This window comes from Janthinobacterium sp. BJB446 (assembly GCF_002735655.1).
Classification (GTDB): domain Bacteria; phylum Pseudomonadota; class Gammaproteobacteria; order Burkholderiales; family Burkholderiaceae_D; genus Janthinobacterium; species Janthinobacterium lividum.
In genome coordinates this window covers 1,370,930-1,428,600 of sequence record NZ_PDZK01000001.1, presented here as the reverse complement: position 1 = coordinate 1,428,600, position 57,671 = coordinate 1,370,930, and the positions used below count along the sequence as shown (strand labels likewise).

General features: G+C 60.6%; 42 protein-coding genes, 3 tRNA genes and 1 pseudogene (2 of these 46 running past the window's edge). 21 read left to right on the top strand and 25 right to left on the bottom strand.

Annotation, left to right across the window (positions count from 1 at the left end):
* Both nadB and CSQ92_RS06265 read left to right on the top strand, forming a co-directional pair.
* Positions 1-336 carry the final stretch of an L-aspartate oxidase gene (nadB, locus tag CSQ92_RS06270; protein ID WP_034787348.1) on the top strand. Its footprint begins 1,278 nt before the window's first position, so the window shows 336 of its 1,614 coding nt (coding positions 1,279-1,614); its start codon lies off the left edge, out of view; the stop codon is at positions 334-336.
* 213 nt (positions 337-549) lie between these two features.
* Positions 550-1,728 (top strand): DUF7832 domain-containing protein, encoded by a 1,179-nt coding sequence (locus CSQ92_RS06265; protein ID WP_099393552.1) that lies wholly within the window; start codon positions 550-552, stop codon positions 1,726-1,728.
* Positions 1,729-1,897: 169 nt separating this feature from the next.
* Here the strand turns inward: CSQ92_RS06265 and CSQ92_RS06260 are convergent, their stop codons facing one another.
* Genes CSQ92_RS06260 through CSQ92_RS06240 form a run of 5 tightly spaced genes read right to left on the bottom strand, consistent with a single transcriptional unit; the run spans position 1,898 to position 8,428 of the window.
* Entirely contained in the window at positions 1,898-3,271 is a 1,374-nt protein-coding gene (locus CSQ92_RS06260; RefSeq protein WP_099393551.1) for a toxin-antitoxin system YwqK family antitoxin, read from the bottom strand.
* Complete coding sequence (locus tag CSQ92_RS06255) at positions 3,256-4,602, bottom strand: toxin-antitoxin system YwqK family antitoxin (protein WP_099393550.1); 1,347 nt, start codon at positions 4,600-4,602, stop codon at positions 3,256-3,258. Before CSQ92_RS06255 ends, CSQ92_RS06260 begins: the two co-directional genes overlap by 16 nt.
* Before the next feature lie 9 nt (positions 4,603-4,611).
* Positions 4,612-6,966 carry a hypothetical protein gene (locus tag CSQ92_RS06250; protein WP_099393549.1) on the bottom strand — a complete coding sequence of 785 codons (2,355 nt, stop codon included), beginning with the start codon at positions 6,964-6,966 and terminating at the stop codon, positions 4,612-4,614.
* Positions 6,963-7,715, bottom strand: coding sequence for a PP2C family serine/threonine-protein phosphatase (locus tag CSQ92_RS06245; RefSeq protein ID WP_180276951.1), 753 nt, complete (start codon positions 7,713-7,715; stop codon positions 6,963-6,965). The genes CSQ92_RS06250 and CSQ92_RS06245 overlap by 4 nt, the downstream gene beginning before the upstream one ends.
* Positions 7,716-7,744: 29 nt before the next feature.
* Positions 7,745-8,428, bottom strand: a complete 684-nt coding sequence (locus CSQ92_RS06240) for a vWA domain-containing protein (RefSeq protein ID WP_099393547.1) — start codon at positions 8,426-8,428, stop codon at positions 7,745-7,747.
* A gap of 279 nt (positions 8,429-8,707) precedes the next feature.
* On the opposite strand from CSQ92_RS06240, the gene CSQ92_RS06235 reads away from it, so the two are divergent.
* The 5 genes from CSQ92_RS06235 to CSQ92_RS06215 all read left to right on the top strand — a co-directional run bounded on the left by CSQ92_RS06235 (position 8,708) and on the right by CSQ92_RS06215 (position 11,947).
* Positions 8,708-9,253 (top strand): NMCC_0638 family (lipo)protein, encoded by a 546-nt coding sequence (locus CSQ92_RS06235; protein ID WP_099393546.1) that lies wholly within the window; start codon positions 8,708-8,710, stop codon positions 9,251-9,253.
* Between the two features lie 315 nt (positions 9,254-9,568).
* Positions 9,569-10,294: a helix-turn-helix transcriptional regulator gene (locus CSQ92_RS06230; RefSeq protein WP_143450294.1), complete on the top strand. Its 726-nt coding sequence runs from the start codon at positions 9,569-9,571 to the stop codon at positions 10,292-10,294.
* Between the two features lie 186 nt (positions 10,295-10,480).
* A complete protein-coding gene (locus CSQ92_RS06225) occupies positions 10,481-10,930 on the top strand; it encodes a hypothetical protein (protein WP_143450293.1) in 450 nt (149 codons plus the stop codon).
* Positions 10,931-10,963: 33 nt separating this feature from the next.
* Positions 10,964-11,356 carry a hypothetical protein gene (locus CSQ92_RS06220; RefSeq protein WP_034787338.1) on the top strand — a complete coding sequence of 131 codons (393 nt, stop codon included), beginning with the start codon at positions 10,964-10,966 and terminating at the stop codon, positions 11,354-11,356.
* A gap of 63 nt (positions 11,357-11,419) precedes the next feature.
* Positions 11,420-11,947 carry a hypothetical protein gene (locus CSQ92_RS06215; RefSeq protein WP_099393543.1) on the top strand — a complete coding sequence of 176 codons (528 nt, stop codon included), beginning with the start codon at positions 11,420-11,422 and terminating at the stop codon, positions 11,945-11,947.
* Positions 11,948-11,982: 35 nt separating this feature from the next.
* Here the strand turns inward: CSQ92_RS06215 and CSQ92_RS06210 are convergent, their stop codons facing one another.
* Positions 11,983-12,438 (bottom strand): tellurite resistance TerB family protein, encoded by a 456-nt coding sequence (locus tag CSQ92_RS06210; protein ID WP_099393542.1) that lies wholly within the window; start codon positions 12,436-12,438, stop codon positions 11,983-11,985.
* Between the two features lie 363 nt (positions 12,439-12,801).
* Between CSQ92_RS06210 and CSQ92_RS06205 the strand changes: the two genes are divergently transcribed.
* Positions 12,802-13,608, top strand: a complete 807-nt coding sequence (locus tag CSQ92_RS06205) for a lipid II flippase Amj family protein (RefSeq protein ID WP_099393541.1) — start codon at positions 12,802-12,804, stop codon at positions 13,606-13,608.
* Between the two features lie 67 nt (positions 13,609-13,675).
* Positions 13,676-16,762 (top strand): TrlF family AAA-like ATPase, encoded by a 3,087-nt coding sequence (locus CSQ92_RS06200; RefSeq protein ID WP_099393540.1) that lies wholly within the window; start codon positions 13,676-13,678, stop codon positions 16,760-16,762.
* Between the two features lie 103 nt (positions 16,763-16,865).
* Here CSQ92_RS06200 and purL read toward each other — a convergent pair whose 3' ends face one another.
* Positions 16,866-20,903 carry a phosphoribosylformylglycinamidine synthase gene (purL, locus tag CSQ92_RS06195; protein WP_099393539.1) on the bottom strand — a complete coding sequence of 1,346 codons (4,038 nt, stop codon included), beginning with the start codon at positions 20,901-20,903 and terminating at the stop codon, positions 16,866-16,868.
* Positions 20,904-21,096: 193 nt separating this feature from the next.
* A complete protein-coding gene (locus tag CSQ92_RS06190; protein WP_180276950.1) occupies positions 21,097-22,161 on the bottom strand; it encodes a GGDEF domain-containing protein in 1,065 nt (354 codons plus the stop codon).
* A gap of 348 nt (positions 22,162-22,509) precedes the next feature.
* Here CSQ92_RS06190 and CSQ92_RS06185 point away from each other — a divergent pair, with 348 nt between their 5' ends.
* Together CSQ92_RS06185 and CSQ92_RS06180 are read left to right on the top strand one after the other, a co-directional pair.
* On the top strand, positions 22,510-24,135 hold the full coding sequence (locus CSQ92_RS06185; RefSeq protein ID WP_070259783.1) for a tetratricopeptide repeat-containing response regulator: 1,626 nt from the start codon (positions 22,510-22,512) through the stop codon (positions 24,133-24,135).
* Positions 24,136-24,273: 138 nt separating this feature from the next.
* A complete protein-coding gene (locus tag CSQ92_RS06180) occupies positions 24,274-24,723 on the top strand; it encodes a VOC family protein (protein ID WP_099393537.1) in 450 nt (149 codons plus the stop codon).
* A 46-nt stretch (positions 24,724-24,769) separates the two neighbouring features.
* Here the strand turns inward: CSQ92_RS06180 and CSQ92_RS06175 are convergent, their stop codons facing one another.
* Entirely contained in the window at positions 24,770-25,015 is a 246-nt protein-coding gene (locus CSQ92_RS06175; RefSeq protein ID WP_034787325.1) for a hypothetical protein, read from the bottom strand.
* A 181-nt stretch (positions 25,016-25,196) separates the two neighbouring features.
* On the opposite strand from CSQ92_RS06175, the pseudogene CSQ92_RS29605 reads away from it, so the two are divergent.
* Positions 25,197-25,350, top strand: a pseudogene (locus tag CSQ92_RS29605) (PLP-dependent aminotransferase family protein); the annotation flags it as partial.
* A gap of 35 nt (positions 25,351-25,385) precedes the next feature.
* On the opposite strand, the gene CSQ92_RS06165 reads toward CSQ92_RS29605, so the two are convergent.
* The 3 genes from CSQ92_RS06165 to CSQ92_RS06155 all read right to left on the bottom strand — a co-directional run bounded on the left by CSQ92_RS06165 (position 25,386) and on the right by CSQ92_RS06155 (position 29,793).
* Complete coding sequence (locus tag CSQ92_RS06165; RefSeq protein WP_099393536.1) at positions 25,386-26,027, bottom strand: TetR/AcrR family transcriptional regulator; 642 nt, start codon at positions 26,025-26,027, stop codon at positions 25,386-25,388.
* An 11-nt stretch (positions 26,028-26,038) separates the two neighbouring features.
* Positions 26,039-28,465: a membrane-bound PQQ-dependent dehydrogenase, glucose/quinate/shikimate family gene (locus tag CSQ92_RS06160; RefSeq protein WP_099393535.1), complete on the bottom strand. Its 2,427-nt coding sequence runs from the start codon at positions 28,463-28,465 to the stop codon at positions 26,039-26,041.
* Between the two features lie 281 nt (positions 28,466-28,746).
* Positions 28,747-29,793 carry an NAD(P)-dependent alcohol dehydrogenase gene (locus CSQ92_RS06155; RefSeq protein WP_034787320.1) on the bottom strand — a complete coding sequence of 349 codons (1,047 nt, stop codon included), beginning with the start codon at positions 29,791-29,793 and terminating at the stop codon, positions 28,747-28,749.
* A gap of 180 nt (positions 29,794-29,973) precedes the next feature.
* Between CSQ92_RS06155 and CSQ92_RS06150 the strand changes: the two genes are divergently transcribed.
* Positions 29,974-30,936: an AraC family transcriptional regulator gene (locus CSQ92_RS06150; RefSeq protein WP_143450292.1), complete on the top strand. Its 963-nt coding sequence runs from the start codon at positions 29,974-29,976 to the stop codon at positions 30,934-30,936.
* Here CSQ92_RS06150 and CSQ92_RS06145 read toward each other — a convergent pair.
* Positions 30,918-34,490, bottom strand: coding sequence for a hydantoinase B/oxoprolinase family protein (locus tag CSQ92_RS06145; RefSeq protein ID WP_099393534.1), 3,573 nt, complete (start codon positions 34,488-34,490; stop codon positions 30,918-30,920). The genes CSQ92_RS06150 and CSQ92_RS06145 overlap by 19 nt on opposite strands.
* A 132-nt stretch (positions 34,491-34,622) precedes the next feature.
* On the opposite strand from CSQ92_RS06145, the gene CSQ92_RS06140 reads away from it, so the two are divergent.
* Complete coding sequence (locus CSQ92_RS06140) at positions 34,623-36,167, top strand: NAD(P)H-hydrate dehydratase (protein WP_099393533.1); 1,545 nt, start codon at positions 34,623-34,625, stop codon at positions 36,165-36,167.
* 118 nt (positions 36,168-36,285) lie between these two features.
* Here the strand turns inward: CSQ92_RS06140 and CSQ92_RS06135 are convergent, their stop codons facing one another.
* Positions 36,286-37,038, bottom strand: coding sequence for an ABC transporter ATP-binding protein (locus CSQ92_RS06135; RefSeq protein ID WP_052140565.1), 753 nt, complete (start codon positions 37,036-37,038; stop codon positions 36,286-36,288).
* Between CSQ92_RS06135 and CSQ92_RS06130 the strand changes: the two genes are divergently transcribed.
* Positions 37,037-37,726 carry an arylesterase gene (locus CSQ92_RS06130; protein ID WP_099393532.1) on the top strand — a complete coding sequence of 230 codons (690 nt, stop codon included), beginning with the start codon at positions 37,037-37,039 and terminating at the stop codon, positions 37,724-37,726. The genes CSQ92_RS06135 and CSQ92_RS06130 overlap by 2 nt on opposite strands.
* A gap of 167 nt (positions 37,727-37,893) precedes the next feature.
* On the opposite strand, the gene CSQ92_RS06125 is transcribed toward CSQ92_RS06130, so the two are convergent.
* From CSQ92_RS06125 to CSQ92_RS06075, 11 genes are all read right to left on the bottom strand, one after another.
* Positions 37,894-39,819 (bottom strand): SurA N-terminal domain-containing protein, encoded by a 1,926-nt coding sequence (locus CSQ92_RS06125; protein ID WP_170846246.1) that lies wholly within the window; start codon positions 39,817-39,819, stop codon positions 37,894-37,896.
* A gap of 412 nt (positions 39,820-40,231) precedes the next feature.
* A tRNA-Asp gene (locus tag CSQ92_RS06120) sits at positions 40,232-40,308 on the bottom strand.
* A 17-nt stretch (positions 40,309-40,325) separates the two neighbouring features.
* Positions 40,326-40,402: transfer RNA gene (locus CSQ92_RS06115), tRNA-Asp, on the bottom strand.
* Between the two features lie 125 nt (positions 40,403-40,527).
* On the bottom strand, positions 40,528-40,800 hold the full coding sequence (locus tag CSQ92_RS06110) for an HU family DNA-binding protein (RefSeq protein WP_010398442.1): 273 nt from the start codon (positions 40,798-40,800) through the stop codon (positions 40,528-40,530).
* A 204-nt stretch (positions 40,801-41,004) separates the two neighbouring features.
* On the bottom strand, positions 41,005-43,416 hold the full coding sequence (gene lon, locus CSQ92_RS06105) for an endopeptidase La (protein WP_034787304.1): 2,412 nt from the start codon (positions 43,414-43,416) through the stop codon (positions 41,005-41,007).
* A 276-nt stretch (positions 43,417-43,692) separates the two neighbouring features.
* Complete coding sequence (clpX, locus tag CSQ92_RS06100) at positions 43,693-44,961, bottom strand: ATP-dependent Clp protease ATP-binding subunit ClpX (protein WP_034787303.1); 1,269 nt, start codon at positions 44,959-44,961, stop codon at positions 43,693-43,695.
* A gap of 200 nt (positions 44,962-45,161) precedes the next feature.
* Positions 45,162-45,779: an ATP-dependent Clp endopeptidase proteolytic subunit ClpP gene (gene clpP / locus CSQ92_RS06095; protein WP_369811567.1), complete on the bottom strand. Its 618-nt coding sequence runs from the start codon at positions 45,777-45,779 to the stop codon at positions 45,162-45,164.
* Between the two features lie 221 nt (positions 45,780-46,000).
* A complete protein-coding gene (gene tig / locus CSQ92_RS06090) occupies positions 46,001-47,341 on the bottom strand; it encodes a trigger factor (RefSeq protein ID WP_070256539.1) in 1,341 nt (446 codons plus the stop codon).
* 717 nt (positions 47,342-48,058) lie between these two features.
* Positions 48,059-48,141: transfer RNA gene (locus tag CSQ92_RS06085), tRNA-Leu, on the bottom strand.
* Between the two features lie 174 nt (positions 48,142-48,315).
* Positions 48,316-51,414, bottom strand: coding sequence for an efflux RND transporter permease subunit (locus tag CSQ92_RS06080; protein WP_099393531.1), 3,099 nt, complete (start codon positions 51,412-51,414; stop codon positions 48,316-48,318).
* Entirely contained in the window at positions 51,411-52,574 is a 1,164-nt protein-coding gene (locus tag CSQ92_RS06075; protein WP_099393530.1) for an efflux RND transporter periplasmic adaptor subunit, read from the bottom strand. Before CSQ92_RS06075 ends, CSQ92_RS06080 begins: the two co-directional genes overlap by 4 nt.
* 288 nt (positions 52,575-52,862) lie before the next feature.
* Between CSQ92_RS06075 and hpnC the strand changes: the two genes are divergently transcribed.
* From hpnC to CSQ92_RS06050, 6 genes are all read left to right on the top strand, one after another.
* Positions 52,863-53,744: a squalene synthase HpnC gene (gene hpnC / locus CSQ92_RS06070; RefSeq protein WP_099394599.1), complete on the top strand. Its 882-nt coding sequence runs from the start codon at positions 52,863-52,865 to the stop codon at positions 53,742-53,744.
* A 46-nt stretch (positions 53,745-53,790) separates the two neighbouring features.
* A complete protein-coding gene (gene hpnD / locus CSQ92_RS06065; protein WP_058050483.1) occupies positions 53,791-54,624 on the top strand; it encodes a presqualene diphosphate synthase HpnD in 834 nt (277 codons plus the stop codon).
* Entirely contained in the window at positions 54,617-55,996 is a 1,380-nt protein-coding gene (gene hpnE / locus CSQ92_RS06060; RefSeq protein WP_099393529.1) for a hydroxysqualene dehydroxylase HpnE, read from the top strand. Before hpnD ends, hpnE begins: the two co-directional genes overlap by 8 nt.
* A 130-nt stretch (positions 55,997-56,126) precedes the next feature.
* Positions 56,127-56,282, top strand: a complete 156-nt coding sequence (locus tag CSQ92_RS29005; RefSeq protein WP_161789615.1) for a hypothetical protein — start codon at positions 56,127-56,129, stop codon at positions 56,280-56,282.
* 19 nt (positions 56,283-56,301) lie between these two features.
* Positions 56,302-57,099 carry a DUF1700 domain-containing protein gene (locus CSQ92_RS06055; RefSeq protein WP_231958248.1) on the top strand — a complete coding sequence of 266 codons (798 nt, stop codon included), beginning with the start codon at positions 56,302-56,304 and terminating at the stop codon, positions 57,097-57,099.
* A 10-nt stretch (positions 57,100-57,109) separates the two neighbouring features.
* Positions 57,110-57,671: the 5' portion of a head GIN domain-containing protein gene (locus CSQ92_RS06050; protein WP_034787287.1), read on the top strand. Its footprint extends 245 nt past the window's final position; only the first 562 of its 807 coding nucleotides appear in the window; it begins with the start codon at positions 57,110-57,112; its stop codon lies off the right edge, out of view.

The window sequence follows — 57,671 nt, the reverse complement described above, 5'->3', positions numbered from 1 at the left end:
CGGGTCACGGATGCGGATGAGGAAGTGGTGATTTCCCACAACTGGGACGAGCTGCGCCGCTTCATGTGGAATTACGTGGGCATCGTACGCACGACCAAACGCCTGGAACGGGCCCAGCACCGCATCGCGCTCTTGAAGGAAGAGATCGACGAGTACTACCGCAACTTCCGCATCACGCACGATTTACTGGAACTGCGCAACCTCGTCGACGTGGCCTCGATGATCGTCAACAGCGCCCTGTCCCGCCGCGAAAGCCGCGGCTTGCACTTCAGCCGCGATTATCCGGAAACCTTGCCGAAGGCGATAGCCAGCGTGCTGACGCCGCCGCACCGGTAGTCCCTCCTAACTCTGAAAGCAGGCACATCGTGGGATGAGTCATTGCGGTGTTCCGCCATCGGCCAACAGCGGCCTGAGAAAAGCAAAGATCATTCGTATGCTCTGAGGAAAATAACTGTCGTCCACTGCCCGGATCAGGGCGTGACAGACAGGCTGGCAATTGCGCCAGCACAACTCAGGGCTGCCATCTTGATATTTTTATAGGTTTGCACAATGGCGTATGACAGGATTGATTGGCATTCTGGCGGAAAATATCCCGATGACTTGCCAGAAGAAAATGGCGGTATCCATATCGGCATGTTCCTGGCCTGGTTGCTTAACGAGGGCATGGCGAGCGATTTTCACCGCACAGACTCCCCCGACGAGCTAAGGCGTTTGGCAAGTCGGGAAATGACCGGACTTCAATTTCTGATCGAGGCTTGCGATGGCAAGCTATGGGAAGACGATCTCAACGATCAGGGCAATGCTTTCACCGTTGACTATTACGATAAAAAGTCGCCATTCGCCCAACAGCATGGCAGCTTCTTGCAAGACTATTGTGACGTATTCAACCGTCACGCCGCCGCGCATGGCTTTGAGTATGCCAGCGTCTATCACGTCCAGGATACCTGGGAGAAATTCGATCAACTGAAACCCATGCTCGACCAGCGCTACAGTCAATGGCAAGCGTGGTCGGCCGATCCCGCCAACCGTCAGCGCGATCCAAAAGCCCAGTTTCTTCATGCTTGCCAGGAAGTCGGGAATTTTCTCGCGCCGCATGGGTTTAAACCCAACAAGGCAGGAACCGTCTGGAAGAAGATGGCTGCCGACAAGGACACCGTTTTCGAGGTATCGTTCGAGTCCAAACGCTATAATTCCCGCAGCGATGTTCGCATGAAGGTCGACCTCTCCATCGCCAGCAAAGCTCTTAAGAAGTGGCTTGCGCAGAGGGGAACCGGCGCAGCTTGCGATGGTTACGTTCTACTCGGCGGCTTACTTCGGCCCGAAAAAAATGCCAGCGCCATTATCTGGCAGGTGGCGGATTTGACGGCGCGTTCCTCGATTGAGGAAATGTGCCAGTTGCTGACCGAACGCGCCCTGCCGCTTTTCTCTTTGTTCGCCGATCATCCGCGGGCGCTTGAACATCTTGCGTCGCATGGGGGCGGCTTTCCCGCCATTTGCGATCCAACGTCTGCCCCTCTGGCATTCTTGTTGTGCTTCGGGACGCAAGAACAGGCGCAGCGTTTTTTCACTGGCTACGTTGCTTCCAGACCATCCCCGTGGCGCCGTAATATCATTGAGACCTACACCAAGCTTCAAGCAGGTGAGGTTTGGGAATCATCCGCCTATTTGCACGAAAAGGACATCAAGCTGGCGTTTCAAAGCGGCCTGACCTTGCCGCAAAAATCCTGACCATCCGAGCGGACTCGCGCCAAGCCGGATTTGCTCGACAATTCCAGTCGGATCCGGGGCAACCTGGCGGTCGAAATCGGGCGCCATCCAGCGTCATCTCCAGTACCTGTATATGCCCCGCAAAAAGCTGGCAACACATCGCTGATCGAACGGCAACGACTTCCCCCGATCACAGTTTCGGCATCTCAAACTCGATCCCATCCTCCGTGTACGACATCTTGGCGGACGCCCCCGTACACTCCCCCTGCGGCTCGTCCGCCACATAGCGGCACTCGCTTTCCACACTGCCATCTTCACGCCAGTGCCGCGTCCAGCCCTGGCGTTCGCCATCCACGTACTCGATCAGTTGCCTCGGCTTGCCATTCGCATACCAGGAACGCAGCGCGCCCTCCTCGCGGCCGCCCGCGTTCCACAGCTTGTGCACGATCAATACGCCCGTCCGGCTGAAACGCTGTGTGCTGCGCAAGACAAAGTGGCCGCTGTGCGTGCGCTTGATGGCGACTTTACCGTCCGGATAGTATTCGACGCTCTCGCCGACTGGCTTGCCGTCAAGGTAGTTGGCGGTGCGCTGCACCTTGCCATCCGGGAAATAGCGGGTGCTGGGCCCCGTCATGATGCCGTTATCATGCTGGCTGCGGCTTTCCACGGCGCCATCCGGATAGAACAGCAGCAGCTCGCCATCCGTCCGGCCCTTGACCTGGGTCGTGCGCGTGCGCAGCTTGCCGTCCTTGTCGAACGTTTCCACCACACCATCGGCGCGGGCGCCGTTGCGGTAGGTGCGCGACTCGAGGAGCTTGCCATTCTGGTGATAAGCCTGTTCCTCACCCTCCTGCACGCCATTGCGCCAGGTAGTCCGCATGGACAGCTGACCGTCCGGATAATAGCGGACCTGCACGCCCTCCTGCACGCCGCGCCCATCCTGCTCCACCTGCATTTCCAGCTGGCCATGCGGGTAATACATGCTGTAGTTGCCCACCAGCTTGCCACGCAGATAATCGGGATCGTTGACCTGGCCAATCAGCCGCTTCGGCTCGCCTTCGCGCACATGATAGATCGCGACTTGCCAGGTGCCCGGTGTCTTGCCGGGTGGCAGCGGCAGGACCAGCGCATAGCGCGCCTCTTCCATCACTTCGCCGCGCGACAGGTTGTGGTTCAGGTAGAGCCGCGCCTTGCCGTCGGCACAGTGCGCATCGCAGCCGCGCAGCATATGGATGAGGGGAATGGCCTCGGCCTCGGCCTTGGCCCCAGTCCGGCCGGGCGCCGGGCAGGCGCGCAGGCGCACGAGCAAGGGGTTCTTGTCGCGTATCATGTTGGCCAGCTCGGCCTTCATGACGCCATACTGCTCCTCGTTCAGTCCGACTGACACCGCATCCATGCGCAGCTGCCGTCCGCCGCAGCCCGTGTCCTCGTCCACGGTCAGGATATCGCCGCCGCCAGGCGCGGCCGTGATCTCCGTGATCACTTGCCGCTGCACGATCTCGGCATGGGCCAGCGCCGGCAACAGCAGCATGGCGCCAAACAGATGTTTCACAGTGCGCGCCATGCCTGCTCCTTGCGCTGCAATTCCGGCGCTGGTGGCGCCTCACCACATGCGCCCTGGGCCTTGCCGGCCACATACCGGCATTCGCTCTTCAGGCTGCCATCCTCGTGCCAGCTGCGGCTCCAACCGTCGCGACGGTCGTTCACGTACTCGATGGCTTGCTCGGGCTTGCCGTTCTCGTACCACGAGCGCGACGTGCCTTGCTCGCGCAACTTCGCATCCCAACGTCTTTCCAGTACCAGCACGCCTTGAGGGCTGTAGCGCTGGATGCTGAGCAATCCACCGTCATCACCATACTGCTGGCGGGTTTGCACCTTGCCATCCGGATAAAACTCCAGCGCTTCCCCAACCGGTAGATCGTTGCGCTGCGTCATGCTGCTGTGTATGCTGCCATCGGGATAGTAATCCGTGGTGCTGCCATTGAACTTGCCCCTGCTCACTTGCGTGCGGTTCGACACCTTTCCATCCGGGAAATACGCGATCAATTCGCCTTCCATGCGTCCATCGCGCAGCACATAACTGGTGCTCAGCTTGCCATTTTCGTCAAACGTCTGCACGGGGCCGTCAACGCGCTTGCCCTCGCGGTACACGCTGGCCTCGCGCAGCTGGCCCGTGGCGTGATATTGCTGGTGCGTGCCTTCCGGCAAGCCATGCCGCCAGCTGCCACGCGATTCCAGGTTGCCATCCGCACGATACAGGCTGGTAACGCCATCCTGCCGGCCCTGCCCATCCTGCGCCACCTGTTTCTCGATCTTGCCGTCGGGGTAATACGCGACATAGCCGTCCACCAGCTCGCCCTGCGCATAGTCGGCGCGGTTGACCTGGCCCGACAGGCGCAGCTTGTGTCCCGCCACGCTATAAATCTCCACCTTCCACGTGCCCGGCAGTTTGCCTTTCGGCAAGGGCAACAGCAGCACGTTGGGTGCGTTTTCCTGCTCGATGGGGTAGAAACGTTCGTGCAGGTACAGCCGCGCCCGGCCATCGGCGCAGGCGGCTGGCGTGCAGGCGGCGATCTGGCGCACGATGGGCACGCTCGCATCCTCCGGGCATTTTTTCAGGGTGACGAGCATGGGCGTCCTGGCGCGCATGCGTTCAGCAAGCTGGACTTTCAGCGCTTCGTACGGCGCCTCGTCCAGGTTCACCGAGCGGGCATCCATGCGTATCTGCTTGCCGCCGCAGGCCGTCGTGCCGGCAATCGTGAACACATCGCCGCCTTCGCTGTCCTGCTCGGCGGCGATGGCTGTCAGCACCAGGCGCTGCACGATTTCCGCCTGCGACAGCGCGGGCCACAGCAAGGAGGCGCCAAGCAGCGCGCAGAGGGTCTTGATTTTCATACGATTCCTTTAATCTTCCGGCGAGACACGCGGCTCGGCCGGCACAAAGCTGACCCGGCCATTGCGGTAGCGCACCAGCACCTCCGCCTTGGCATCCCGCAACTGGCCATGCTTGACGGCCGGCAAATAGGTCCAGCGCTTCACGCTGTCCTGCATGACCTTGTTCAACTGGGGTTCCATCGGCATTTCCGCCACCGCATGCGTCAGGGTGCCGTCGGCGGCAATCGACAGGGTCAAGCGGTTTTCGCCCGTCGCATTCTGCTTGTCGAGCACGCCGTAATCAACCGTCGTCATCGTCTCGCGCAGCACGCCCGCAGGCTGGTCCGGCAAGGGCGGCAAGGCCTTGAGTTTTGCCGCCAGCAGCGCGCCATCGGCCAGCGCCTTGTCCCAGCGCTTCTCGTAGGAACCCGCCTGGACCATGCGCAGCACCTTGGCGGCCCGCTCCATGCGTTTTGCCGTGGCGGCGACGCCATTGTCGGCCAGTTCACCCGGTTCCGTCGGCATGGCGTTTTCCACCGCATAGCGGTAGGCCGTCAACTGCGCCAGCGCCACCAGGTTGACGGCATCCTGTTCGTCGCCGCCGCGCATCAGGGCCGTGGCCGCGATGCCCAGCCAGGCCACGCCATCGGTGGGGCGTGCCCACACAGCTTGCTCGAAATACTGGCGCGCCGCCTGCGGTTCGTTCAGGCTCAGGTGCATGCGGCCCATGGCCGCCGCCGCCAGGTGGTCGCGCGGGTCGGCTTGCAACTGGTCAAGATAGGTCTTCGCCAATTCGGGAGCATAGAAGGGCATCGCACCCAGGCCTTCCATCAAGGTGGTACGCAGGCGCGCGCGCACCTTGTCTCCCTCGTAGCGCGACGACTTGTCCTCGCCGGCCCGGTACAGCAGCTGCAAGCCGCGCGTGACGGCGTCATCGTCGCCCTTGGTCATCGCTTGCGACAGGCTGTACACGGCCTTGCGCGCGTCGGACTGCTGGAAACCGGCCGCCCTGCGCTGGCGCCAGCCAAATACTTCCAGGCCAGCCGCCTGGTCGGCTTGCGCCTGCAAACTGGCCTTGTCCTTCACTTCATCCGACGACGAGGTCCAGGCCGTAAAGCCGATGAGGAACAGCACGATCAGCAACACCACCACGGCCCAGCCCTTGCCGGAAATGCCGACCGCATTGGCCTGCCCACCGCCCGCAGGCAACAGCACAGGCGTCTGCCCCGGCGCCGTATGGTGCGCGCCGCGTGCGCTGCGCTGCTGCGGCAACGATTGCTGTTGCCGCTGCATCTGCTGCGCCTGCACGGATGCCTGCGCGGCCGCGCCGATGACCTTGTCGCGCGCGCAAGCCGCGCAACCCTGGCCCGTAAAATGCTGGTGTTCGGGATTCGCGGTACACACAACGAGCTTGCCGCCGCTGCGCTGCGCATAGCCGCGCAGCAATTGCGCCCAGTCGGCCGCCGAAGGCCGCTGCGGCTTCGGTGAAGGCGAAAAGGCGCGGTCGAACATGGCCCGCAGCTCGGGCGGCATCAGCGCATGGCCGCTGGTGGCGTTGGGCGCCAGCTGCTTGTGGCGTTTTATTCCATACGCATAGCAGCCGTCGCGGATGCGCCCGGGAATATCGGTCGCCACTTGCGCATTGCCGGGCCGCCCGCTGTATGGGTGAATGCCAAAGTTGAGCAATTGAAAGATGACGACGGCCAGCGCAAAACGGTCTTGCGTCATTTCCGTGCCCGCAGGCATACCCTTGCGCTGGAATTCGGGCGCCAGGTAGTCGGCCGTGAATTGCTCGGCAGGAAACCGCTCGGCATGGCCCTGGATGCTGAAACCGTCGCAATCGAGCATGGCGATGTACAGCGAATCGCGGTAAAAGCGCAGATTCACGGGTTTCAGATCGACCACGTAATGCTGCTGCTGGTGCAGCGCATCGATGACGGCGGCCAGGTTGGCGGCCAGGGTCAGCTTGGGACCGAGTCCCGTGGGCAGGCCGGCCGCGCGCGCCTGGCGCTCCTGCATGATCTGTTCCAGCTCGGCCGTCTGCGCCATGTCCAGCAAAGGCATGACGAAGCCGGCAAAACCGCCCTGGCCGTCGAACACGGCCGCTTGCGGCCAGGCGATCTGCACGTAGCGCTTGCCGTTTTCCAATTGATCGGGAAGCTCGGGCGACAGTTCCAGCATCGCTTCAAGCTTGCGCCGGTTGGCGGCCCGGTCCAGGTGCGGGTGGTACAGCTTGGCGACCTGCGCAGGCGCGCCGGGCAGCAGATACACGCTGCCTGCGCCGCCGCTCTTGATGAGCTTTCCCAGGACCAGGCTGCGGACTTTATCCAGCCAAATTTTTCCACCCGGACTCAGGCCCGGTGTCACACCCTGCTTCCGGCTCATGCGCGCAAAGCCAGCAGCAGGGTCTTGTCGTCGCCCGTGATCTGGTGCGTGCGCGGGTCGGCCAGGGTGGAGGCCAGCGCCGTATTGCCCAGCTCCACGCTGTCGACCGTGCACAGATAACCTTGCACGGCATCCATGAACGGCGCATACAGGGCCGCATTGTTCTTGCTCATGGCAAAGGGCATGCAGCCATCGGACATCAGCACCACGCCGCGCACGGACCGGGGAATCGGCAGCAGGCGCAGCTGTTCGCGCCAGCGCTCGCCGCTGATGAAATATGTTTCGTTGGCGTATTCGCCGTTGGCGGGCAGCGAGATCAGTTCGCCGCCATCAAGCAGTTGCGCCACGCCCAGGCCATCGCCCAGGTGGAAGAAGAAGCCGGTATCTTGCCCCATGACCACACCGACGACAGTGGAGGCGTAGTCATCCAGGGTGGCGTTGGCGGCGCGGGCGATGTCGTCCAGCGCGGCGCGGATCTGCGCCAGGATGCCGGCCAGCGCGCCGTCATGTAAGTCCTGCACGGTGGCGCCCTGCTCCAGTCTACCGGCCAGCGCCTGCACGGTGTGCGTGGCAACAAACTGCGCGCCCTGCTCGCTGAGCCTGGCAGAACCGGCGCCATCGCAGACGATGGCGACCAGAACGTCGTTCACGACGGCGTGCGCGTGCGCGTCCTGGCAAGGAATATCCTTATCCAGGTGCGCCTTGCCCGTGACGGAGGCGCCGAACACGCGCCACTGCTTGCTATGCATGTTTCCTATCGCCATGGATCAGCGGGCTTTCACGTATTCACGACGGACCAGCCGTCCGTCGAGGCCAGTTGCGCCTGCGCACCGGGACGCGATTGCGACACCACCTGCATGCTGGCGCTCAGCCACAGGAACAGTTCGCGGAACTGCAAGCCTTTCAACTGCTTCACGCCCCGTTCGCCACGGCTGGAAAACTGCCCCAGGGAATCGATATTCGCGTTGTCGCCCACGGCGATGGGGAAGATCGCCACTTTATTGGCCTGCTCGGCCGCGCGCGCCTGTTCGGCGCCATGCTGCCAGCGGTCTGTCGGCTCGCCGTCGGACATCAAGAACAGCCACGGCCGCGTGTACGCCACGCCCGCCTGGCGGAAACGCTGCTTTTCCTGCTCGATCTCGGCCAGGGCCAGCTCGACGGCCGCGCCGGTCGGCGTGGTGCCGTTCGCTTCCAGCCGTGGCGCCGTGAAATCCATGGCATCGCACCAGTTGCTGGCCACCACGGCTTCATCGTGGGCGCCATATTGAATCACCAGGATGCGCACGCGCTTGGCGGCGATCACATCGGACTTGAGTTCCTGTTCCAGCAAGGCCAGGCCTTCGTTGAGCAGCGAGACGGGCTCGCCATCCATGCTGCCGGAGCAGTCCAGCACGAGCACCAGCGGCGTGCGTTGTTCGGTATTGTCGACCAGGGCGACATCGGGGATCATTATGGAGGTCATGTAATTTTGATAGAGTTGCGAAATAGCTTAGCCCCGAAGCTTACCCTATGGATATGTTTTCCATGTGTCCGATTGCTTCGGATGCTATAGCACGCGGTCAAAATCACCATTTTCCGGGATTTTTTGTCCCTGGCCCGTGCCGCCTGCCAGTTTCCTTGTCCTCGCCCATCGGGCACCTGACGAACTTGCCGTGAAAGCAACAACCTCGTACACTGAACTATTCCGGCCATCCAGTAGCGGCCAGAAACGGATAGATAGCAACTAAATTTAAGGTTATTCATGAAGAAAATCGTTGCGGCACTTCTGCTGTTTGTTTCCCCTTTCGCTGCTTGTGCTTCTCCTAAAGCGTCCGAATTGGCTACCGCGCAGGTCGTTGACCAGTTCGTGCAAGGCTGTTTTATGAACTTCCCCTATCCGGAAAAATTCCAGGCCTGGTTAGCACGGCCGGGCTTTCAAAGGCTATCAAGCACCGATGCGGCAGCATATTTGGGGGCTTACTCTGGTAACGCCTGGAACGTGCAACTCGACAACTCGCGCTTCGTCCTGACGAGTATCGGCGAGAGCGCATGCAATGTCTTTGCAAATGACCTGGACGCGTTGATGACCAGGAATCTGGTGGTCGGCTTCCTGGATTATTTGAAGACCCAGGGGGCCACCTACCAATCGAAGATGGTCACGCCGGCCAGTGCGACTGCAAGCCTATCGAGCACGAGCTATGCGGTATCGATGAACGGCCAAGTCATCATGCATTTGACTTTGACCATTGCTGCGCCTGGCACCGGTCCATTCCAGGTTGCACTGACTGCAGCCAGAGCGGAAACTTGATCGTTGCACGCGAACGTCACAGGCGCGCTCGGCCCAAAAGAGCTTGGTGACCTTGTGTTCATGCCAGGGACGCGAAATCCCGCATGCTCCTGGAACGCCTGGTTGCCGAAAGTGCGTAGCGGACATCCGTAATCCGCTGCAGCACCGCATTGCAGCGGTGCCATATTTATACTATCTTGAAAGATGCCCAGGCCAGATGGCAGCGTCCAGCCCTTCCTTACAAAGGTGGGGCTAATCGCTGTACCACACTGCCCTTACCCAGTTCCGCACCTGCACGCCCGCGGCACACTGATGTAATCAGGATTGGGGGCAAGCATGAGCACGGCAATGAATGTGGGCAAACTGATCGGCGCCATGTACGACTCGGCCTGCGGCATCGGCGACTGGCCGCAGCTCGACAGCGCTGGCCTCAGCGGCCAGCAATGGCAGGAGCTCTTGCCGCATCTGCAGCGCGCCCTGTGCCTGCAGCAGCGCTTGCGCGAAGCGCAGCTGGCCAGCCACTGTGCGCTGGCAGCGCTCGACGCGATGGGCGCCGTCGTGCTGGTGCTCGACGCCAACCTCGGATTGCGTTTCGCCACTCCCGCCGGCCATGCCCTGCATGCGGCGCAGCTGGAACACGCTGCCCCGCCCGCTCTGATGCGCGCCGTGCGCCTGGTGATTGCCAGCGCCGGCGGCGCGGCGCAATGCCAGTCGCTGCGCCTGACGCGCAAGCAGCAAAGCCCCCTGGCCCTGACCGTCACCCCGCTTGCCGATTGCCAGCCGCCATGCGCGCTGCTGATCGCGCGCGATCCCACCAAAGCAAGCACGTCCGTCCCTGCCTTGCGCCAGCTGTTTGACTTGACGCAAGCGGAGGCGCAAGTGGGCAAGGCGCTGGCGCAAGGGGCCACCATCGAAGAAATCGCCGCGCAGGGTGGCATCAGCGTCAACACCGTCAAGACGCATCTGCACCACACCTATTTGAAGACGGATACGCGGCGCCAGGGCGAGCTGATTGCCCTGATCCACGGCGCCACGGCGCACCTGACCGTGCTCGATGCATGAGGCCGTGTCATCCGATCGGATGATGCGCGGTGCATCTTGCCTGTCTACACTGGCAACACCGGCAGCCCGCGCCTTGCCAGTGTGACAGCAGCGCTTGCGGACCAGCCGGTTCGGTTCCCCTGTCACCCGCATCAACATCGCCGCGCCGGCAGCGGACGGCACCAAAGTTCAAGGATGGGTAAAAAAATGAAAACATGGATCTTGGCCGGCACCCTGGGCGTCTGCGCCCTGCTGGCAAATGCGCAAACGCTGCCCGACAGCCAGACGGTCGTCGTTCCCGGCGGACGCCTGCACACGATCGAATTGCCGGCACACAAACATTTCATGAGTGCGGAAAGGTTTGCCCCATTCCGCGGCGGCTATGAGCTGTCGAACGGGCAAGTGCTCTACCTGCGCAACGCGGGAACTATCGGCGCCATGATGTATGCGCGCATCGATGACCAGGAAGAACACCGCATCATCGCCACCGGCAGCGACAGCTTCGTGGCGCTCGACCAGCAACTGGCCATGCGCATCGACTTGCGCGACGACGGCAGCGTGGGCGGCGAAGTGCTGATGCGGGTACCGGCCGAAAAACTGGCCAGCGGCGTGATCGTGCCCGCCCATGTAAAAAGCATGGGCCTGGCATCGCGTTAGGGCGGCAAGCCGCGTGCCGCATGGGTGGCAGCCATGAGCAAACAGTATTCTGTCCAGCAGCAAAACGCGCTGACCCAGGCCGCCATCAAGCAGACGGCGGCCTGGTGGCGCGCGCGTCCCCTGCCCGACGCCTTGCGCCAGTGCGCGGCCAGCCATGGCGTGGCGCTGGGCACGGCCCTCATGCTGGACCTGCAACTGGCTTGCCCCGGCATGCCCGCCGTGTACGGCAAGCTGCTGAGCGCCGATGGCCACTTCATTCATTTCGAGATGGACCTGGACGACGACTTGCGCCCCCTGCCCGGTAGCGTGGCATGGGACGACATCAGCGCCGGCTACGACCTGGCCGCACACAAACGGGGCACGGGTGTGGGCTATGGGGTGTTGTGCAAGAAAGTGCTGCAGGAATTGAATCGCGGTGCGTGCTAGCGGAACCGCTGCCTTCGCATGCTATGATCGGCGCCCCGTTCATGAGACAAATGGCAACGCCACATGCAGCATCCATCCGGCAACAACCCGATCTCGACGCTGCTGCGCGGCATCCTGCGCCTGCTGGCCTGGCCCTTGCTGGCCCTCGTCAGCGCCGCCTGCACCAGCACCACGCGCCATCCGGCCAGCGAGCCCACGCAAGTCGTCCTGCGCTTTACCTTTGACGATGGCAAGCCGATGCGGCATGAGGATCACATGGTCACGGCGCGCCAGCAAACGTATATCAAGTACTGCAGTAAGATAGGCAGCACCAGTGTCTGCGATGTCGGCATAGATATACTGTATGCAAGCGCCGACGCGCCGCTCGATGCCACTGGCGAAGTGCGCGTCACCCTGCGTTCGACCGGCCCCATCGGCGACATGCCGACCGAACGCTGCATCAATGGCAAGTCCTACCTCTTTCATTCCGGCGACTGGATACGCGGTCCGTTTCACCATGGGCAAGTGATCGAGATCCGCTACAAGATAAGTGCATTGAAGATGGCATGCCCGAGGTCGGAGGACGCGCCACCGTGGTGGGACAAGGATTAAGCTAGCCGGCCAGCCGGGGCCGGCTGGCCTGGCAGTTACTGCAGCTCGAACTCCGCAGGATTCAAGCCCAGCTCGCGCGCGATCTTGCTGGCCACGCGCTGCTCGTTGGCATCGAAATTGCCGTCCGACGAAGCGACGGCGATGATCATGCGCACCAGCAGGCGCGACGCCTCGACATTCGACTTCATCTTGCCCAGCGCCTGATACGCCTTGGCTTCGCCGATATCCTTGTCGAACTCCAACTGGCCGACATATTCCTGGAAAGCCTTGATCACGTCCGTGGTGGTAAACACGGACAGCGCGTCATTGCTTTCAATAAACTTCACCATCTTCTGCTTCTCTTCCGCACTGACGCCGCCGTCCGCCATGGCGATCAGGGCCGATCCCGCCATCGCGGCATTCAGGAAATCCTTGTTCTTGTACTTCAGGGCTTCGGTCTTCAGTTCGCTGGCTTTGGTCTTCAGTTTGGACAGAAAGGAATCGAAACTCATGGCGGTTCTCCTGGTTGGTTCGAATGAGGCAGCGCTACAGGCTACCACTGTCACCTAGCTGGGGGCGCGGGGGTGGAATGCAAGCGCTGGAAGCATGCCTTGCCTCCGCTGACCGCATGGTCCAACCCACAGGCAAAGAGCCGGGGTCAGTCACTTCGTGATCGAAATGTCCCCCATTGGGGGACATTTCCCCTGCAGGGTCTGACCCCAGTTTCTGCCTTGGGTGAAATTCAGCCAACGCCACACTAGCGCACATAAAACACCACAAAAGCAAGATCGTGTGTGCATTATCTTCTTTGCAGTTGAAAAATAAGTAACTCCATGGCAGCATTGGAATTACTTTTTCTTTATTGCAAGGTTGTGATGGACAAGCAATTGCTGTTGATTTGTGCACTGACGTTCATCATCCACATCATCGGCACCCTCGCCTATTCCGTGCGCATCGCCGGCATCCGCACGCGGCGCATCGCCGTGTCCTTGGCCCTGTTCAGCATCCTGATGCTGTTGTCGCGCACGTCGAATTCCTTCTTGGGACCATTGCTCGCCAAGCGCGTGGAAACGGGCATCGACCAGCATGTTGCCGCCAGCACGCTATTGCTCGACTTCCGCTGGCTGCTATTTTCCGCCAGCCTGGCGACGATACTCGGCGCGATATTGATCCCCACCTTCCAGCGCGCCTTCTGCCGCGCCGTCGAACACTTCCAGGTACACAGGTCCGTGCCCAAACTGCTGCTGCACGCCGTCTTCAAGGGCGGCCTGTCCTACCTCAAGACCTCCGCCAGCCTGCCCAAGCCCGCCAACGTGACGGGCCTGCACGAAAAATCCGGCGTCTCCTTCTCCATGACCGCCATGAACGTCATCGCCACGGCCCTGTGGACGGTAGGCGTCTTCGCCGCACTGTACGCAGGCGTGCTGGACCCCAGCGTACGCGTCACCTCCAGCACCCTTTCATCGATCATCAACGGCGGAGCCACCATCATGATGGCCGTCTTCATCGACCCGCACATGTCGGGCATGACGGATGACGTCATCGAGGGCAAGATCGAAGAATCGCAGTTTAGACGGGCGGTAGTGTGGCTGGTGGGAAGCAGATTGGCGGGAACGCTGATTGCACAGTTTTTATTGGTGCCGTCGGCGGTGGTGATTGTGGGGGTGGCTAAAAATATTTAGTCATAGAATATAACTATTAATATTATTATAATAAAAATTTTACAAAAATATTTAGATAGGATCTAAAGTGAAAAACGGTAAATTATTTGAACGCGGATCAGAATGGCGACAATGGGATCTTCACATTCACACTCCGGCATCATTTCATTGGAAGGGAAAAAAATTCGACTCCGAAATAGATTCCACACACAATCGAGATCTTGTAGATGAAATGATCAATGCGCTGAACAATGCGAAACCAGAAGTATTCGCGTTAATGGATTATTGGACTTTTGATGGTTGGTTTGCATTAAAAAAACGATTGAGTGAGCCAGATGCACCAAAATTACTGAAGACAGTTTTTCCCGGAATTGAATTACGGCTAATGGCTCCAATGAGTGGCCGGTTAAATGCTCACGTCCTATTTTCAGATGAAACACCTGATCAAATATTAAATGATTTCAAAGCCTCATTAATCATTGAATCGATAGATAGACCATTATCAAATGATGCACTCATAACACTAGCTCGACAAACTGCAGAGGACAAACTTAAGACTCATGGATTTTCCAAGTCTGAGATCGAAATCAATAACACTTCCGCACTTAATGCTGGCTCTACAATTGCAGAAATAAACTGCGAAAGTTACAAAAATGCCATCAACAAGGTTCCCAACGGACAAGCGATAGGATTTATGCCATATGATACAAGTGATGGGCTAACTGGAATTAAATGGAAAGACAACTATGCCTATTTCTTGGGACTTTTCAAAACATCTCCAATTTTTGAATCTCGGAATCTCGAAATTCGCGATTGTTTCGTAGGGGAGGTAACTTCAAAAAATGAAAATTTCATTGCAAATTTTCAAAAAGGACTTTCCAATATACCAAGACTCGTGGTGGCCGGCAGTGATGCGCATAGTTTTGTGGGTACTGCGAATGATAATGACAAACGAGGTTACGGGGACTTCCCATCAGGGAAAGCAACTTGGATCAAAGCAGATCCGACATTCCTCGGTTTACTCCATGCTATAAAAGAACCAGCAAAACGCTCATATATCGGAGAGTTACCTCCAAAAATATCCGAGATAAATGAGAATAAGGGATTTTTTATTGAGAAAATTGAAATCAATACTCCACCTAACACCGCAACGTCTGGATCATGGTTAGATGGCATATCAATTCCTCTAAACAGCGATTTAATCGCCATCATCGGAAATAAAGGAAGCGGAAAGAGTGCCTTAGCAGATGTTATTGCCCTATCTGGAAATTCTAAGCAAAAATTACACTTTTCATTTCTAAAAAAAGATAGATTTAGAGGGAAATCTGGAGACCCAGCAAAAAATTTTACAGCAAAAATGATATGGCATGACAAGGTCACCAATACAAACAACTTAAATGATGACCCACAGGATGAAAAAGTTGAATTAGTACGTTATATTCCCCAAGGGCATTTTGAGGACTTATGCAATGCGCATGTCTATGGGAAATCCAATGCCTTTGAAAATGAATTAAGATCAGTTATTTTTTCTCATGCCGATGAAAAAATACGACTCGGAGCACTAGATTTCAATCAGCTAATAGAAAAACAAGAAAGTGGATTACGTGACCAATTAAATGAGTATCGAAAAGATCTAACCAAATTAAATCAGGTCATCAGCGGTATTGAAGAACAGCTTCAGCCCGAAGTTATCGGCTCATTACGTGAACTATTAAAACATAAAGAACGCCAAATAGAAGAGCACAAGAAAAATGAGCCTGAGCCAGTAGGCCCCATTAATGAAGAGGTTAGTCCCGAGCAGAAAAACACAATAGATGAATTAAGTTGCAAAAATATAGAAATTAAAAAAATAGACGAAGTATCGGAAATAAATTCAACAAAAAATTCAACATTAGCATCAAAAATAAAATCAATAGAAAATATTCGAGAAAGAATAAAAATACTAGAAAGGTCATATAAGCAATTTCTATTTGACACAGAAACAGACTCGGCGAATCTTGCCATAAAACCAGTTGAAATTGTAGGGATGACGATAAATAATGAAATTTTAAACGCCATAGCAGAATCCATCCCTAACGCTCAGATGGAAATTCACTCACAAGAAGAAATAAATACGTCCAAAAAACAAAAACTATCGAACGACATTATTTTGTTGAGAGAAAAATTAAACGCACCGCAACTTTTGCACCAAAAAAGAATTTCGGCAATTGCAGAATGGAACGAAAAAAATTCAGAATTAATTGGAAATGAAGACGCACCAGACAGCCTGACTGGATTAAAATCAAGGATAGAACAAATTGAAACCCTACCAGAAACACTTGAAGAGAATGGAGCAAAAAGAATTAAGTTATCTGGGGAAATTTTTGAAATTCTGAATTCCCAGAGAAAAGCAAGAGAAGGGTTATTCAAACCAGTTCAAGATCTAATAAGGAAAAACAAACTTATAAGGGATGAATATAAACTTCAGTTTCAAGCAACTTTAATAGGCTCGCCCACCTCCATTGGAAACTCTCTATTCTCTTTAATTAAGCAGAATACAGGGGAATTTAGAGGTGAAGATGAAAGCCACGCAACCATTAAAAAATTAACTGATCAATGTAACTTTAGTGAGAAAAACGATGTAATTAATTTCATTGATCAACTCAACAACAAAATATCAGCCGCCGCTTCGCAAGGAAAGAACATTACTGGAATAAAGAATCTACTAAGAAAAGAAAAATCATCTAGCGAGGTGTACGATCTCATTTTTGGCCTATCATTTATGGAGCCAAGATACACACTTATGTTTCAAGATGCGCAAATCGAACAACTTTCCCCTGGACAGAGGGGCGCGCTATTACTTATCTTCTATCTACTTGTAGACAAGGGACGAAATCCGATAATTCTAGATCAGCCTGAAGAAAATCTCGACAATGAGACGGTGGTTAGCTTACTTGTTCCGGTTCTAAATGAAGCCAAAAAATATAGGCAGATAATTATGGTTACACACAATCCCAATTTGGCTGTTGTTTGTGATGCCGAACAGGTAATATGCTCCACTTTTGACAGAAAAAATAATTCGACAATATCTTATATTTCCGGATCAATAGAAAATCCATCAATAAATTCAAATGTGGTGAACGTACTCGAGGGAACGATGTCAGCATTCAGCAATAGAAGTAGTAAATACCACTAGAGTTCTGAGCCTCATAAAAAAGCCGCTGTCTCCCGACAGCGGCTTTCTCATCCTACCCCAGCAGCAGCGTCTTGAAGCAAGACGCCGCGCCGCAACTAGCAAATTACCCCACAAACTTCCGCGCATTCCTAAACATGCGCATCCATGGCGAATCTTCGCCCCATGCTTCAGGGTGGTAGGACTGTTGCACGCTGCGGAACACGCGCTCCGCGTGCGGCATCAGCACGGTGAAGCGGCCGTCTGGCGTGGTGACGGAGGTGATGCCTTCCGGCGAGCCGTTCGGGTTGTACGGGTACGCTTCGGTGGCGGCGCCCTTGTTGTCGACGAAGCGCATAGCTTTGGTGACTTGGGTGATGTCGCCCGTTTGCGAGAAGTCGGCGTAGCCTTCGCCGTGGGCGATGGCGATGCCGGCCTGGGTACCGGCCATGCCGTTGAAGAAGATCGATGGGGAATCCATCACTTCGACCATGGCAAAGCGGCCTTCGAATTTCTCCGACTTGTTGCGCGTGAATTTAGGCCAGGCGTGGGCGCCGGGGATGATGGATTTCAGGTTGCTCATCATCTGGCAGCCGTTGCAGATACCGAGGCCAAAACTGTCCGTGCGGTTGAAGAAGCGCGCGAACTGTTCCGCCAGGCTGGCGTTGAACAGGATGGTTTTCGCCCAGCCTTCGCCCGCGCCCAGCACATCGCCGTAGGAGAAACCGCCCACGGCGATGACGCCCTGGAAGTCGTCCAGCTTCACGCGGCCCGCAATCAGGTCGCTCATGTGCACGTCGACAGCCGTGAAGCCTGCCTGGTGCATCACGTAGGCCGTCTCGATGTGCGAGTTGACGCCCTGCTCGCGCAGGATGGCGACGCGCGGACGCACGCCCGTGGCGATGAATGGCGCGGCGATGTTCTCGTTCTGGTCGAAGGTGACGATAGGCGACATGCCCGGATCTTGCACGTCCAGCAGGCGGTCGTACTCGGCGTCCGCGCAGGCCGGATTGTCGCGCAGGCGGGCGATGCGCCAGCTCGTTTCGCTCCACAGGCGGTGCAGGTCGGCGCGCGGCTGGGTGTAAATCAGCTTGGCGTCGCGCGTGAATTCGATCACGTCGCGGTCATTCAATTTGCCGATGATATGGCTGCAGGCGCCCAGGTTGAAGGTGCGCAGCACGTCCATGACGAGCGACTTTTCTTCCGCGCGCACCTGGATCACGGCGCCCAGCTCTTCGCTGAACAGGGCGCGCAGGGTCAGTTCGTTGCGGCGTTCCGCTACCTGGCCCGTCCAGTTCTTGGCGTCGCCCCAGTCGCTCGAGTGCTCGCCTTCCATGGTCAGCATGTCCAGGTTGACGGACATGCCCGTGTGGCCGGCAAAGGCCATTTCCGTCAGGGTGGCGTACAGGCCGCCGTCCGAACGGTCATGGTAGGCCAGCAGCTTGTCGTCGCTGTTGAGTTTTTGAATGGCCGCGAAGAAGCCTTTCAAGTCTTCCGCGCTGTCCACGTCCGGCGTTTCATTGCCCAACTGGCCCATGACTTGCGCCAGCGCCGAGGCGCCCAGGCGGTTCTTGCCGCGGCCCAGATCGATCAGGATCAGCGACGTGTCGCCCTTGTCCGTTTTCAGCTGCGGCGTGAGCGACTTGCGCACGTCCGTCACTGGCGCGAACGAGGAGACGATCAGCGACACCGGCGACGTGACGGATTTCGCCGCGCCCGTGCTCTCGTCTTTCCACGTCGTGCGCATCGACAGCGAATCCTTGCCGACGGGGATGCTGATGCCCAGCGCCGGGCACAGGTCCATGCCGACAGCCTTGACCGTGTCATACAGGGCTGCATCCTGGCCAGGCTGGCCGCAGGCGGCCATCCAGTTGGCGGACAATTTGATGTCGGAGATGTCGCCGATGGCTGCTGCGGCGATGTTGGTGACGGCTTCGCCCACGGCCATGCGGCCGGAAGCGGCTGCGTCGATGACGGCCAGCGGCGTGCGTTCGCCCATGGCCATCGCTTCGCCCAGATAACCTTCAAAGCTCATGGTGGTGACGGCGCAATCGGCCACCGGCACTTGCCATGGTCCCACCATCTGGTCGCGCACGGTCATGCCGCCCACGCTGCGGTCGCCGATGGTGATCAGGAAGGATTTGTCGGCCACAGTTGGCAGCAGCAGCACTTTTTGCGCGACATCAACCAGGTCCATGCCGGTGAGATCAATGGCAGGGAAATCGTTGGCCACGTGGACCACGTCGCGCTGCATCTTCGGCGGCTTGCCCAGCAAGACGTCCATCGGCATGTCGACCGGCTCGTTGCCCAGTTCCGGGTCGATCAGCTTCAATTGACGCTCTTCGGTGGCCACGCCCACGGCGGCGAACAGGCAGCGTTCGCGTTCGCACATGGCTTTGAACAGCGGCAGGCTTTCCGGCGCGATGGCCAGGACGTAGCGTTCCTGCGATTCATTGCTCCAGATTTCCTTCGGCGCCATGCCCGATTCTTCCAGCGGCACCTTGCGCAGATCGAAAATCGCGCCGCGCTTGGCGTCGTTGGTGATTTCCGGGAACGCGTTCGACAAGCCGCCCGCACCCACGTCGTGGATGGAGATGATCGGGTTGTCCGCGCCCATTTGCCAGCAGGCGTTGATGACTTCCTGGGCGCGGCGTTCCATTTCCGGATTGCCGCGCTGGACGGAATCGAAGTCCAGGTCGGCCGTGTTGCTGCCGGTGGTCATCGACGAAGCGGCGCTGCCGCCCATGCCGATGCGCATGCCCGGGCCACCCAGCTGCACCAGCAGGCTGCCGACAGGGATGTCGTTCTTGTGCGTGTGCTGCGCCGAGATATTGCCGATGCCGCCCGCGATCATGATCGGCTTGTGGTAGCCGAACACGGCGTCTTTGTCTGCGCCGACGTTCTGTTCATACGTGCGGAAATAGCCACCCAGGACCGGACGGCCGAATTCGTTCGAGAACGCGGCGCCGCCCAGCGGGCCTTCAATCATGATCTGCAGGGGCGAAGCGATGCGTTCCGGCTTGCCGTATTGGTCCGCATCCGTGCGCGAGGCCAATGGCGCCGTCACGGAAGCGGCCGTTTCCCAGCTGCGTACGGCGTCCGGCAGCGACAGATTCGATACGGTGAAACCCGTCAAACCGGCTTTCGGCTTGGCGCCGCGGCCCGTCGCGCCTTCGTCGCGGATCTCGCCGCCCGCGCCCGTGGAGGCGCCCGGGAAGGGAGAGATGGCCGTCGGGTGGTTATGTGTTTCCACCTTCATCAGGGTGTGCGTCAGTTCGTTTGACGCCGCATATTCGTGGCTGGCGCCGCGCGGGTAGAAGCGCGACACGGTCGCGCCTTCCATGATGGACGAGTTGTCGCTGTAGGCGACGACGGTGCCCTTCGGCTGCAGTTCATGCGTGTTCTTGATCATGCCGAACAGGGACTTGGGTTGCGCCACGCCGTCGATGGTCCAGTCGGCGTTGAAGATCTTGTGGCGGCAATGCTCGCTGTTCGCCTGCGCGAACATCATCAGTTCCACGTCCGTCGGGTTGCGGCCGGCCTTGGTGAAGGCGGCGTCCAGGTAGTCGATTTCGTCTTCCGACATCGCCAGGCCCAGTTCCGTGTTCGCCGTTTCCAGTGCGCGCTTGCCCTGCCCCAGCAAGTTGATCGATTCCAGTGGACGCGCTTCCAGGGTGCGGAACAGGTCCTTGGCGTCGTCGGCGCTGCGCAGCACGGATTCCGTCATGCGGTCGTGCAGCAGGTCGGCCACAGCTTGCACTTGCTCGTCCGTCAATTTGCCGGCGCCAATGGCGCTGCCCAGGATGCCCGATTTCAGGTTGATGCGGAAAGCGATGCCGCGTTCGACGCGCTTGATGTGCGCCATGCCGCAGTTGTGCGCGATGTCGGTGGCTTTCGAAGCCCACGGCGAAATCGTGCCGAAACGGGGGATGACGAAGAATTCTTCGGCAGCGCCTTCCGTATTGTCAGCGTGGGCCGGCTCGCCGTACGTCAGCAAGGCGCCAAGGCGCGTGCTGTCGTCGTTGGTGAGAGGCGCGCTGGCATCGATGAAATGGACATAGCGTGCTTGTACGGCAACAATCGCAGGCGAGACGGCTTGCAGTTGGCTTAACAGACGGTGGCTACGGAAATGGGACAGGGCATTGGAACCCGGCAGTATCAACATGATTGGAAGGTGGTTGATGCAGCGTGGCTGCGGGTTAAAGGTAGGTATGACAATATCTTTCGTACGGCAAATTTCCTTTGCGCGCATTATACCCGTTTTACCCCTGTCTTATGACCGGAACTTGGGGCTTTGCCACCCTTTTGCCCCGCACAGCGGCCATTTTTGACATGGCAACAACACCCTCGGCCTGACATCAGGCGATCACATAGCGGTTCTTGCCCTGCCGCTTGGCCAGGTACAGCGCCTCGTCGGCCAACCGGTAGCTGTGGCCCAGGTCCTTGCCCCGGTCCAGTTCGGCCACGCCCACGCTGATCGACACGAACTGTGCGGCATGAAAAGCCTGGCTGACGGCAGCGACCAGGGCGCCGGCAAAGGCGCGCACGGCCTCGCGGTCGCCCGCGTAGACGACGCCGAATTCCTCGCCGCCCAGGCGCCCGCACAGATGGCCCTGCGCCTTGTCGGCGATGATGGCGGCCGTGCGCACGAGCACCTCGTCGCCCGCATCGTGGCCCTGCTGGTCGTTGATGATCTTGAAATCGTCGATATCGATCATCAGGAAATGCAGCATGCCGCCTTGCGGCGCGCCATGCATCTGCTGGGCGCGCTGCGTGAACATGCGGCGGTTGTTCAAGCCCGTCAGGCTGTCCTGGAAGGCCAGCCGCGTCAATTCCAGCTTGGAGTGGTAGTTACGCAAGCGCAACAAGCTGAAGCTGACATTCAGCGCAAGCCCGAACAGGATGCTGACGGCGATCATCAACGGCGCCCAGGATTCGTCGGGCAAGCCAGCGTTGACGGGATACAGGCCGTGGCCCACGTTCCACCACACGCCGGCCACCACGGCCAGGTAGCTGAGGCCGCCATTGAAGATGGAGGCGATGGCCAGGGTCATGAAGACGCCCACAGGCAAGACCCAGAAGCTGGCGTGATGGACGGCGTCGGCCATGGTGCGCAGGCCAAAAGTCAGGGTCAGCACGGCGCAGGCGCCCGTAATGGTCAGCACGGGCAAGGTGGTGCAGCGGTAGCGCACGATCAGGCTCGTCAACATGCCCAGCAGCGCCAGCACGGCATGCGAGAAGTTCGGATGATAAGGCTCCGGCATCATCAGCCAGGTCAGGCTATAGGCAATGATGCCCAGCAGCTGCGTAACCATGCCGACCCGGTGCAGCTCCGCAAAATAGGTGTGCTGCTGTTCGCTGTTGCCGCCAAATGCGAGGGGAACAGCAATGCGCCGCAGGGAAGATAAGTCAGGAACACGCATACGGGTATCGACACCAGAAAGAAGAAAAGCGCCCGGTACAGCCTTGCGCATGCCTGGCCGCAAGATTGCGCGGCATTCAACACTAGTTGTAATTAGGATACTATCATGCTAGTCAACTATTTGCTCGGATATGCGTCGCCCGCACCCGCGCGCAGGGCCGCCGCGCCATGAAATACAACGCCCCACGCCACCGGACGCGCCCTGCGCCCTGCCCCGCGCCCGATTGCATGCATTTTGCTGGCAGTGTCGCCCGGCTTTGCAGTATGCTGATAAAAAGTAATACTGCCAGACAGATACATATAAGAAGAGTTCCCGCAAATGACCGAACAGATGAACGAGAGCTGAACCATGCCAGAAACTAGCGACTTATCTGTCCTGATCGTCGACCCGAACCCCAGCATGCGGGGCAATCTGCACAATATGCTGAACCAGGCGGCCATCACCAAGGTGGAATATGCCGTCAATTCCGGCACGGCCATCCGCTTGCTGACGAAGAAACCGTTCGACATCATCCTGTGCGAATACGATCTTGGTAGCGGCACGGACGGCCAGGATGGCCAGCAATTGCTGGAAGACTTGCGCCACCATAAGCTGATCGGGCTGTGGACGATCTTCATCATGCTGACCTCGGAAGCCATCCACAGCAAGGTGATCAGCGCGGCCGAGCTGACCCCGTCCGACTACATCTTGAAACCGTTCACCGTCGATGTGCTGAGCGGGCGCATCGCGCGCGCCATCGAACGGCGCGCCATGTTCCTGCCCACGTATCAGCTGATCGACAAGGGCGACCTGCGCGAAGCCGTGAAAAGCTGCCGCGCGGCCGAACTGCAGCACCCGCGCCTGGCGGCCGATTTCGCGCGCCTGCGCGCCGAACTGCACATCGCGCTCGATGAATGGAAGGAAGCGGAACAGCTGTACGGCGACATGCTGGCCACGCGGCCCATGGCCTGGGCCCATCTGGGACTGGCGCGCACCCTGTTCGAGCAGCAGCGCCACGAAGAGGCGCAGGATGCGCTGCTGGAACTGGTGGAAGTCTATCCCCGCTTCATGGCCGCCTACGACTTGCTGGCGCAAAACCATGAAGCCATGGGCCAGCAGCTGCAGGCGAAGAAAATCCTCGAGGACGCGGTGGCCATTTCGCCACACATGGTGCGCCGCTTGCGCCACCTGGGCGGCATCGCCTATGACACGGGAGACATCGGCGCGGCCGAACGGGCATATAAACAGGTGGTGACGAAAGCGAAGTACTCCGAATTCCGCGACCCGGAAGACCATGTCAACCTGGTCAAGACGCTGGTCAAGAAAGGTGATGCGCCGCAGGCGAGCGGCGTGCTGCGCGACATGGAACGCTCGCTGCGTGGCGGCGCCAACGTGGAAGCGTGCCGCGCCATCTCGGCGGCCATGCTGCATGAACTGTCGGGCAACGACATCGCCGCCGCCAGCGAACTGCAGCTGGCCGCCGCCGCCCTGGACACGGCGCGGGGCCTGTCGACGCAGCTGAAGGTGGGCCTCGTGCAAAGCTGCCTGAAAAACAATCTGGAACAGGCGGCGTCCGACGTCATGATGAAACTCGTCAACGAAGCCGACAGCGACGTGACGATGGAAGCGGCCGTCGATGTCTTTGAAAAGGCGGGCCGCCACGACCTGGCGCAAGGCATGGGCCAGCAGATCAGCAACCAGGTGCAGGAACTGATGCAGGATGCGGCCAGCAAATCGGAAAGCGGAGAGCTCAAGGGCGCCGTCTTCGTGCTGCGCCAGGCCCTGCGCAAGACGCCGGGCAACCTGCCCGTGCTGTTTGCTTCCGTCGACGCCATCCTGCGCCAGCTCAACATGCTGGGCTGGGAAGCCCCGCTGGCCGAACAGGCGCAGCACCAGATGCAGGTGATCAGCAAGATCGATCCCAAGCATCCGAAACTGGAGTCGCTGAAGCAGCAGTATGCAGCGACCCAGCATAAATACGGTATTGCTACCTGATGCTGTCGCAACCCTGTGACCAAGAGAATCTGCGGCGAGAGCCAGGGGCCGACGATTTCTCCAGGCGACGGGAATCCATGCTGCATGCGTAAGGCGTTAATCTGACGTCCAGTTGACGTTAGGCACCCAGGAGGCAACATGACAGTCAAGCGTATGGACAATGTCGGCATCGTGGTAGAAGACATCGATGCCGCCATCGAGTTCTTCACCGAACTGGGCCTCGCTCTCGAAGGGCGCGCCCCGGTTGAAGGAGACTGGGCGGATGGCGTCACCGGACTGCACGGCATGCGCGTCGAGATTGCCATGATGCGTACGCCGGACGGCCACAGCCGTCTCGAATTATCGCGCTTCCTCGCGCCGCCCGTGGCCGCCGATCACCGCAACGCCCCAGTGAACGCTCTCGGTTACCTGCGTGTCATGTTTACCGTCGACGATATCGACGATACGCTCGTCCGGCTCGTCAAACGCGGCGCGAAGCTGGCCGGCGAAGTCGTCCAGTACGAAAACATGTATCGGCTCTGCTACATCCGTGGCCCTGAAGGCATCCTCATCGGGCTTGCCGAACAGCTCCCGCAGAAGACGTCCTGAGGAATGGCTGCCGCATCACTGGATATCGGCCGATTATTCTTTGCCATCATGGGAGGGTCATGTCCAGACCGACCATCCGCACAATGACGAAGGTGACGAGTCCCAGGCCCATGAGCAATAGCACGAAGCCTGCGACCACCTTGCCGCTCGCGCGCAGCACCGCGCGATTCTGCTTCGCCTTATCCTTATCCTTCTTCCCTTGATCGTAATGCCACTTGATGGCGAAGAACATGCCCGTGCCGAGCACGAGAGCCTTGAACGTAACGAAGACTATAGGGGTCCAATCCATCATTTTGCGTATTTCCAGTCTATTACTTGACACTATCTATCGTGAGGAGCGCTACCTCAAAACACTGCTTCAGCAGCGTCTGCTCAAGGTTGGTGTTGCTGCACGCTTTGATGCATACTACTTTAAAACAATTTCCATACATTGAGACAAAATGTCCCAGTTGCAAACAATGCAAGATGAAGACCGGAAGGCTCGGGGTAGTCTGGCGGGACGGTACAGCGGCGCTGCAGACGGCCTGCATGTCTGGCGCGAGTTGCCGGCATATTGGAACTCCTCGCGGCTTGCGCGCGCCGGCGGAGGCCATCGCAACCGGCAGCATATCCGTGAGTGCGATTCGCGAGATCGCGCCAGCCGGATTGCAACCCTTCCTGGCCTAATCCGGGCCACGCTCCACCCGCGCCACCACCAGTTCGATCAGCTCCGCGATCAAGGGCCGGAACGTGGCCGCATCGCCGCCCTGCCCCAGCATGACGGTACGCGTGGTGAGGTGCGAGAAGACGGCATCGAACAGGATTTGCGGCAAATTGGAAAACGAGGTGTCGGGCGCGATGCGGCCCCGGGTACGCTGTTGTTCCAGCAGGCGCAGGATCAGCGCGTGCCACACTTGCGGGCCGTGTTCGTACCAGGTGAGGCCCACGGCCGGCACGGCGGCCGCGCCCGTGACGACGAGGCGGTAGAAATCCACGTGGCGGGGACTGGTGACGACGGCCACCAGTTCATCGAGGATCAGCTGCAAGCCCTGTTCCAGGCCCGCTTGCGAGGTATCGAGACGGCGCAAGTCGATGATGAAATCGGCGCACAGGTATTCCACCACCGCCACCAGCAGCTCCTGCTTGCTGCCGAAGTAACGGTAGGCGGTGGCTTTCGAGCCGCCCGCCTCGGCCACGATGGCGTCCATGCTGACGCCGTCATAGCCTGATGCGAGGAAGAGGTGCGCTGCCGCCACCAGCAGCTTGCGCCGCCGCTCCTCGCTTCGGGTAGTCGGGGAAGCTGGAACGGTGAGCAACTGGGGCATGAAGCAAACTCTTACTGTGTCTTGGGAAGCGCGTATGCTATCACGTAATCCCCCCGGTCCGGGCTCTGGCGGGCGCCGCCCGCGACCACCACGACATACTGGCGGCCCGACCTGGGCGACACATACGTCATCGGCGTGCCTTGCGAGCCGACCGGCATGCGCGCCTTCCACACTTCGCGGCCGGTGGCGATATCCATGGCGCGCAAATAATAATCCTGCGTGCCCGCATAAAACACCAGGCCGGACGCCGTGCTCATGCCGCCGCCCAGGGTCGGCATGCCCAGCGGGACAGGCAGCCGGGCGCGCACGCCATTGATGACGGCATCCTGCACCGTGCCGGCCGGACGCTCCCACACTTTCGTGCGCGTTTTGAGGTCGATGGCGGCAAACACGCCCCACGGCGGACTTTGGCAGGGAATGCCCAGCGGAGAGTTAAACGCCTTGTGATCGATGACGAAGGGCGTGCCATCCATCGGATAGGTGCTGCCCACGCCATGTCCCGAGGTCAGCTTGGCCACATCTACCGTTTCTCTCGGCACCAGCCTGACCACTTGCGGCATGCGGATATCGTTGACGAACATATAGCCATTGCTTTCATCGACGGCCGCGCCGCCCCAGTTGAAGCCGCCGTAGTAGCCCGGGTAGATCAGGGTTTCTTTCGTGCTTGGCGCCGTGAACTCGCCCTGGTAATTGAGCTTGCGGAAGCTGATGCGGCACGCCAGCTGGTCGAAGAAGGTGGCGCCCCACATGTCGCGCTCCGTCAGCGTTTCCGCACCCAGGGCCGGCATGCCGGTGGAGTATGGCTGCGTTTTGGATACCCAGTCGCCGGCCGCGTGCTCCTGCGGCACGGCTTTTTCGACGACTTCGGCGATCGGCTTGCCCGTGCGGCGGTCCAGCATGAAGATCTGGCCGCGCTTGGTCAGCTGCACCAGCGCGGGAATCTTGCCGCCCTTGCCGTCCGGGACGTCGTACAGGGCCGGCTGCGCCGCCACGTCGTAGTCCCAGATATCGTGGTGGACGGTTTGATACGTCCAGCGCTCGCGGCCCGTGGCCATGTCGAGGGCGACGATGGCCGACGCATATTTTTCCGTCAGCGGCGGGCGCTTGCCGCCCCAGAAGTCGGGCTGCTCGTTCCCCGTCGGCAGGTACACCAGGCCCAGCGCATCGTCGAACGCGGGCGTCGACCACATGTTCGGTGTGCTGCGCGTGTAGGTCTGCCCTTCCGGCGGCAGTTTGGTGATGGCCGGATTGCCCAGGTCCCAGGCCCACACCAGTTCCCCCGTGTCGGCGCTGTAGGCGCGCACGACGCCCGACGGTTCATCCGTGGAACGTCCGTCGAAGACCCAGCCGCCAAGGATGATCAGGTTGCGCGCCACCGTGGGCGCGGACGTGTAGGCGTAGTACGGCACGTTCATCTTGACCTTGCCCAGGCCGACGGTCAGGTCGACCGAGCCCTTGTCGCCAAAGCCCTCGCACTGCTTGCCCGTCTGCGCGTCGATCTGAATCAAGCGCGCATCCATGGTCACTTGCACGATGCGCCTGGCGCACGCACCCGCCACCGGCGCGCTGGCCGCCTGCATGCCGTCAAAACGGAACGGCTTTGTCACTTTCGCCGGCTCGTAATAGCCGACGCCGCGGCAGCGGTTCCACGTCTTCGTGTTGGCTGGCTTCGGATCGAAGGTCCAGCGTTCCTTGCCCGTGTCCGCGTCCAGCGCGATGACCTTGCTCGTCGGCGTGCACGTATAGATGGTGTCGCCGATCTGCAGCGGCGTATTCTGTGATTCGGACGCGCCTTCGGCCAGTTCGCCCGAGCGGTAGGTCCACGCCACCTGCAACTGATCGACGTTAGCCTTGTCGATCTGCGTGTACGGCGCGAAGCGCGTGCCCTGCGGTCCATAGCCATAATGCGCCCAGTTGGCGCTGCCGTCATTGATGGCCTTCACGGCATCCTGCCGCGGCTGCGCGGTGGCTTCCAGCACGCCGTGCGGCTTGAACATGGCAGCGAAACCGGCTACCAGCACGACGGCAAACAGGGCCGCGAAGCCGCCCGACTGCCCATTGTGCTTGCGGCCCGCCAGCCACGGATGCAGCAAGGCGGCCACCAGGCCGATGACGAGGAACGGCGCCAGGCGCGGCACCATGGGCCAGAAGGCGAAGCCGATTTCCCATACGGCCCAGACCAGGGTGGCGACGACCAGCACGGCGACGATGCTGCTGGCCAGCGGCTTGCGGCGCAAATACAGCACGCCGGCGAGGAGCAGGCCCAGACCGGCCGGCAGGTAATACCAGGAACCGCCGAGGGTAATCAGTTCGATGCCACCGGCCGCCAGGGCCAGGCCGGAAAAGCCGAGGAAAATGCCAAAAACCGTCAGAGCAAGCCGCTTGCCCCTGAAGACCACCGGGATTGCCGGCGCTCCCTTATTTACTGAAGTGTCCATTTTTTATCCATGACGCCTCCCCTGCCCAGGCCAACGCGCCGGGGATGGCTGATTTTTTAAATCTACGTAGTGAAACTGTACTGTACGGTTTCATTTTATGCCGATTTTTGACGCAAGGAAAGAAAAATTGATAGGGGAGCTTGATTTTTGGCGGGGATGGGGTGATTTGGCGGGATGTCGGATTACGCTCTGCGAGCTAATCCGACCTACCAGAACGCTGGATATGCGTAGGTTGGATTAGCGCAAAGCGCGTAATCCAACAAACACAGGCGCGCCGGGTGTTACAGCGACGCCATGTCAATCACAAAACGATATCTGACATCGCTTTTGACCACGCGCTCGAACGCCTCATTGATATCCTGGATACGGATGATCTCGATGTCCGACACAATATTGTGCTTGCCGCAGAAATCCAGCATTTCCTGGGTTTCCTTGATCGAGCCGATCATGGAGCCGGACAGGCTGCGGCGCGCGCCCACCAGGCCGAAGGCGCTGATCGGCGGCACGGCGCCGTCCGGGATGCCGACGATGACCATGCTGCCATCGACCTTCAGCAGGTTGATGTACTGGTTCCAGTCGATGGACGCGCCCACCGTGCAGATGATGAGGTCAAACGTGCCGGCCAGTTTGCTGAACGTTTCCGCATCGTTGGTGGCGTAGTAATGATTGGCGCCCAGGCGCAGGCCGTCTTCGCGCTTCGACAGGGTCTGGCTCAGCACCGTCACTTCGGCGCCCATGGCGTGGGCGATCTTGACGCCCATGTGGCCCAGGCCACCCATGCCGAGGATGGCGACCTGCTTGCCAGGGCCGGCCTTCCAGTGGTTCAGCGGCGAATACAGGGTGATGCCGGCGCACAGCAGCGGTGCGGCCGCGTCCAGCGGCAGGTTGTCGGGAATCGACAGCACATAGCCTTCCTTGACGACGATGCTGTCCGAGTAGCCGCCCTGCGTGGCCGTCTTGCCGTCCGCTTCCAGGCCGTTGTAGGTCTGGATGAGGCCGGGCATATACTGCTCCAGGTCCACGTTGCGCGTCTTGCAAGTGGTGCAGGAATCGACGAAGCAGCCCACGCCCACATGGTCGCCCACCTTGAACTTGCTGACGTTGGCGCCAACGGCCGTGACGACGCCGGCGATTTCATGGCCGGGCACCATCGGGAAGGCGGCGCCGCCCCATTCGTCGCGCGCCTGGTGGATGTCGGAATGGCACACGCCACAATATTTGATCGATATGGCCACGTCGTCTTCGCGCGGGGCGCGGCGCTCGAACGTGAACGGTTGCAGTGCGGAAGTCGGGCCCAGTGCGGCGTAGCCTTTGGCGATGGTGGTCATGAAAACTCCAGTATCTATATGTGTGTGACGAGGGGGTGACGCGTGCCGTGCATGCGATTGCACAAGTGTGCCCGAGATGCCCGGCCGCCGTTATCGCGATCCTGCAAGACCTTTGCACGATCCTCCAAATCTGCGTAAGATCAGCCCCTGCCCTTACCTACCTGACGCATACTGGCCCACATGTCCACCCTGTCCACACCACTCCCGCCGCAAGATGAAATCGCCGCCCTGATCAGCCGCCACGCGCCGCGCACGGGCGACTACACGACGGCCATCGGCAACCTCACCTTCCACCGCCAGTCGTCCGTCACGGAATCGCTGTTCCATGCGGCGCGCCCCAGCGTGGCCATCATTGCGCAAGGGGCGAAGGACGTCACCCTGGGCAGCGAAACCTTCCACTACAGCCGCATGCAGTATCTGCTGACCTCCGTCGACCTGCCGGTGCAGGTGCGCGTGGTGGAAGCGAGCGTGGACAAGCCGCATCTGTGCGTGGTGCTGGGGATCGACATCGCCGACGTGGCCGCGCTGCTCGACAGCGAAAGCAGCAGCGAAAGCGCGGCGCAGCAGAAAATCCTGCCTGCCACGCGCGGCATTTCCGTCAGCGACGTGTCGGCCGAACTGCTCGATGCCATGCTGCGCCTCGTGCGCCTGCTCGACAAGCCGGGAGAGATCGCCACGCTGGCGCCATTGATCCGCCGCGAGCTGACCTACCGCCTGCTCAATGGTCCAGTCGGCGCGCGCCTGCGCCACATGGCGCTGGCCAGCAGCCAGTCGCACCAGGTGGGGCAAGCCATCGACTGGATCAAGCACAATTATTGCGAACCGCTGCGCATCGAGCACCTGGCCGGCATGGCGAACATGAGCATGTCGTCGCTGCACCACCACTTCAAGGCGATCACGGCCATGACGCCGATGCAGTACCAGAAGCTGCTGCGCCTGCAGGAAGCGCGGCGCTTGATGCTGGTCGAGCAGATCGACGCGGGCACGGCCGGCTACCGCGTCGGCTACGCCAGCGAATCGCAGTTCAGCCGCGAATACAGCCGCCAGTTCGGCCGCGCGCCCATGCGCGACGTGGGCCAGGTGCGCGCGCAGCTCAGCGGTGCCAGTGCCAGTGCCGACATGGCCTATTCCGTCTTGCCGTAACCGCCGCCGCCTGGCGTCTCGATGACGAACACGTCGCCCGCCAGCATGCCGGTCTTGCCGATATGCGCCAGGTGCTCCACCGTGCCGTCCGCCCGCTCCACGTAATTGCGTCCCAGCGCGCCCGCCTCGCCGCCGTCCATGCCGAACGGCGGAATAATCCGGTTGTTCGACAGGATCGCCGCCGTCATCGGCTCCAGGAAGCGCACGCGGCGCACGCCGCCATTGCCGCCGTGCCAGCGCCCCGCCCCGCCCGACCCCGCGCGGATGCTGTAGCTGTCCAGGCGCACGGGGAAGCGCCACTCGAGGATTTCCGGGTCCGTCAGGCGCGAATTGGTCATGTTCGTCTGCACCACGTCCGTGCCGTCAAAACCGGGGCCGGCGCCCGAGCCGCCCGATATCGTCTCGTAATACTGGTATTTGGCGCTGCCGAACGTGAAATTGTTCATCGTCCCCTGCGAGGCGGCCATCGCCCCCAGCGCGCCATACAGGGCGTTCGTGATGCAGGTCGAGGTTTCCACGTTGCCCGAGACGACGGAGGCTGGATACTGCGGGTTGAGCATGGAGCCGGGCGGGATGATCACGGTCAAAGGTTTCAGGCAGCCCGCGTTCAAGGGAATCTCGTCGTCGACGAGGGTACGGAACACATACAGCACGGCCGCCATGCAGACGGCGGACGGCGCATTGAAATTGTTCGGCAGCTGGCTTGAGGTCCCCGTAAAGTCGATGACGGCGCTGCGCCGCGCCACGTCGACCTTGATCGCCACCTGGATGCGCGCGCCGTTATCGAGGTCCAGCGCGTAGCTGCCATCCTTCAGGGTCGTGATGACCCTGCGCACGGCTTCCTCGGCATTGTCCTGCACGTGGCCCATGTAGGCTTGCACGACGGCGTGGCCGAAATGCGCGACCATCTTGTGCAGTTCCTCGGCCCCCTTCTGATTGGCCGCCACCTGGGCGCGCAGGTCGGCCAGGTTTTGCCGGGGATTGCGGGCCGGCCAGCTGGCGCCCGCCAGCAGGGACAGTGTTTCCGCCTCGCGCAACAAACCCGTGGCGCCGTCCACCAGCTTGAAATTGTCGATCAATACGCCCTCTTCCTCGATGCGCGTGGAGTCGGGCGGCATCGAGCCGGGCGTGGTGCCGCCGATATCGGCATGGTGGCCGCGCGAGCCCACGTAGAACAGGATGGATTCTCCCTCTGCATCGAAGACGGGCGAAATGACCGTCACGTCGGGCAGATGCGTGCCGCCGTGGTACGGGTCGTTCAGCATGAAGACGTCGCCCGGCCGCATGGTTCCCGCATTGCGCGTCATGACGGTGCGGATGCTCTCGCCCATGGAGCCCAGGTGCACGGGCATGTGCGGCGCATTCGCGATCAAATGACCTTGCGCGTCGAAGATGGCGCAGCTGAAATCGAGCCGCTCCTTGATGTTGACGGAATGGGCCGTATTTTGCAGGCGCAGGCCCATCTGCTCGGCAATCGACATGAACAGGTTATTGAAAATTTCCAGCATCACGGGATCGGCGTGCGTCCCGATGGCGTGCCGCTCGGGCAAGGCGGCCACCCTGCGCAAGATCAAATGGCCATGCGCCGTGACGTCCGCGCGCCAGCCCGGTTCGATGACGGTGGTGGCATTGGCGTCGCTGACGATGGCCGGGCCATCGATGGCATCGCCGGGACGCAGGCTGTCCGCCGCATACAGGCCGCTGTCGCGCCACGCTCCGGCGCAGTACATGTCCACCGTCTGCGCGGGCGCCAGCGCGCCCGCGCGCGCCGCATGGACCGGCGCGGCCGGCTGCGGCGCATCGGAAGCGCCGATGGCTTCCACGGAGATCGCCTCGACGATCAGCGCGCGCGCCGGCATCAGAAAGGAAAAGCGTTTTTTGTAGGCCGCTTCGAACTGCGCCTGCATGCCGGCGGCCGTATCGAACAGCACGACGAGGGCCGAATCCGTGCCTTCATAGCGCAGGTGCACGCGCCGCACCAGCGCGATGCACTCGCCTGCCACGCCCTGGCGCAGCAAGTCGCCCCGCGCCAGTTCGCCCAGTTGCGCGAAAGCGCCAGCGAGATCCACACCCAATACCGCCTCGATGGCCTGTTCGCGCATGGCGCTCTGGTCGGCCAGACCCATGCCGTAGGCCGACATCACACCCGCCAGGCTGTGTATGAACACCGTGCGCATGCCCAGCGCATCGGCCACCAGGCAGGCATGCTGGCCGCCCGCGCCGCCAAAGCTGGTCAAGGTGTACTCGGTGACGTCGTGGCCGCGCTGCACGGAAATCTGCTTGATGGCGTTGGCCATGTTCCCGACTGCGATAGCGATATAGCCTTCGGCCACCTGCTCCGGGGTGGAGCTCACCGTGCGCGCCAGCGCCTCGAACTGGGCCCGCACCGTGGCCACATCCAGCGCTTCGTTCGCGTCGGGGCCGAAAACGCGGGGGAAGAATGCGGGCTGCAGCTTGCCCAGCATGACGTTGCAGTCGGTGACGGCCAGCGGGCCGCCGCGCCGGTAGCTGGCGGGCCCCGGATTGGCACCCGCGCTGTCCGGCCCCACCTTGTAGCGGGCGCCGTCGAAATGCAGGATGGAGCCGCCGCCCGCGGCCACCGTGTGTATGCTCATCATGGGCGCGCGCATGCGCACGCCGGCGATCTGCGTCTCGAACACGCGTTCGAACTCGCCCGCGTAATGCGACACGTCGGTGGACGTGCCGCCCATGTCGAAGCCGATGACTCTATCGAAACCGGCCAGCGCGCTGGCGCGCACCATGCCGACGATGCCGCCCGCGGGACCGGACAGAATGCTGTCCTTGCCCTGGAAGGCGCGCGCATCCGTCAAGCCGCCGTTCGACTGCATGAATTGCAGGTGCACGCCGGGCAGCTCCATCGCCAGCTGGTCGACGTAGCGGCGCAGGATGGGAGACAGATAGGCATCGACCACCGTGGTGTCGCCGCGCGCCACCAGTTTCATCATGGGGCTGACCTCGTGCGACACGGACACCTGCGTAAAACCGGCCTCGCGCGCCAGCTGCGCCACCCGCGCCTCGTGCGCGTGGTAACGGTAGCCGTGCATCAGCACGATCGCAATGGCGCGCACGCCGCGCGCATAGGCCTGGTCCAGCGCCACCCGCGCGGCCGCCTCGTCGAGCGGCGTCACGACGTCGCCATGGGCGCCCACCCTTTCATCGATCTCGATCACGTCGCCGTACAGCAGTTCGGGCAGGATGATCTGGCGGGCGAACAGCTGCGGGCGGTTCTGGTAGGCGATGCGCAAGGCGTCGCGAAAACCGCGCGTGATGGCCAGCACGGTGGGCTCGCCCTTGCGTTCGAGCAGCGCGTTGGTGGCGACCGTCGTGCCCATCTTGATGGCGCCCACCTGTTCCACGGGCAGCGGCGCGCCAGGCGCAAGGCCCATCAGCTGGCGCATGCCGGCCAGCGCCGCGTCGCGGTACTGGCCCGGGTTTTCCGACAGCAGCTTGAAGGTGGCCAGGCTGCCGTCAGGACGGCGCGCCACGATGTCCGTAAAGGTGCCGCCCCGGTCGATCCAGAATTGCCAGTCCATCGCCTTGCCCCCGCGCTTATGTGAGATGGCTATTGTAGCCGCCAAACAGGGACGCGTTTCAGGCGTGCGCGCCTTGCCTTTCGACCGCTTCGGCCTTATGTTGAAGACATGCTGACTAACGGAACACGCTCCATGCCCCTGATCGACTCTGCAACACCGCTGTACTCCATCGCCGAACTGCGCGCCATCGAACAAGCGGCCATGCAAGACCTGCCGCAAGGGCTGCTGATGCAGCGCGCGGGCCAGGCTGCCGCCAGTACCGCCCTGAAGCTGCTGCACGCCCAGGAAGATGGCGACGGCGCGGTCCACCGGCGCGTACTGGTGCTGGCCGGCCCCGGCGACAACGGCGGCGACGCGCTGGAAGCGGCCGCGCACCTGGCCGGCAGCGGCACCGAGGTGCTCGTCTGGCTGGCGCCCGAGGCACAAGCCACCTCGCCCGAGCGCGAACAGGCGCTGAGCCGCGCGCGCAACAGCGCCGCGCGCTTCATGGAAGCGGCAACCTCGATGGCGTCTGCGGCAGTGGGCGCGGCGCCCTGGCACCTCGTCATCGACGGCCTGTTCGGCATCGGCGCGTCGCGTCCCCTGGACGGCGAATGCCGCGACATGGCGCAGCTGGTCAACAATCTCGATTGCCCCGTGCTGGCGCTCGACGTGCCCAGCGGCCTGCACGCGGACACGGGCGCCATCGACGGCGTCGCCATCCGTGCCACGCATACGCTCACCTTCATCGGCGACAAGCCGGGCCTGCACACGGCGAATGGCCGCGACCATGCGGGGGAAGTGGAAGTGGCGGCCCTGGCCATAGCCCCTGCCCTGCTGCCCGCGGCGAAGGCGCAGCTGGGCGGCCTGCACCTGTTCGCCCGCCAGCTGCAGCCACGGCGCCAGAATACGCACAAGGGCAGCTACGGCAGCGTGGCCGTCATCGGCGGCGCGCAAGGCATGGCCGGCGCGCCCATCCTGGCCGCCCGCACGGCCCTGCATGCGGGCGCGGGACGCGTATATATCGCGTTTCCCGACGCGCCGCCCGCCTTCGACAGCGGCCAGCCGGAACTGATGTGCCGGCACGCCAGGGACGTGGATTTCTCGGGCCTGCACTTCGCGGCCCTGGTGGCCGGCCCCGGCCTCGGCGACAAGGCCGATACGGTGGAACTGCTGCAGCGTGCCATTGACAGCGACAGCCCCCTGCTGCTGGACGCGGACGCGCTGAACCTGATGGCGGCCGAGCCGGAGCTGCAATCGGCGCTGGCCGTGCGCACGGGTGCGGGAGCGACGATATTGACGCCGCATCCGCTGGAAGCGGCACGCCTGCTCGACATGACGGCGGCCGAAGTGCAGGCCGACCGCCTGGGCGCGGCGCGCCAGCTGGCCACGCAGCTGGGCGCGATCGTGGTATTAAAAGGTTCGGGCACGGTGATCGCCGCGCCCGACGGCCAGGTCGTCGTCAACAACACGGGCGGCCCCGCGCTGGCAACGGCCGGCACGGGCGACGTGTTGTCCGGCCTGTGCGGCAGCCTGCTGGCGCAAGGCTGGCCGGAATGGGAGGCGGCGATTGGCGCCGTCTGGCTGCATGGCGCGGCCGCCGATGCGCTGGTGGCGGCAGGCAGCGGCCCCATCGGGTTGACGGCGGGGGAACTGATCCCGGCCATCCGCCGGTTGATCAATGCCTTGTCGGCATAAGCGTATGGCGTGGGAGTGTTGGATTACGCTGCGCTAATCCAAGCTACGGCTGCGATGATGGCAGGCAAGTAGGTCGGATTAGCGCGCCAGCGCGTAATCCGACAATCACCAGCACCAATCACACCAGCCTGCCTGCCGAGATGGTAATGGTGCGGCCACAGCGGGCCGCGATCGAGCTGTCATGCGTGACCAGCACCAGGGTCGAGCCCCGTTCGCGATTCAGCTCGAACATCAGCTGGATCACGGCCTCGCCGGTGGCCGCATCGAGGCTGCCCGTCGGTTCGTCGGCGAACAGCAGCGGCGGTTCCGTCACGAACGCCCGGGCCAGGGCCACGCGCTGCTGCTCCCCGCCGGACAGGTATTTCGGATAGTGCTTCAGGCGGCTGCCCAGGTTGACTCTGCCCAGCATGGCTTGCGCCTTTTCCTTCGCGTCAGGATCGCCGCGCAATTCCAGCGGCAGCATGACGTTTTCCAGCGCCGTCAGGTGGGCCAGCAGCTGGAAGGACTGGAACACGAAACCGAGCTTTTCCTTGCGAAAACCGGCGCGGCCGTCTTCGTCGAGGGCGAAGATATCCGTGCCATCGAGGATGACCTTGCCCTCGCTCGGCGTGTCCAGGCCGGCCAATAAACCGAGCAAGGTGGACTTGCCGGAACCGGAGGCGCCTACGATGGCCAGCGTCTCCGCCGTTTGCACGGTAAAATCGACTTGATGCAGGATGGTCAGCTCACCATCGGCATCGGGTACGCGCTTGGCCAGCTGGACCACTTCGATGGCCGGCTGGGCATTTTGGCTGTGGGGTGCGGCGGGCCGCTGGGCCGCTGCTTCTGACGGGAGAAAACTGGTGGAAGTCGCTTTAGGGAATTCGGGCATGCTGATCTATCTTAAAAAATTTCGTGAACAAATAAGTGTCAAGGGCAGCAGCCGCATGCGGCGGCGCACGCTGTCCCTGCTTCCTGCGGCAGCCCTGCTGCTGGTATCGAGCATGACGAACGCCTATTCTGCACCAAAAACGCTGCTGGTGCTCGGCGATAGCCTGTCGGCCGAGTATGGGCTGGCACGGGGCACGGGCTGGGTGGCGCTGCTGGAACAGCGGCTGCAGGCACAAAAGAACGATACGCGCATCGTCAATGCCAGCATCAGCGGCGAGACCACCAGCGGCGGCCGCGCGCGCCTGCCCGCCCTGCTGACCAGGCACCAGCCCGATGTCGTGCTGATCGAACTGGGCGCCAACGACGGCTTGCGCGGCTTGCCCGTGGCGGCCGCCGAAGCGAATCTGCGCGCCATGGGTGAGGCGGCCAAGAAATCGGGCGCGCAGGTGGTGCTGGTGGGCATGCGCATGCCGCCCAACTATGGCCGCGCCTACGGCGAACAGTTTTACGGCGTGTACGGCAAGCTGGCCAGGGAATGGAAGGCACCGCTGGTGCCCTTCATGTTCGAAGGCATCGCCGACCAGCCGCAGCTGTTCCAGGCCGACCGCATGCACCCGAATGCGCTAGCCCATCCAACCATCCTGAAAAACATCTGGCCACAGCTGGCGCCGTTGCTGGGGGCCAAGTAAGCCGGCTCAGAAGCTCACTCAATTTTCACCCCGTAGGCCGAACTGCCGGGGTCGGACCCTGAGGGTCCGACCCCAGTCTTGCGCCCTTGGGTTAAACAAGGCTCACAACTCGCAGACAAAAAAATAGCCGCTCAAGAGCGGCTATTTTTATGCGTGGAAACTAAATCTTACGGTGCTTCCGGCGCCGGGGTGGCTGGGGCGGTGACCGGCTTGACGATCTTCACCTTGGCCTTGGCTTTCAGGTATTCGACATAATCGAACATTTCCTGTTGCGCCAGGATGCCGCCGATCTGGTCTTTCTCTTGCTGGCGGCGCGCCGCGTCCACTTGCTCCGGTTGCTGCACCTTGGCAATGCGGTAGATGCCGTAGCCCAGGGCTGGCAGGTCCACGCCCACATAGGCTGGCAGCTTGCTCGTGTCCGCTTTCATGACTTGCGCGATGGCGGCACGGTTGATGCCGTCCAGCTTGCTGCGCGATACCCATTGCGCCGCGCCGAAACCCGTCGCATCGCCGGATGCCTTCAAGGCGGCCAGCTTGGTCTCGCCCGCTTTCTTGGCCAGCTTTTCCGCTTCTTCCAGGGTCACGCGCTGACGGATCATCGCTTCGACTTCGGCCAGCGGACGCTTGGTTGCCGGCTTGAATTCCACCACGCGGCCGGCGATCAGCACGTTCGGCGCAACGGTCACGGCTTCCGTGTTGCGCTTGTCTTTCAGCGAATCGTTCGAGAAGATGGCCGACAGGAACTTGGCATTGTTGAACGGTGCCTTGCCCAGTGCTGGCGACGGCGTGCGCGACAGGTTGGCGACAGTTTCCACTTTCAGTTTCAGCTTGTCGGCCACCGGCTTCAGGCTGTCCGATTGCTCGTAGACCGTGTTGGTGAACGTTTCCGCCATTTCCGAGTATTTCTTGGCGGCAAATTGCTTGCGCAGGTCCGCCGTGATTTCGCCGCGCACTTCGTCCAGCGCACGCACGTGCTGTGGCTTGAGCGAGGTGACGGTCAGGATGTGGAAGCCGAAATCGGAAGCGACGACGTCGCTGATTTCGCCTTGCTTGAGTTTCGCGACAGCGCTCAGCAGCGGTGCCGGCAAGCCATCCTTGCCAATCACGCCCAGGTCGCCGCCCTGCTCTGCGGACGCCGGATCTTCCGACTTGGCTTTCGCCACGGCGGCAAAGCTGGCAGGCGTCTTGCGCACGTCGGCCAGGATGGCTTCGGCCTTGGCCTTGGCGGCTGCCTTGTCGGCGGCCGAGGCGTCTTTCTTGACGGCTACGAGGATGTGGCTGGCCTGGCGCGCTTCTTCCGTCGTGTAGGCTTTCTGGTTCTTCGCGTAGTAGCCGGTCACGTCGGCGTCGGTGACGTCGACTTGCTCGCCTGCAGCACTGTCGTCCAGCACGACGTATTCGACCTTGGCTTGTTCCGGGATCTCGAAGAACTTGCTGTTCTTGTCATAGAAAGCCTTGATCATGGCGTCCGTCACTTTGACTTCCGGCACGTACTGGGCGATCGGCAGCAGCAGTTCCTGCACTTCGCGCTCTTCCGAGGTGATGTCGGACAAACGCTTGGAGACGGTGCTCGGCGCGAAGGCGGTGCCTTGCACGGCGCCGGCCAGTTGCTGCAGGGCCAGGTCGCTGCGGCGGCGCGCATCGTACATCTGCGGCGTCATGCCTTGGGCTGCCAGCATGGCCTTGTAGCGTTCCAGGTCGAATTTACCGTCCGGCAAGGTCAAGCCCGGGATTTCCAGCACTTCCTTTTGCAGCACTGCATCGCTGATGACCAGGTGGCTACGGCCCACTTCGGCGGCCACGGCGCGCTCGGCGATCAGGTTGTCGAGGATGCTCTGGCGTGCTTCCGGCGTGTCAAACATTTTCTGGTCGAACTGCTCGCCCATCATCTGGCGGTAGCGGTCGATCTGCTGGCGTTGCGCTTCTTCATATTGCTGCTGCGTAACGACCTGGTCGCCGACCTTGGCGATGGTGTTCGCGCCATCGCCGAAGCTTTGGTAGCCGCTGATACCGACCAGTGCAAAAGACGGGACGATGACCAGCATCAAGAGAAACTGCATCAAGCGTCGATGGGTACGAATAAATTCAAACATGGTCAGCCAATTCGGGATGAGTGGATCACTATAAAAAAAGGCGAACATGCGTTCGCCTTGATTTCTTCGGCGGAATGGACGGGACAGATGTCCACTTCCCCTTTAGATTCAACAACTTGGCGCTGGAACTAAAGCAGGATTCTGACGCCCAAGCCATTATCTCCTGATTCTACAATGCCCATAGCGCTATAGCAAGAGTAAATCAGGGCGCGCGCCCTGCCCTGGCGGCGCATGGCCAGCCAGGCGGCAGCCTGGACATTAAACCTGGCAAAGCTTAAAGCGGATTTAAATGCGCGCGCGGGCCATTCGGAAAAAGCATGGCGGCAGAATTAAAACGAGGGGGGGCAAAGATAATCGGGCGCATAAAAGAAAAACCCGCGCTACTTATTCAGCAGCGCGGGCTTCTATATTCTGGCGGAGCGGACGGGACTCGAACCCGCGACCCCCGACGTGACAGGCCGGTATTCTAACCAACTGAACTACCACTCCTTGAGAGCGTATTTTTTTGGCGGAGCGGACGGGACTCGAACCCGCGACCTCCGACGTGACAGGCCGGCATTCTAACCAACTGAACTACCACTCCGAAAAATACACAGTACTACTTGCATTTGTATCCAGGGTTGCGATTCAAAGAACTTCAACCCTGAAATCGCGGCACCCGAAGGCGCCGCCAAATGTTTCCGGTGATTGTCACCTCACCGAAGTCCGTTAGTTTACAGCATCCTTCAAAGCTTTACCAGCTTTAAATTTTGGAACTTTTGCAGCTTCGATCGTGATCGCTTCTTTGGTACGCGGATTGCGGCCGGTACGCTCAGCGCGTTCGCTGACCGAGAAAGTGCCAAAACCAACCAGCGTCACGCTGTCGTTGTTTTTCAAAGTTTCCGTCACGCCGCCGATAACAGCGTCGAGTGCGCGCGCAGCGGCGGCTTTGGAAATGTCAGCTTTTTCAGCAATGTGGTCGATCAATTCAGTCTTGTTCACTAGCATCCCCAATTACAAAGGTATAAAACGTTTACCGTATCGTTGCGGCACTTTTGGCACCACAGCTGTCCGGCGAAAAAAATGTGCAGGCGTATTAAACAAGCCACACTGTATATGTGTCAAGCGCTTTGGGGGCGCAATTCACGTTTCAATATAAAACAAGCGCTCTAAAAGCGCTTGTTTGGGGAAAACAGGGGTAAAACGTTAGTGTTTTACTACCTCGCCGGCCGCGTCAGGCTTGGCCGCGGCAGCCGTGACAGCCTCCACCGCAGCGACGTCCGCCAACGCTTCAGGCATGCGTTCGAGGGCGATTTCCAGCACTTTGTCGATCCAGCGCACGGGAACGATCTCCAGTTTGTTCTTGACGTTGTCCGGAATATCGGCCAGGTCTTTCACATTCTGCTCTGGAATCAGGACCGTCTTGATGCCGCCGCGATGGGCCGCCAGCAACTTTTCCTTCAAGCCGCCGATCGGCAATACTTCGCCGCGCAAGGTGATTTCGCCCGTCATCGCCACGTCGGCGCGCACGGGGATGCCCGTGAAGACCGACACCATCGCCACCGTCATGGCCGCGCCAGCCGAAGGACCGTCCTTCGGTGTAGCCCCTTCCGGCACGTGGATGTGGATGTCGCTCTTCTCGAACACGTCCGCCTTGATGCCCAGGCGCTGTGCCCGGCTGCGCACCACCGTGCGGGCTGCCTCGATCGACTCTTTCATGACGTCGCCCAAGGTACCCGTGCGGATGATGCCGCCCTTGCCCGGCATCGACACGGCTTCGATGGTCAGCAGATCGCCGCCCACTTCCGTCCATGCCAGACCGACCACCTGGCCTACCTGGTTTTCTTTCTCTGCGACACCGAAATCATAGCGGCGCACGCCAAGGAATTTATCCAGGTTCTTCGAGTTGACGATGACTTTCTTGTCGGATTTCTTCAGCAGCAGCATCTTGACCACCTTGCGGCAGATCTTCGACACTTCACGCTCGAGCGAACGCACACCGGCTTCCCGCGTGTAGTAGCGGATGATGTCGCGCAAGGCCGACTCGGCCACCGAGATTTCCTCTTCCTTCAAGCCATTGTTCTTGATCTGCTTCGGCAGCAGATAACGCTGCGCGATGCTGGTCTTTTCGTCTTCCGTGTAACCGGACAGACGGATCACTTCCATACGGTCGAGCAAGGCTGGCGGAATATTGTACGAGTTCGACGTGGCCACGAACATCACGTCGGACAAGTCGAAATCGACTTCGATGTAATGGTCGGAGAACGTGTGGTTCTGTTCCGGATCGAGCACTTCCAGCAAGGCCGACGATGGATCGCCACGGAAATCGGCGCCCATCTTGTCGACTTCATCGAGCAGGAACAAAGGATTGCGCACGCCGACTTTCGACAGCGATTGCAATATCTTGCCCGGCATCGAGCCGATGTAGGTACGGCGGTGGCCGCGGATCTCGGCTTCGTCGCGCACGCCGCCCAGGGCCATGCGCACGAACTTGCGGTTCGTCGCGCGGGCGATGGACTGGCCCAGCGAAGTCTTGCCGACGCCCGGAGGACCGACGAAGCACAGGATAGGCGCTTTCAGCTTGTCGACGCGCTGTTGCACCGCGAGGTATTCCAGGATGCGTTCCTTGACCTTGTCGAGGCCGTAGTGGTCGCCCTCGAGCACTTTTTCCGCATTCGCCAGGTCGTTATTGACCTTGGATTTCTTTTTCCAAGGCAAATTGACCAGGGTGTCGATGTAGTTGCGCACGACGGTGGCTTCGGCCGACATCGGCGACATCAGCTTGAGTTTTTTCAGCTCGTTGGTGGCCTTGTCGAGCGCTTCCTTCGGCATCTTTGCCGAAGCGACTTTTTTCTCCAGCTCGTCGAGGTCGGCGCCATCTTCACCCTCGCCCAGTTCCTTCTGGATCGCCTTGACTTGCTCGTTCAGGTAGTACTCGCGCTGCGACTTTTCCATCTGGCGCTTGACGCGGCCGCGGATGCGCTTTTCCACCTGCAGGATGTCGAGCTCGCCTTCGAGCTGGCCCAGCAGGTGCTCGAGGCGCTTGGCCACGCTGAAAATTTCCAGGATGACCTGTTTTTGCTCAAGCTTCAGCGGCAGATGCGCGGCCACCGTGTCGGCCAGGCGGCCGGCATCGTCGATGCCCGACAGCGAAGCGAGGATTTCCGGTGGAATCTTTTTGTTCAGTTTGACGTACTGGTCGAACTGCTGCACGATCGCGCGGCGCATGGCTTCGACTTCCGACTCGTCGCCCGGCTCGGACTCGAGCGGCGTCAGGTCGGCGATGAAGTGCGTCGGCGCATCGCTGATGTGGTTGATACGGGCACGCTGCGCGCCTTCGACCAGCACCTTGACGGTGCCATCGGGCAGCTTCAGCATTTGCAGAATATTGGCGACGCAGCCAATTTCATAGATATCCGAAGGAGACGGCTCGTCCTTCGCGGCTGCTTTTTGAGCGGCAAGCATGATGCTCTTGCCCTGCTCCATCGCAGCTTCCAGCGCCTTGATCGACTTTGGACGGCCAACGAACAGCGGTATCACCATATGCGGGAAAACGACGACATCCCGCAACGGCAATAACGGCAGTTGAGTTTGCTCAGTTAATTTGGAAGTTGTCATGGCGTACCTTATAGAAAGCGTGTTTACGATGTTGGCGCTCGCTGCCAAAACACAAGACCGGCGAGAATAAATAATTCTGTGAAACAAACATTTTTCTGTCTATTTCGCAAAACACACCCGCATGACGGTAATAAATGCAGTTTTCACAGTAAAAAAGCCACGCGCAGCTAAGCGCCGCGAGTGGCTTTCCGATTGAAGCCTGCACTCATTGATTTAAATTGTACTGCCATGCATTAAGGAATCAAAACCCTTTTTATGCATTTGTCTCGGCAGTAATCAATTTTCTCCGGAGGCCTTGGCAGTCTCTTGATAAATCAACAAAGGTTTGGCGCCGCTGGTGATGGTATTTTCGTCGATGACGACTTTCACCACATTTTGTTCGCTCGGCAGTTCGTACATGACGTCCAGCAAAGCATGTTCCAGGATGGAACGCAGGCCACGGGCACCGGTCTTGCGCGCCAGCGCCTTCTTGGCGATCGCATGCAAGGCGGCAGGACGAATCTCCAGTTCCGCGCCTTCCATCTCGAGCAGCTTCGAATACTGCTTGATCAGCGCATTCTTCGGCTCGACCAGGATCTGGATCAGCGCTTCTTCCGTCAATTCAGCCAGGGTGGCGATGACGGGCAGACGGCCCACCAGTTCCGGGATCAGGCCGAACTTGACCAGATCTTCCGGTTCCGCTTGCAACATCAGTTCGCTGGCCGTGCTTTGCGACTTGCTGCGCACCGTGGCCGAGAAGCCGATACCGCTCTTTTCGGAACGGTTGGCGATCACTTTCGACAAGCCGTCAAAGGCGCCGCCGCAGATGAACATGATGTTGGTCGTGTCGATCTGCACGAAATCCTGGTTCGGGTGCTTGCGGCCGCCTTGTGGCGGCACGGAAGCCATCGTGCCTTCGATGAGTTTGAGCAAGGCTTGCTGCACGCCCTCGCCCGACACGTCGCGCGTGATGGACGGATTGTCGGACTTGCGCGAAATCTTGTCGATCTCATCGATGTAGACGATGCCGCGCTGGGCTTTCTCGACGTCATAGTTGCAGCTTTGCAGCAGCTTCTGGATGATGTTTTCCACGTCTTCACCCACGTAACCGGCTTCGGTCAGGGTGGTGGCGTCGGCGATCACGAACGGCACGTTGAGCATGCGCGCCAGGGTCTGTGCCAGCAGGGTCTTGCCCGAACCCGTAGGACCGACCAGCAAGATGTTGCTCTTGGCCAGTTCGATGTCGTCTTTCTTGCCCAGGTGCTTGAGGCGCTTGTAATGGTTGTACACCGCCACCGACAGGATGCGCTTGGCAGTCTGCTGGCCGATCACGTACTGATCGAGCAAGGCGGCAATTTCTTGCGGCGTCGGCAGGTCGGATTTGGTACCGGTCACCGTCTCGATGCTCGACGTTTCATCACGGATGATGTCGTTGCACAAGTCGATGCACTCGTCGCAAATGAATACGGACGGGCCGGCGATGAGTTTCTTCACCTCGTGCTGGCTTTTGCCGCAGAACGAGCAATACAGTAATTTTTCGCCGCTAGAGGATTTTTTGTCTGACATAAGGCATTTTGGTTGGAACTGCATTAACAATATTGCAAAATCGCAAGCCGGATGATGGTTGCCGCCCGTAAAGGCCGCTAGCCATGGCGCAAGTCAACAACGCGCACAAGCTCCATGCTACCCGAAATAAAAGCGAAACGCCCGAACGTTTGAGCGCCCGGGCGTTAACTTACGTACTTAGCAATACCGGTAGGGGCTCATCAAGCGCGGCTGGTCAACACTTTGTCGATCAAACCATACTCAACGGCCTCGTCGGCGGACATGAAACGGTCGCGGTCGGTGTCCTTGGCGATCTGTTCGATCGTCTGGCCCGTGCGCTCGGCCATGATGCCGTTCAAGCGGGTGCGCAGGTAAAGGATTTCCTTCGCCTGGATCTCGATATCGGACGCCATGCCTTGCGAACCACCGGACGGCTGGTGAATCATGATGCGCGAGTTCGGCAGCGAGAAACGCTTGCCCTTGGCGCCAGCGGCCAGCAGGAAAGCGCCCATCGAAGCAGCCATGCCCGTGCACAGGGTCGAGACGTCCGGCTTGATGAACTGCATGGTGTCGTAGATGGCCATGCCGGCCGAGACCGAACCACCTGGCGAGTTGATGTAGAGCGAGATTTCCTTTTCCGGATTTTCGCTTTCCAGGAACAGCAGCTGGGCGACAACCAGGTTGGCCATCTGGTCATTGACCGGGCCGACCATGAAAATCAAGCGTTCTTTCAGCAGGCGCGAGTAAATATCATACGAGCGCTCGCCGCGACCGCTTTGTTCCACCACCATCGGCACCAGGCCGAGCATCTCTGTGTCCAGCGCCGGATTACGGTTCATACCTGTCATTTCATTTCCTTGTGAAGCAGTTAGGGGATACTACCACCACCTTGAGACACCTGACAAAACCTACTGCGCGTCGCGATTTGCGGCCTCCGATGCTCACTGACTCGGCGTCCCCGTGCATTCGCACAGCTCCGCTTCTCAGCCACAACTCCCATCCGCTCGCTACGGTTTTATCAGGTGTTAAAAGCTATCATGGCATCCCAATACCAACTGGTTTACGCTTGTGCGTTGCTTCCCATCAGTTCGTCGAAAGCAACTGCTTTCGTCGTGACTTTCGACAGGCCCAACACGTAGGTGACGACGTTTTCTTCCAATACAAGGGCTTCGATCTCACCCAGACGACGACGGTCGCTGTAGTAGTACTTCAGCACTTCGCGTGGATCTTCGTAGCTTTGGGCGAAATCTTCGATTTGCGCCTTGACTTGCTCAGGCGTAGCCTGCAGCTTGTTGTCGCCAACCAGTTGCGACAGGATCAGGCCCAGGCGTACGCGACGCTCGGCTTTTTCTGCGAACAGTTCTGCTGGGAAAGGCACGTCCTTGACGTTCATGCCGCGCTGCGCCATGTCCTGGCGGGTCATTTCGGCCAGGCGCTCGGAATCCTGAGCGATCAGCGTTTTTGGCACTTCCAGCTCAGCAACTTTGATCAGCGCGTCCATGACGGCTTCCTTGTTGCGTGCTTTTACGCGGCCAGCGACTTCACGTTGCAGGTTGACTTTGATGTCTTCGCGCATTTTGGCCAGGTCGCCATCGGCAACGCCCAGCGACTTTGCGAATTCGGCATCGACTTCCGGCAGGTGCGCCCATTCCAGCTTTTGCAGCGTGATGGTGAACGAAGCGGTTTTGCCGGCAACGTCTTTACCGTGGTAGTCCTCTGGGAACGACAGCGGGAAAGTCTTCGACTCGCCTACTTTCAGGCCCAGGGTCGCTGCTTCGAATTCTGGCAGCATGCGGCCTTCGCCCAGCACGAAAGCGTAGCCTTCAGCTTTGCCGCCTGGGAATTCAACACCGTCGATCGAGCCGACGAAGTCGACGGTCACGCGGTCGCCGTTGGCAGCGATCGGCTCACCGCCGTCGCCGTGTTCGCCAGCTTCGCCCTTGGTGTGGAAGTGCACGCGCTGCTTGCGCAGGATGTCGATGGTCTTGTCGATTTCGGCTTCCGACACGTCGGCTTGCACGGTTTCGATTTCAACGGCCGTCAGGTCGCCGATGGCGACTTCCGGATACACTTCGAACGTTGCGTCGAAAGCCAGCTGGCCTTCGGCTGCTTCTTCTTTCGGCACGATGTTCGGGAAACCGGCCACACGCAGATTGTTTTCGTTGGCGGCGTCGTTGAACGCGCGGCCGACTTTGTCGTTCAGCACTTCGGATTCAATTTGGTAGCCGTATTGTGCTGCGACCATTTTCAACGGCACTTTGCCCGGACGGAAGCCCGGTGCCTTAGCCGTACGGGCTTGCACTTTCAGGCGCTTCTCAACTTCCGTGCGGACGTCCGTCAGCGGGAAGGAGATCGTGATACGACGTTCGAGTTTGCCCAAGGTTTCGACTGCAGTTGCCATGTAAAAAATCGTCCAAAAAATAAACACTGTTGGTGCGAGAAAAGAAGACCCGACCCCTTGCGCCATCACTGGCAACAAGACATGGGTCCAGCTTCACTCGCTCGCATATTCATCTGTAAAAGTACTGCAAGCAGGACAATGGACCTGGTCTACCCGGCTGAGGGAAAAACCCGCACCAGGCACCAAACAATCCGCCGCTTCCAGTACTGCGACAGGGCTCCGAGCGTCCAGCCTTGCTTCTAAGTAAATGCAGGGCCGGCCATCATTCGGTAAAGCGTGGCATTATAACAAAGGACTTCGGGAAAGTGGCTGGCTTTGCAGCCCGGCCACAGAGGATACCAGCGGCGGCGAATGAATCGCCACAGCCTGGGGGTGCCCTGTCTTTACTCTTGCCCCGGCATTCTTTATTTCGCCAGAGACAGGCTTTCCAGCCTGCTTCGTTCATTAGTATATGCGAACTGGCGCCCCGTCCGAAACAAAGAAATGCGCCCAGAGCGAAGATTTCGGGCAAAAAACCTTTGATTTACCTCAATTTGGCCATTTTTCAGGCAAATCTCCGCCCGGGCCCTTCCCTGCCGTCCGATCTCTGGCGAAAAATGGCGCGAACAAAGGCAGCCCGGATGACGGAAATACAGGAAAGGCAACAGGAAAGACGCCTGCAACGAGGCTGAAGAACAACTTGATGGTGCTGCACGTCCGGGCTGGAACAACCCGGATTGGTGCGGATGGGGAGACTCGAACTCCCAAGCCGAAGCACTGGCTTCTAAGACCAGCGTGTCTACCAATTCCACCACATCCGCATTTTGTACTACTTTGCACTGCTTGCCACAGGCGACTCCCTGATTTTAACAACTCGGGAGCGATCTGGCTACCGTGGACTCAACGAGCAAGCCCTCGGTAAAGCAAAGGCGGCATTCTACTGGATTTCCCAGAGGAATGCCGCCTTTTTTATACCCGCGCCCTGGCGCTGGCTGCTAGCCTTCTTTTGCGGTCGCCGGCTCCGGCTTCCTGACCCGGAACCAGGCCGCATACAGGGCCGGCAAGAACAGCAAGGTCAAGGCCGTCGCCAGGATCAGGCCCCCCATGATGGCGACTGCCATCGGCCCCCAGAACACAGAGCGCGACAACGGGATCATGGCCAGCGCGGCGGCGGCGGCCGTCAGCACGATGGGCCGGCAGCGGCGCACGGCCGAATCGATGATGGCGTCCCATGGGGCCGAACCATCGCGGATGTCTTGCTCGATCTGGTCGACAAGGATCACCGAGTTGCGGATGATCATGCCGAACAGCGCGATGACGCCCAGGTTGGCCACGAAACCCAGCGGGCGGTGCAGTAGCAGCAAGGCAAAGGCGGCGCCCGCCACGCCCAGCGGCCCCGTCAGGAACACCAGCAGGGAACGCGAGAAACTGTGCAACTGCAGCATCAGCAAGGTAAAGATGATAAAGATAGCCAGCGGCAAGTTGGCCGAGATCGACGCTTCTGCCTCGCCGCTGTCGGCCGCCACGCCCTTCACATTGATGCGGTAGCCGGCCGGCAACTTGGCCCGCAAGGCGTCCAGCTGCGGCGCCAGCTGCGTCGACACGGTGGCGCCCTGGATGCCATCGATCACGTCCGATTGCACGGTAATGGCCCATTCGCGCTTGTCGCGCCAGACGACACCCGGCTCCCACACGAAATGCGCGCGGGCCAGCTGCGAGATGGGTACGGACTTGCCCGTTGCCGTCGGGATATTCGTGTCGTTCAACACGGAAATCGTCGCCCGCTCTTCCAGCGGCTGGCGCACCTGGATGTCGATCAGCTTATTGTCTTCACGGAACTGGCCGATGACGGTGCCCGACAGAATCGTATTGGCCGCCTGCATCACCGTTTTCGAGGTGACGCCCAGCGCGCGCATCTTGTCCTGGTCCAGGTCCAGGCGCAGCACTTTCACCGATTCATTCCAGTTGTCGTTCACGCCCAGGGTGTTCGGATTGGCGCGCATGATGTCCTTGACCTGGTCGGCGATGGCCCGCACACCGGCCACTTCCGGTCCCGTGACGCGAAACTGCACGGGATACGGCACCGGCGGCCCATTCGGCAACAGTTTTACACGGCCCCGCACTTCCGGAAAATCCTTCTTGAAGACATCGACGATTTTCTGGCGCAGGCGTTCGCGGTCGGCCAGGCTCTTCGGCAAGACCACCACTTGCGATACGTTGGTCTGCGGGAATATCTGGTCCAGCGGCAGGTAGAAACGGGGGCTGCCCGTGCCCACATAGCTGGTCACGCTTTCCACGCCGTCGAGCTTGCCAACGAACGTTTCGAATTTCTTGACCTGCTTTTCATTCGCCGCAAAGGTCGTGCCTTCGGGCGACCACAGTTCCACCATCAGCTCGGGACGGCTGGAATCGGGGAAGAATTGCTTTTCGATAAAGTTAAAGCCATAGATGCCCAGCGCAAAGATGGCCAGGGTGGCGGCGATCGTCGTCTTGCGCCATTCCACGCACCAGGTGACGGCGCGGCGGAAGCGGCGGAAGTTCGGCGTATCGAACAATTCATGGTCGTTGTGCGCGTGCGGTTTCACTTTCAGCAAGACGTAGCCGATGTAGGGCGTGAAGACGACGGCCACCACCCACGAGATAATCAGGGCCAGCGCATTGACGGAGAACAAGGAGAACGTGTATTCACCGGCGGCCGACTTGGCCAGACCGATGGGCAAGAAGCCCGCCACCGTGATCAGGGTGCCCGTCAGCATGGGCATGGCCGTCGATGTGTAGGCGAAGGTGGCCGCGTCGAAACGCGACATGCCCTCTTCCATCTTGCGCACCATCATCTCGACGGCAATGATGGCGTCATCGACCAGCAAGCCCAGCGCGATGATCAGGGCGCCCAGGGAAATCTTGTGCAAGTCGATGTCGAGCAGGCGCATGAACAGGAAGGTGACGGCCAGCACCAGCGGGATGGTCAGCGCCACCACCAGGCCGGGCCGCACGTCGATGCGCAGCGGTTTCGTGTGCAAGCCCAGCGCGACGAAACTGACGGCCAGCACGATCAGGATGGCTTCGATCAGGGTATGCACGAATTCACCCACGGAGGCGGACACGGCTTCCGGCTGGTTCGACACGCGCTGCAGCTCTATGCCGACCGGCAATTCACTCTTCATGCGCGTCACCGTCGCCTGCAAGGCCTTGCCCATGTCGATGATATTGCCGCCCTTTTCCATCGACACGCCCAGGCCGATCACTTCCTTGCCATTGAAACGCATCTTGTCCTTGGGAGGATCGACGAGTTCACGTTTTACTGTGGCAAAATCACCAAGGCGGAAAGTCGTGCCGTTGGCGCGCAGTTCCAGGTTTTCCAGGTCCTTGACGGTCACCATGGCGCCCGTCACGCGCACTTGCAGATTGTCCGTCGGCGTCACCAGCACGCCGGTGGCGTTGATGCTGTTTTGCGCGGACAGTTGCTGCACGATGGCGTCGAACGGAATGCCCAGCTGGGCAAATTTCTTGTGCGAAAAGATGATATTGATCTTTTCATCCTGCACGCCGAACAGTTCCACCTTCGATACCTGCCCCACGGCCAGCAGTTCCTGGCGTACCTTGTCCGCGTAATCCTTCATTTCCGCGTACGTAAAACCATCGCCGGACAGGGCGAAGATGGAGCCGTACGTGTCGCCGAACTCGTCATTGAAGAACGGGCCCACGACGCCGGCCGGCAAGGTGCCCTGGATGTCGCCGATCTTCTTGCGCACCTGGTACCAGGCAGCCGCCGTTTCCTTGGGCGGCGCCGACTCGCGCAGCTCCAGCAGGATCAAGGTTTCGCCCGGCTTCGAATAGCTGGTGATCTCGTCGATGTACGGCGTTTCCTGCAGTTTCTTTTCCAGCTTGTCCGTCACCTGCTCGGCCATCTGCAAGGCCGTGGCGCCGGGCCAGTAGGCTTGCAAGACCATGGCGCGGAAGGTGAACGGGGGATCTTCATCCTGGCCCAGGCTGGCGTAGCTGAGCATGCCGCCGATCAGCAGCACGGCCATCAGGTAGCGCGTCAGCGGGATGTGTTCGAGCGCCCAGCGCGACAGATTGAAGCCGCCCTTCATTTGGCCGCACCCACGCTGACGGGGGCGGCGGCTACTTCAGGCTTGCTGGCCAGTTCGGCGCCGAGAATGGTCACTTTCTGGCCCGGCTTGAGCAGGTTGACGCCGGCCGTGACGACCGTCTGGCCTTCCTTCACGCCCGAGGTCAGCAGCAACTCATTGCCCGCCACGCCGCCCACCGTCACCGGCACGAGCTTCACGGCGCCGTTTTCCACCACCCACACGGAACTTTGCGATTTCTCATTGAACAGGGCCGTCAACGGCACCTTGATCTGCGGCGTGGTCGTTTGCGAGGCGAACTGCACCACGGCCGTCATGCCCAGGCGTGCCTGCGGCGCGTCCGGGATGCTGACTTTCGCCAGGTAGGTGCGCGTGGCGGCATCGGCCACGGGCGATATTTCGCGTATCTTGCCCGGCAACGCCTGCTTCGGGTCGGCCCACAGGCGCACCACCACATCCTTGACGCCACGCAAGGTTTCAACCTTATCTTCAGGAATGCCGATCACGACTTCCTTCTCGCCGCTCCTGGCCACTTGCACCACGGGCGCGCCGGGCGCCACCACCTGCCCCACTTCAGCCTCGATGCGCGTGACGACGCCATCGACGTCAGCCAGCAAGCTGGCATAGCCGGACTGGTTCGCCTGGCCCCGGTACAGGGCCTGGGCCGCTTCCACGTTTGCCTGCGCCGCCTTGTAGGTGGCATCCTTGCCGTCGAGCACGGCCTGGCTGACGAAGTTCTTCTCGCGCAAATCCTGGTAGCGCTTCAATTCCGCGCGCGCCAGGTCGCGGCTCGTCTCCGCGCTGACCAGCGAGGCCTTGGCCTGCGCCTGCGACAGCTGCAAGTCGACAGGATCGAGCTGCATCAGCACTTGCCCCTTCTTCACGCTGGCGCCCACGTCCACCTTGCGCGCCACGATCTTGCCGCCCACGCGGAAGCCCAGTTGCGATACGACACGGGGCACGACCTCGCCCGACAGCTCGGCACTCACGTCAACATTGCTGCTAGACAACACAATCGCGCGCACGGGGCGCACGTCTTCCACTTTGACGGCAGGCTTGGAACAGGCCGCCAAGGTCGTCGCCAGGGCTGCGGCGGCAATCAGCCGCAGGGCAGGAAGTGCGGAAGCGCCGGTCTCGCGGCGCAGGGTTTTCAGGGCAAACAAGGTATTTTCCTTTACTATGCGGGCTGTAATATTTTTATGCGGAGAAACTTTTTGCCTGTCCTTTGGGCCAGGCCAAACTTTTTCGCACGCGATATCCTTAAATTTGTGACAATATCAGTTTGGTCATGGCGGAAGTACTCTTCGCCTAATGACTTTCTGGTTATTAATTATAATCGTGCGTAAAAGTTTTTAGTGACTTATGCGTCATTAATCTTGAGACGTACAACGCCCGGCCACATTCCAGTGTTTGAAGGTGCCGGACAAACGCAAGACTAGAGAAGTGTGTTCATGCCTGTAGACCATTACGAAAATTTTCCTGTTGCATCATTTTTACTGCCGCGCCGCCTGGTGCCCGCCGTCGAAGCCATCTATGCCTTCGCCCGCAGCGCCGACGACCTGGCCGACGAAGGCGACGCCATGCCGGCCGAGCGCCTGGCGGCCCTGCACGCCTACGAAGAGGCGCTGGGCCGCATCGCGCGCCACGAAGGCCATGCCGGCGAGAACGCCGCCATGTTCGAACGCCTGGCCGCCGTCATTGCCAAACACCAGTTGCCGCTGAAGCCATTCCACGATTTATTGTCCGCCTTCAAGCAGGATGTGGAAACGACGCGCTACGCCAGCTATGACGACGTGCTCGATTACTGCGCCCGTTCCGCCAACCCCGTGGGGCTGCTGATGCTGCACCTGTATGGCGCGGCCGATGAACAGAATGTACGCGATTCCGATGCCATATGTTCAGCTTTGCAACTAATTAATTTCTTGCAAGACGTCGCCATCGACCAGCAAAAAGAGCGCATCTACCTGCCGATGGAAGACCTGACCCGCTTTGCCGTCTCCGCCGCCGCCTTCGAGCGGCCCGAGGCGCACGGCAAGTGGAGCGCCCTGATGCGCTTTGAAGTGGCCCGCACGCGCGCCCTGATGCTGTCCGGCGCGCCGCTGGCCCTGCGTTTGCGCGGGCGCATCGGCTGGGAGTTGCGCCTGGTGGTGCAAGGCGGATTGCGCATCCTCGAGTGCATCGAAGCCGTCAATTACGACGTGTTCCGGCGGCGCCCCAAGCTGGAGAAACGCGACTGGCTGATCATTTTCTGGCGCGCCCTGCGCATGTCGCGCAAAAGCTTGCATCAAGAGACACAAGTAAAAACGGCTATTCCACCGTCGCCCACTCTGTAAGACGATAGAATAGCGGCTTCGATCTGCAACCCTTGCTCTTTTGACTATGTCTCCCGACGAATACTGCCAACAAAAGGCCGCCCAGAGCGGCTCCAGCTTCTACTACAGCTTCCTGTTCCTGCCCGCCGAACGCCGCAAGGCCATCACGGCCCTGTACGCCTTCTGCCGCGAAGTCGATGACACGGTCGACGAATGCACGGACGAAGCCGTGGCACGCACCAAGCTGGTCTGGTGGCGCAAGGAAGTCAAGGCCATGTATGAGGGCAATCCCACGCATCCCGTGATGCGCGCGCTGCAGCCGCACCTGGACGTATATAAACTGGAAGAAAAGCATTTGCAGGCCATCATCGACGGCATGGAAATGGACTTGAACCAGACCCGCTACCTCGACTACCAGGCCATGAGCCGCTACTGCTGGCACGTGGCCAGCGTGGTGGGAATCTTGTCGGCCAGCATCTTCGGCGCGACCCGCCCGGAAACCCTGCTGTACGCGGAAAAGCTGGGCCATGCCTTCCAGCTCACCAATATCATCCGCGACGTGGGCGAAGACGCGCGCAAGGGGCGCATCTACCTGCCGATCAGCGAACTGCAGCAATTCAATGTGACGGCGGCCGACTTGCTGAACGCGCGCCACAGCGAAAACTTTGAAAACCTCATGCGCTTCCAGGTGGCGCGCGCGCAAAAGGCGTATGACGAAGCCTTCGCGCTCTTGCCGGCAGAAGACCGCCGCGCCCAGCGCCCGGGCCTGATCATGGCCGCCATCTACCGCACCCTGCTCAATGAAGTCGAGCGCGACGGCTACCACGTGCTGAAACAGCGCATCTCGCTCACGCCGATCCGCAAACTGTGGCTGGCCTGGAAGACCTGGGTTCGTGGCTGACAAGGCCGTGAAGCAGCGCTACGCCGTCATCGGTGCCGGCTGGGCTGGCTGCGCGGCGGCCATGGAACTGGCGCGCGCCGGTCACGCGGTGAGTGTATTCGAGGCGGCGCGCACCCTGGGCGGACGGGCGCGCCGGGTCGAACGCGAAAGCACTGTGCTCGACAACGGCCAGCACATCTTGCTGGGCGCTTACACGGAAACCTTGCGCCTGATCAAGCTGGCGGGGCAAGACCCGGACGAGCTGATCCTCACCCTGCCCCTGCAGATGCGCTATCCGGCCGGCTCGGGCGGCATGGATTTCATCGCCCCGCGCCTGCCCGCGCCACTGCACCTGGCATGGGCCCTGCTGCGCGCCCAGGGATTATGGCGCGCCGACAAGCTGGCCCTGATGCGCTTTTCCACGGCCATGCGGACGATGGGCTGGCAGCTGTATAACGATTGCTCGGTCAGCGAATTGCTGCAGCGCTTCGACCAGACGGACCGCCTGAACCGGCTGATGTGGCACCCGCTGTGCCTGGCCGCACTGAATACCCCGCCCGAGCGCGCCTCGGCCCGCGTCTTCCTCAACGTGCTGCGCGACAGCCTGGGCGCGAGCCGCCGCCGCGCCTCCGACATGCTGATCCCGAAGGCGGACCTGAGTGCCCTGTTACCCGAGGCGGCAAGCCGCTACGTGGTGCAGCATGGCGGTGCAGTCCGCACGGGCGCCAAGGTGACCGCCTTGCAGGCGCTGCCCGATGGCCGCTGGGGGCTTGATGACGGCGTCGATGACGGCGAGCACTATGATGGCGTGATCGTGGCCACCTCGTCCGTGCAGGCGGCCAGCCTGCTGCAAGGCTTGCACGACGCCCGCCTTGACGAAGCGGTGAACCGCATGCAAGCGTTCACGCCGGAAGCCATCAGCACCTGCTACCTGCAGTACGATGCCTCGGTGCGCCTGAACTTGCCGTTCTACGCCCTCGTCGATGCGCCGGAGCAACAGCACTGGGGCCAGTTCGTCTTCGACCGGGGCCAGCTCGACAGCAACCAGGCGGGCTTGCTGGCCGTCGTCATCAGCGCCTCCGGCTATGCCGCCGAGCAAGGCCATGGACCGCTGGCGCAAGCCATCGCGGCGCAGCTGGCCCAGGTGTTGCAGCGCCCAGCCCTGGCCCAGCCCCTGTGGACCCAGCTGATCACGGAAAAGCGCGCCACCTTTGCCTGCACGCCCGACCTGGCTCGCCCCGGCAACGCCAGCGGCGTGCCTGGCTTGCTGCTGGCAGGCGACTACACGGCCAATGATGACCGGACGCAAGACTATCCGGCCACCATCGAGGCCGCCGTGCGCAGCGGCGTGGCGGCGGCAAAGGCCATTACCACGGGCAAGGTGGCAAAGTAGACTTGACGGTGCATCCTCCCCTGGTGTCGCTCGCCCCCGCGAAATTGCATTCTGTCGCACCGCGCTGGTGCGCCCGCGTGCGCTTGGGTACAGTCTGATCATCGACAACGGCCATGCTACGGGGAATACCATGCACACCACCTTGCACTTGAAAAACAGCTTGAAAGCCCTGGCGCTGCTGGCTGGTGTGGTGCTGGCCACATTCATCGTCATTCACGCACAGCAGGCGCCACAGGCACCATTGCTGCTGAGCCAGGCAAGCATGCTGCTGCCGGCCATGGGCTGAAGCGGCGGACAGGAAGAATATGATGAACAAACAAGATTATCTCGACGCACTGCGGCGCGCGCTGGCAGGCTTGCCACCGGACCTGGTCGCCAAGACGCTCGACTATTACGAACAGACCTTCATCGAAGGCGCTGCGGCCGGCCGCAGCGAACACGAGATCGCAGACGACCTGGGCGACCCGAAAAAAATCGCCCTTACCTTGCGCAACAGCACGCACCGCCAGGCTTTCGAGCAAAAGAAAACCCCCGTCAACCTGCTGCGCCTGCTCGTCTCGCTGGTGGGCCTGGCCATCTTCAACCTGTTCATGGTCGTGCCTGCCGCCGTCTATGCAGCCCTGCTGGCTACCCTGTACGCCGTCGGCCTGAGCTTTTACCTGGCCGGCATCGCCATCACGGCCAGCGGTTTGTCCGGCGCCAACGAACTGGTGCTCGACGGTCCGCTGCGCCACGTCTTCATCCACGACGATGACGGCGGCGAAAACGGCGAACGGCGCGAAACGCGCATCACCATCGGCGACACGGGCATCGAAGTCGATCACCTGCCGGGCCGCTTGCAGCATGACCCGGCCGAGTCCGAGCCCGGGGCGCCCGGCGCTTCCTCGCGCATGATGGAGCGGGCCGAAGCGCTGGCCGGCGGGGGCATCCGCATCTCCACCGACATGGACCGCGATGCGCGCACCACGCAAACCGTCTTTGGCGTGGGTATGCTGCTCGGCGGCATCGCCATCTTCCTGCTCAGTCTGGTCGTAACGCGCTATACCTTGATTGGCATCAAGCGTTACGTTGCCATGAATGTTTCCCTGCTCAAAGGTCACTAGAAAGGCTGCCATGAAACGCTTGCTCAAAGTTGGCCTGTCCATGCTCTTGCTGGCACTGGTCCTGATCGCCATGTCGTATGCGGCGCTGCGCGCCAAGGGAATCAGCAATCCCAGCAGCGCCGCCGGCCGCGCCGTGCGCAGTGAAACGCGCCCGGTTTCCCCCAATATCAACAGCATCGACCTGGCAGGCCCCATCGACCTGGTGCTGCGCCGCGGCGCCACGCCATCGCTGAAGGTCAGCGGCGAACAGCGTCTGCTGTCGAACGTCGACACCACGCAGGATGGCACGACCCTGCATATCGGCCCGAAAGGCATGCTGTTCCACCACCGCCAGCCCCTGCAGGTGGAACTGGTGCTGCCCGCCCTCGTCCGCGTCGAAGTGCACGGCAATGGCGACAGCAAGATCACGGGATTTTCCGGAGACAGTTTCATCCTGGAATTGACGGGATCGGGCGATGTCAGTTTCACGGGACGCTACAAGCAGGTGCAAGCCACCGTCAACGGTAGCGGCGACCTCGACATCAATGGCGGCAACAGCGACAGCGTGGTGCTCGAAATGGTGGGCTCCGGGC

What these genes read in the sequence shown, in the direction of transcription:
- CSQ92_RS06265 (WP_099393552.1), top strand. Translation starts at nt 550, where the DNA reads ATGGCGTATGACAGGATTGATTGGCATTCTGGCGGAAAATATCCCGAT.
- CSQ92_RS06260 (WP_099393551.1), bottom strand. Translation starts at nt 3,271, where the DNA reads ATGGCGCGCACTGTGAAACATCTGTTTGGCGCCATGCTGCTGTTGCCG.
- CSQ92_RS06255 (WP_099393550.1), bottom strand. Translation starts at nt 4,602, where the DNA reads ATGAAAATCAAGACCCTCTGCGCGCTGCTTGGCGCCTCCTTGCTGTGG.
- CSQ92_RS06250 (WP_099393549.1), bottom strand. Translation starts at nt 6,966, where the DNA reads ATGAGCCGGAAGCAGGGTGTGACACCGGGCCTGAGTCCGGGTGGAAAA.
- CSQ92_RS06245 (WP_180276951.1), bottom strand. Translation starts at nt 7,715, where the DNA reads ATGCATAGCAAGCAGTGGCGCGTGTTCGGCGCCTCCGTCACGGGCAAG.
- CSQ92_RS06240 (WP_099393547.1), bottom strand. Translation starts at nt 8,428, where the DNA reads ATGACCTCCATAATGATCCCCGATGTCGCCCTGGTCGACAATACCGAA.
- CSQ92_RS06235 (WP_099393546.1), top strand. Translation starts at nt 8,708, where the DNA reads ATGAAGAAAATCGTTGCGGCACTTCTGCTGTTTGTTTCCCCTTTCGCT.
- CSQ92_RS06230 (WP_143450294.1), top strand. Translation starts at nt 9,569, where the DNA reads ATGAGCACGGCAATGAATGTGGGCAAACTGATCGGCGCCATGTACGAC.
- CSQ92_RS06225 (WP_143450293.1), top strand. Translation starts at nt 10,481, where the DNA reads ATGAAAACATGGATCTTGGCCGGCACCCTGGGCGTCTGCGCCCTGCTG.
- CSQ92_RS06220 (WP_034787338.1), top strand. Translation starts at nt 10,964, where the DNA reads ATGAGCAAACAGTATTCTGTCCAGCAGCAAAACGCGCTGACCCAGGCC.
- CSQ92_RS06215 (WP_099393543.1), top strand. Translation starts at nt 11,420, where the DNA reads ATGCAGCATCCATCCGGCAACAACCCGATCTCGACGCTGCTGCGCGGC.
- CSQ92_RS06210 (WP_099393542.1), bottom strand. Translation starts at nt 12,438, where the DNA reads ATGAGTTTCGATTCCTTTCTGTCCAAACTGAAGACCAAAGCCAGCGAA.
- CSQ92_RS06205 (WP_099393541.1), top strand. Translation starts at nt 12,802, where the DNA reads ATGGACAAGCAATTGCTGTTGATTTGTGCACTGACGTTCATCATCCAC.
- purL (WP_099393539.1), bottom strand. Translation starts at nt 20,903, where the DNA reads ATGTTGATACTGCCGGGTTCCAATGCCCTGTCCCATTTCCGTAGCCAC.
- CSQ92_RS06190 (WP_180276950.1), bottom strand. Translation starts at nt 22,161, where the DNA reads ATGCGTGTTCCTGACTTATCTTCCCTGCGGCGCATTGCTGTTCCCCTC.
- CSQ92_RS06185 (WP_070259783.1), top strand. Translation starts at nt 22,510, where the DNA reads ATGCCAGAAACTAGCGACTTATCTGTCCTGATCGTCGACCCGAACCCC.
- CSQ92_RS06180 (WP_099393537.1), top strand. Translation starts at nt 24,274, where the DNA reads ATGACAGTCAAGCGTATGGACAATGTCGGCATCGTGGTAGAAGACATC.
- CSQ92_RS06175 (WP_034787325.1), bottom strand. Translation starts at nt 25,015, where the DNA reads ATGATGGATTGGACCCCTATAGTCTTCGTTACGTTCAAGGCTCTCGTG.
- CSQ92_RS06165 (WP_099393536.1), bottom strand. Translation starts at nt 26,027, where the DNA reads ATGCCCCAGTTGCTCACCGTTCCAGCTTCCCCGACTACCCGAAGCGAG.
- CSQ92_RS06160 (WP_099393535.1), bottom strand. Translation starts at nt 28,465, where the DNA reads ATGGACACTTCAGTAAATAAGGGAGCGCCGGCAATCCCGGTGGTCTTC.
- CSQ92_RS06155 (WP_034787320.1), bottom strand. Translation starts at nt 29,793, where the DNA reads ATGACCACCATCGCCAAAGGCTACGCCGCACTGGGCCCGACTTCCGCA.
- CSQ92_RS06150 (WP_143450292.1), top strand. Translation starts at nt 29,974, where the DNA reads ATGTCCACCCTGTCCACACCACTCCCGCCGCAAGATGAAATCGCCGCC.
- CSQ92_RS06145 (WP_099393534.1), bottom strand. Translation starts at nt 34,490, where the DNA reads ATGGACTGGCAATTCTGGATCGACCGGGGCGGCACCTTTACGGACATC.
- CSQ92_RS06140 (WP_099393533.1), top strand. Translation starts at nt 34,623, where the DNA reads ATGCCCCTGATCGACTCTGCAACACCGCTGTACTCCATCGCCGAACTG.
- CSQ92_RS06130 (WP_099393532.1), top strand. Translation starts at nt 37,037, where the DNA reads ATGCTGATCTATCTTAAAAAATTTCGTGAACAAATAAGTGTCAAGGGC.
- CSQ92_RS06135 (WP_052140565.1), bottom strand. Translation starts at nt 37,038, where the DNA reads ATGCCCGAATTCCCTAAAGCGACTTCCACCAGTTTTCTCCCGTCAGAA.
- CSQ92_RS06125 (WP_170846246.1), bottom strand. Translation starts at nt 39,819, where the DNA reads ATGTTTGAATTTATTCGTACCCATCGACGCTTGATGCAGTTTCTCTTG.
- lon (WP_034787304.1), bottom strand. Translation starts at nt 43,416, where the DNA reads ATGACAACTTCCAAATTAACTGAGCAAACTCAACTGCCGTTATTGCCG.
- clpX (WP_034787303.1), bottom strand. Translation starts at nt 44,961, where the DNA reads ATGTCAGACAAAAAATCCTCTAGCGGCGAAAAATTACTGTATTGCTCG.
- clpP (WP_369811567.1), bottom strand. Translation starts at nt 45,779, where the DNA reads ATGAACCGTAATCCGGCGCTGGACACAGAGATGCTCGGCCTGGTGCCG.
- tig (WP_070256539.1), bottom strand. Translation starts at nt 47,341, where the DNA reads ATGGCAACTGCAGTCGAAACCTTGGGCAAACTCGAACGTCGTATCACG.
- CSQ92_RS06080 (WP_099393531.1), bottom strand. Translation starts at nt 51,414, where the DNA reads ATGAAGGGCGGCTTCAATCTGTCGCGCTGGGCGCTCGAACACATCCCG.
- hpnC (WP_099394599.1), top strand. Translation starts at nt 52,863, where the DNA reads ATGCCTGTAGACCATTACGAAAATTTTCCTGTTGCATCATTTTTACTG.
- hpnD (WP_058050483.1), top strand. Translation starts at nt 53,791, where the DNA reads ATGTCTCCCGACGAATACTGCCAACAAAAGGCCGCCCAGAGCGGCTCC.
- CSQ92_RS29005 (WP_161789615.1), top strand. Translation starts at nt 56,127, where the DNA reads ATGCACACCACCTTGCACTTGAAAAACAGCTTGAAAGCCCTGGCGCTG.
- CSQ92_RS06055 (WP_231958248.1), top strand. Translation starts at nt 56,302, where the DNA reads ATGATGAACAAACAAGATTATCTCGACGCACTGCGGCGCGCGCTGGCA.